This is a genomic window from Streptomyces sp. NPDC057950 (genome assembly GCF_042887295.1).
GTDB lineage: Bacteria > Actinomycetota > Actinomycetes > Streptomycetales > Streptomycetaceae > Streptomyces > Streptomyces kaempferi.
Genome location: NZ_JBHVPP010000010.1, coordinates 110,729 through 167,119, shown reverse-complemented (window position 1 = coordinate 167,119; position 56,391 = coordinate 110,729). Strand labels below are relative to the sequence as shown.

Below are 56,391 nucleotides of genomic sequence, written 5' to 3'. Positions count from 1 at the left end.
GTGCCGCGCTGTCCAGCAGTGCCAGGTCGGCCTTGGTGTGCGCGATGGCGGCGTCGATCAGGACCGCAATCAGTGGCTTGCCGGTGTGGGCCCGGCGCTGCTGCGCCAGCCCGGCGAGTTCGGACAGGTAGGTCTGGCGCTGAGACTCGATCAGTTTGTCGAGGGTCTGTGGACCCAGGGCCACGGCACCAAGGAGCTTCAGGAACAACTCGTCGCGGAAGCCGCCGACCCGTACCCAGGCGGTGGTGGCCCAGTCGCGCAACTCGCCCTCGCCGGCTTCGGTGAGGGTGTACAGGTTCTTGTCGGGCCGGTCGGTCTGGGTGACTTGTGAGCGTGAGACGTAGCCGTCACGGACCAGCCGTTCGAGGATCTGGTACAGGTGACCGATGTTGAGGCCGCCCCATTGCGGGCCGATGGTCTCCTCGAAGCGCGTCTTGAGTTCGTATCCGTGGTTCGGCCGCTGCGTCAGCAGCGCGAGAACGGCGTGGTGGAGTGGCATATACCTCCCTTCTGTGTTGTGACAGGATACCCCTACATTGCAACAATGTATGAGGGTGGGCTGCATCGATGGCTGTGAGCGTGGCGTTGCGCGGGGTGAGCCGCCGGTATCCGAAACTCGTCGCCCTGGACGGGGTGGACTTGGAGGTTTCCGCTGGTGAAGTGGTGATGCTGACCGGGCCTTCCGGTGCCGGCAAGTCCACGGTGCTACATGTGACAGGTGGAATGGACCAGCCCGACGAGGGGCACGTCGAGATCGACGGGACAAAGCTGGTGCCCCGGGATCTGGACGGTCACCGGCGCCGCATCGGTTTCGTCTTCCAGCGCTTCCACCTGCTGCCCGCGCTGACCGCACTGGATAACGTGCTCGCACCCGTCCTGCCGCGCAGGGTGGACTTCGACCGGCGAGAGCGTGGTACGGAACTGCTCGAAGCGGTCGGCCTGGGCCAGCGGGCCGATGCCCTTCCCTCGCAGTTGTCGGGTGGCCAGCAGCAACGCGTCGCGATCGCACGTGCGTTGGTCAACCGGCCGGGACTGCTGCTGGCCGACGAGCCGACGGGCAACCTGGACAGCGGCATCGGGCGAGAGATCATCGACCTGCTGATGTCGCTGCGCGAGCGGTACGGGATGACGATGCTGATCGCCACCCACGACGCGGAAGTCGCCTCCAACGGCGACCGCGTGGTGCGGTTGCAGGACGGCAGGATCACCTCTGACCAGCGGCTCACGCCCTCCAGCGACGTACTGGACCGGCTGGGGGGCCTGCGCCCGTGATAACGATGATTCTCGACCAGCTCCGGCGGCGGCGCGGGCGCGCACTGGCTCTGGCAGCCGGAATCCTGGTGGCGGCGACCAGCTTCACTCTCCTGACCGCCACAGTGAGTACGAGCAAGGCGACGACGGTGGGCGAGGTACGCCGCAGCGCACGGTCCGCCTACGACGTCCTGGTTCGTCCGCCCGGCTCCCAGACAGCCGTGGAGCGGCAGAGCGGACGGGTCGCACCGAACTTCCTGTCCGGAACGTTCGGCGGCATCACCATGGACCAGTACCGACGCATCCGTGACATGGCCGGAGTGGACGTGGCCGCGCCGGTCGCCAACATCGGCTATCTCGTGGTGGGAAGCTCCGTCACGGTGGATGTGTCCCGCTTCCTGGACAGCGGCGCATCCCGGCAGATCCTGCGGCTCAGCCCCACGCTCACCGCCGGGCTGGGCAGTCACCGCATGTCCGATCAGTACGTCTACCTCACTCGCAAGCCTTTGACGTCGGCACAGAGTTCGGACGGCATCTTCAGATCCGACACGCTGGAAGAGGGCACGACGCAGAAGAGCACCCGGCAGTACCAGTTGAAGGGCAAGTATGACGTCTGCTTCTACTTCAACTGGGACAAGACCGAGCGGACGAGCTTCAACGGGCAACTGCCCATGAAGCCGAACCTCATAGCCGAGGACCGCAGTGGGATGTCCGCGTTCGACCGAGACCTGCACTCGCTGATGAACTGCCAGTCCGGGCAGGACAAGGCCACCATCGACGTCTGGACGGGCTACCCCGTGCTGCTGTCCGCCGTCGATCCGGTCGAAGAGGACCGCCTGGTGGGCCTGGGCGACGCGGTCACCTCGGGCAGGATGCTCACCGAGAAGGACAAACCGTGGGTGCTGTCCTCCACGAAGAGCGTCCACGGGCAGCACGACGCCTACATCCCGGCAATGCTCAGCAGCAACCCGCTGACCGCCGGGACGCTCAAGGCCACTGTCGAGCGACTCGATATCGGTGACCCGGCCGAACTGCCCTCCAAGCTGGGCAACCCGACCGCTGACAGCTTCGTGCGCGGGCTGCACGGCACCCCCGTAGGCCAGGTCCGCGCCGACCTGAGCAAGGGCTACCGAAAGACGCTGGGTGAGGACTCATTCAACACCGACGCCTACTGGACCGTCGGCCCCGTCAGCTACCGGAAGACGTCGGGCGGTGAACTTGCCGCCCAGGCGCTGCCGTCACAGAAGCCCGGCCTGTGGGTGACCAACTCCTCCGAGCAGCCGTTCCCCTACGTCCCCGAGGAAAACCAGGGCGAGCAGTACCGGAAGGTCACCAAACACGCTGCCACAGAGTGCATCGGGCTGGGCTTCTGCGACGGCGTCGACTCAGGGCGTCTGCCCAATCCCTTCGTCCACCTGGTCGGCCGATACAACACCGGGAAGCTGTCCGGCTTCGCACCGCTCTCCGACGCTCCCCTGGAGACCTACCAGCCGCCCCAGGTCACCGGAGCGAACGCAGCCACGCGCAAGGCATTGAAGGACCAACCGCTGCGGCCCGACCGAAACTTGGGCGGATACCTGAGCCCACCGCCCACCATGCTGACGACGATGGACTCGATCACCGCGCTCACCAAGAGCCGCCGGGTCCCAAGCCTGCAGGACAAGGCGCCGGTCAGCGCGATCAGGATCCGTGTAGCCGGAGTGAGCGGCGTCGACCCCGCGTCCCGCGCAAGGGTGAACGCCGTGGCCGGCAGCATTCAGGCCGCCTACCCTGGCCTCCACGTCGACGTCACCGTCGGCAGCTCACCCGCCCCGCAGACGGTGGCGCTGAGCTCCTCGGCGCAGGTGACGGAGCGCTGGGTCGCCAAGGGTGTGGCACTGCGCATCCTCAAGGCTGTGGACACCAAGAGCGCCGTGCTCTTCGTGCTCGTTCTCGTCGTGTGCGCGCTGTTCCTAGGACAGGCCGCACTGGCCTCAGTACGCTCACGCCGCACCGAGATCGGGACCTTGCGCTGTCTGGGCTGGAGCAGCGCAGAGGTACTTCGCCTCGTTCTCGGCGAACTGGCGGTGATCGGCCTCGCCGCGGGGGCTGCGGGCGCAGTGGTGGCCTATGCGCTCGGCCAGGTGCTGGGACAGCCCCACTCTGGTGCCAAGGCACTCCTCGTCCTGCCGGTGGCGCTCCTCCTCGCCACGGCGGCAGGCCTCGTTCCCGCCTGGCTCGCCACCCGGCTGGGGCCGATGGAAGCAGTCCGACCAGCTGTCGCGGCGGTCCATCGCACACACCCGGTGCGTTCGGTGGCTGGACTGGCCCTGCTCAACCTTCTACGGGTGAGGGGCCGCACGTTGCTCGGCGCGGCCGGGCTGGCACTGGGAGTGGCGGGCTTCACGATGCTTCTCGCCATGACGCTGGCCTTCCGGGGCGAGGTGGCCGGATCGCTGCTCGGCAACGCCGTGGTGGCGCAGGCACGCGAGGCCGACTACCTCAGTGTCACTCTGTCCCTGTTGCTGGGCGCGGCCGGCGCCATCGACGTCCTGGTCATTTCACAGCGCGAGCGAGCTGCCGATCTCGCGGTGCTGCGGGCGACCGGCTGGACCAACCGCGAATTGGCGAGGCTGACCCTTTATGAGGGAATCGGACTGGCCCTGCTCGGCGGACTGGCCGGAGCGGTGGCCGGACTGGCGGGGGTGCTGTCCCTGGGGCAAGGCGTTCTGCAGGGACACCTTCTCGCGGTGACCGGCGCCGCGCTCCTGGCCACTTTGACGGCGACCCTCCTGGTGAGCGCGGCGTTGATGGTGCCGATCCGGGCCCTGTCGCGGATCGCCCCCGTTCACCTGCTCGCCGCCGACTGACGACTGAACACGGCACCTTAGGTCCGACACGGAGTGGACTGTAGATCCAGCCGGGGTCGGACCCTGAGAAATCGCGTTTTCGTCTGTCGTTTCCTCCGACGGAGCAGCGCGAGATTGCTCAATTGTTCGACGAGCACACCGCCGTGATCCACGACCTCCAGGGACAGGCCTTCCGAGGATCCGACTGCAGGAAATCATCGGCCTCCTGGCCGGTGCACCAGCATGGCTGGCACTGGCCAGTGTGGCCGAGACCTGTCTCACCCGCCGTAAGGACCAACGCATCGTCGTCTGCACCCAGAAGGGCAGGCCGCATGTCGAGGTGACCGGGGACGTATCGACAGAACAGATTGAAGTACTGCTCCGGGTGGCAGCAGAAGCATCTGTCACGAACACGGAGACAGGAAGGTCACGTCGTGGAGGACGGCGCCGCTGAATCTGGACTGGCCCAGGCACGTGGCTGGGCGAGGTGTCGACTTCCCCGGCGCCGGCGACGCTGTCGGGGAAGTCGGTCGTCGTGCTCAGCAGCGCCGGTGCCTCCAGGTCGCCAGAGCCGCGACGAGGACGAACACTCCGAGGGCGATCCCGGCAGTCGTGCAGATGCCAGGAGTGGCCCAAGCCGGGTCCGGCCACACGGACACCGCGACGTCGATGCTGTCGTTGGCGGTCTTCGGGTCGTTGCTCGGCTGGCGGCGACGGCGACGGTGACCCACGCGCCACGATGGCCTCCTGTGCGGATGCGGGGAAGGTGATCCGTCCTGCCCTCCGCGGTCGCCCGCGAAAGCATGCGGACGGTGTCGGTCGGCTGGCTTCGGTGGCGCTGCGGGTGGCGTTACGGCGTCGGGGGTGTCCGCCAGTCCGGGAGTTCTTCGAAGTGGACGTCGTAGCGGTCTTGTTCGGGCAGGAGTGAGGCGAATTCGGCTTCGCCGCGGCTGATGGCGGCGAGTTGTTCGAAGTAGCCGAAGCGTTCGATACCGGGGCTGAGCACGACGACGACGTCGGCACTCGCGCCTTCCGCTGCCCCGAAGACGTGGGGCAGGCCGGGCGGAATGACGACCAGGCCGCCCTTGCTCACGGTGGTGAGGGTGTCGCCGAGACGGAAGAGCATCGTTCCGTCCAGGACGTAGAAGAGTTCGTGGGAGAGCTTGTGGTGATGGGGCGGTGCTCCGTCGGCGCCGGCGGTGAGGGTGAGCCGGCTGGCGCTGACCGCGCCTCCGTCAGCAAGCAGTTCGAACGCGCCGTTGGTGAGCGTGGCTCCGGCTGCTTCACCGGCCTGTACGACCAGGGCATGGGGTGTGGCGGCCATGGGGCGACTCCTAAGATTTGGATGGATTGCAACGTTATATCTACTGTGCATGTTCAATAGCGCGGGTGCGACCACGCCGGTGCCACGCTCCGCGGCAGGTCGGGTCGGGCGGTCTGCCACCCGAACCGCCGAGCTTCCTGACGACGTCGATCGACGTCGTCGAACGCAGCATCGTGCAGGCCGCCGCCGTCATCGGGGCGCTCTGCGTGACGATCCACGCCGCGGTGGAGCTGCTCAGGCACTGATCCAACGGGCCTTGCCGCCGCCACGACGTGCGCCCCCGGACTCGTCGACCGGGGGCTCACTCGCGCTTTCGTCGGGGCGGACACTTCCGCGCGATGCCGTGCCCAACGACCGCCGGACCACTTCAGGTAAGGGCGCCCAGGAGGTTAGGCCGCTCCCGCGTCGCCTCTCGACGGGTTTCTCATGGACGTCCTTCACCCGGCTCGAGCGGAGCCGACGCTACCCCGGATCCGTACGCCGACCCGCTGGCCGGGAGGTTTTCGCTCGCCCGGAGCCGACTACACGATGGCGCCGTCCGTCAACGGCAGGTACGTGACACCTCCGCTCGTCCAGGGACCAGTACCCATCCCTTCAAAGCGCGGGGATAGGTCCGGGGGTTCGAGGACGGGGGACCCGAGGGCGGGGCGATCGTCGCCCGCTCGGGAGGAGAAAGCCGGCCTCCCCCCAGGCATCGACCTTCAGGGACAGTCCCCGCACGCGCGGGGGAGCAGCCCAGGACATCTCTAGCGCCGGGTCAGGCAACGTTTGCCCCGTCGATGACGGCGCGTGGGCGCTTGCCGTCGGCGTGGCGGTTTCGCCAGATGATGTGGCGGCGGATCTTGCTGCCCCGCTCCTTGTGATCCGCGTCGTCGCTGCCGTCGCAGGATCAAGGGCGGGACTACGAGACCAGCCCCGCTCATTCGGAGGCGTTGATCCGCTGGGCGGTCATCGGCACCATGGTCCGCCGCCTCACCCGAGGCCGACCGGCAACCCGACCAGGCCCACGAACGCTGTCTCGCACTGATGCCTGCGGGCTCAACCCCTCTACGGCCGAAGGCTGTCCGCTTACTTCATGATCGCAATCACCAGCGGGTCCGACGCCGGCGCGATGTAGTCGTATGTCGGTGAGTCGACGTGACAGTGATCGCCTGCATCAGCCTCGGAGGCGAAGCCCTCAATGTTGTCGGCGAGAAGGTCGAGAGCTTGCCGCCCTCCCTGGATCCTCAGGATCTCGTCCTCCGCGAGGATCGAAGCGGTGTCGCCCTCCGGGTTCTCGCGGAACGCGATCTCGGACAACGACCTTTCGTAGGGAAAAGGGTGCCGGTTCTCGGAGAGTTCGCAGCTTCCAGCCTTCCCCCGTAGTAGCTGTCCGAGCGCCAAGAGCTCTGGACGCGTCCCCGAGAGCTCGAGCTCTCCGGTACCCCCGCTGTACAGAACCTGCAACATCCCGTCGCCTCCGGCCTGCCGACCTTGCCGATCACCAAAGTGGATTATCCCCCCGTGCTTCGGCCTCAGCCGGGCTTACGGCTCCACGGCAGATCTCAATCGCGGTCAAGGGCCTCTTCGGCTCGTTCGACGTCTCCGCCGAAAGCCCCTGCTTGAAGCAGCGGCCACGATTCGTCGATCTCCTCAGCGATCTCGATGCTGTGTCACGGCTGGTTGCAGCCCCACCACGAGTCGAGCAGAAATTGGTGAACGCGGCCGTCGACCACGTCGCGGCACAGGGCATCGCCGACCTGAGTCGGCGCGGGTCGCGATGGGCTCGTCAAACCTGCGCCCTTTCAGGCGGGTTGGGAAAATTTCCCTATGGGGTTGACGTGTACAGACCCTTAAGATCGGCCGAACGCCAGCCAAAGTGAACCGGAAGGATTTCTGTGCGCCACAACGCGTCGTTCGCCCCATCTCCTGGCAGACGAAGACCCCGATGGAAGCAACGAGCCGTGACAGCCGTTCTGTTCTCCGCTCTCGTGTGCGCCCCTTTGGCTCTGCTCGACGAGCCCGCGCGCGCCGGGGACGCCGCCCCGGCCGCCGACACCCCGGAGGCCCGGCAGATACCCGGGGGTCGAACCGAGATCGTCTCCGAGCGCACCGACTCGACGACGACCTGGGCGAACGCCGACGGCACGACGACCGTGGAGGCGTACACCGGTCCGATCCGGGTCAAGCAGTCGGACGGCAGTTGGCAGCCCATCGACACCACGCTCGTAGCCAAGGACGGCGTGGTGCGGCCTAAAACGGCAGCCGCCGACATCGCCTTCTCCGACGGTGGCTCGGGAAAGCCGCTCGCCCAGGTATCCCGTGACGGCCACACGCTCGGCCTCGACTGGCCGGGCGAACTGCCCGAGCCGCGGCTGGACGGCCCGACCGCCGTGTATCCCGACGCGGTTGACGGTGGTGACCTCGTGGTCACTGCCCTCAAGGAGGGCTTTTCCCACTCCGTCGTCCTGCACCAGCGCCCCGACGCCGCGGTCAGTTACCGGCTGCCCATAGCTGCTGACGGCCTGACCCTGCACGAAACCGCCGACGACCGGCTGCGCTGGAGCGACAGCAGTGGTCGTACGGTGGCCACCGCGCCGCTGCCGGTGATGTGGGGGGCGGGCGAGAAGCAGGCTTCTGGTGAGCCCGAGGACATCGCCGCCGTCGACGTCTCCGTCGAGCGGGACGAGGACACCGGCGACCAGGTCCTGGTATTGAAGCCGGACACCGACTTCCTGGCCGACCCCTCACTGGTCTATCCGGTCACGATCGATCCGACCGATTCGCTCTTCGGACCCGTCACCGATACGTGGATCCAGTACGACGACTACCTCACCTCGCAGCGCGGCTCGACCGAACTCAAGAGCGGCACCTACAACGGCACTGAGAAGGCCCGCTCGTACCTGAAGTTCGACGTGGCGAAGTACGCGGGCAAGCACATCCTCGACACAGACCTGCGCCTGTACTCGTACTACTCATCCACGTGCAGCACAGCCAACTCGGGCAACCAGGTGCGCCGCATCACCTCCGGTTGGGATCCGTCGGCCATCACCTGGGCCGAGCAGCCGACTACCACCGCGACCGACGCCGTGACCTCCACTGCGGCCAAGGGTTACAACTCCAGTTGCGCGGCCGGCCACGTCTCCTGGGACGTCGATGGGATCGTCCAGGACTGGGCCGACGGCCAAGCCAACTACGGCGTGCGGATCGCGGCCGTCGATGAGACGGACCCACTGACCTGGCGCCGCTACTACTCCGCGAATCAGACGGACGGCTCGCACGACGCCGCCTATGAGCCTTCGCTTACGGTTACTTACAACTCCGAGCCCGGTACCACGACGGCCGTCTCGCCCCTGTCCGGAACCTCCACCTCGGACACCACGCCGACGCTCTCTGCCGAGGCCACCGACGCCGACGCGCAGCAGCTCACGCTGAGCTTCGAGGTGTGGGCGGCGGACGGCACCGCGGCACTGAAGTCCGGCACCTCCACCCCAGTGGCTTCCGCCGCGGTGGCGACCCATACGGTCGCAGCCTTGGCACCGGGCAACTACAAGTGGCGGGCCAAAGCTTCGGACGGCACCGACACGGGCGCCTGGTCGACGTGGCAGACCTTCACCGTGGACACGACCGCGCCATCCACCCCTACCATCACTTCCACGAGCCACCCGTCCGCATCGGCTTGGTACAACGCCACCACCTTCGTCGGCGCTCTCGCCGCGACTGATGCGTCTGGCCTGAGCGGGTACGCCGTCAAACTCGACCAGAGCCCGACGACCGCCGCCGGTACCGCCGTCACCCAGACGGCGACCAGCATCAACTGGACCGGACGCTCCGACGGCACATGGTGGGTCCACGCCGCTGCCAAGGACAAAGCAGGGCTGTGGTCCGCGACCCGGCATCTCAGCTTCAACGTCGATACCACCGCGCCGGGCGCGTCAGGCAGCCTGGTCTCCTCCACGCACCCTCTGCCGTCCAGCGCCTACGCAAACCGCACCGCGTCGTTCAGCTGGTCGGCGCCCTCCGATCTGTCCGGCGCCGCCGGGTATGCGGTCGCGATCGATCAGACCCCCGACACGCTTCCGGTCACCACCGGCACGCCGCAGACCGCGACGAACCTCACCACCACGGTCAACGCGGATGGCACCTGGTTCGTCCACGTACGAGCCAAGGACCGGGCCGGCAACTGGTCCTCTTCCGCCGCGCACATGTCATTCAAGGTCGATATGACGCTGCCCCCCAGCCCCGTGATCAGTTCAGCAACCCACCCGAACCAATCCGACGCGTACAAGAGCGGTGTCCTCACCGCCACTTGGACCGCGCCGGCCGGCAGCTCCGCCGGGTACAGCATCGTCGTCGACGGCAGCAGCGACACGGTGCCCGACAGCACGGTCGAGACCACGGGCACGTCATACTCCACGACACGATCCGAGGGCACCTGGTATCTCCACGTGCGTGGCATCGACGGCAACGGTACGGGCGGCGCGACATCGCACTACCGGTTCACGATCGACACCACAGCGCCCGGCTCACCGGCCGTGACCTCGGCGGCCTACCCGTTGGACGCCTGGGCCGGTGGCGCGCAGGTGAGCGGGACGTTCACGCTGACGCCGGACGGCACGGACACCCGGAGCTTCACCTACAAGATCGATGGGGGCACAGCGCAGCTCGTCACCACCACCGGCGGCGCCGTCGCGGTGCCGATCACCCCCGCCAGTGAGGGCAGCCACCAACTCAGCGTCACCGCGACTGACCGTGCCGGCAACGTCTCGGCCGAGACCCAGCGGGCCTTCCACGTGGGACGGGCGGCTGTAACTGCGCCCGGCAGCGGCGAGACACTCGTCGGCTCGGTTGACCTCACGGTCACTGCCCCGAGCTCGTTGACGGACGTCACCTTCCTCCAGCGGGCCACGTCCACCGACTCGTGGCAGGTCATCCCGGCTTCCCAGGTGTCCCACGCCGGTGACGGCTCCGCCGTCACCTGGCCTGTGGCACTCACCGGCGGCTCGGCGCCGAAGCTTCTTTGGGACACCTCGTCGCTGTCCGGCAGTGGCGGCAGGCAAATCGGTGCCCGCTTCGGTGGACCGTACAACCCGCCGGAGGCCGAGCCGGTCTCCACGATCGTCGACCGGGTTGAGGTCATCGACGGTGGAATGGGCGACGACATGGAGGAGGCGGAACCCGCTCAGGCCTACGCCCTGGATCAAGCGGTGGCCCGTGCCGCTCAGGATCCCGACTCCTTCGCACCGCCCTACATCGATCCGACCACGGGTGAACTGGTCGCGCCGGTCGTCGAATCCTCTGTTGCCGACGAGGCGTCCGCCCCGATCCAAGTGGTGCAGGTCCCTTCAGACGAAGGCAGCGGCACACCCGCCGACGACTCGGAGGACGACACCAAGCCCGACACCGAATCCAACGAGACGGAGACTCCCTCACTTCCCGCCGACGACTCTCAGGAAAGCACCGGCGAGGAGTCGTTCGACATGCCCGAGGACACGACCGAGACCACACCCACACCCGACGGGCCGACCGTCACCGAGCAGGTTGTCCCGCAAGCCGAGATGGTGGACCACAGCGTCACCGCACTGGAGTCCGTCCGCGATGAAGTCCTGCAACTCTCCGAGGCCGAACTGCCCGGCGTGGACGGACTGCACATCGCAACCGTGGACGCCGCGGAAAATCGGGTCGTCGTGGAGACTGAGACGGCCTCACCGGCACTGATCACAGCCCTCAGCGAGCGGTACGGCGCCGACACCATCGCCGTGCACCTCACGCCAGGCGCCGACGTGATCGAACCCCAGGCGAACCGCCAGTACGACACGTCGCCCTACTACGGCGGTGCGCGCATTCACTCGGATCTGACCACCACCAAGTCGACCTGGTGCACGGCCGGCTTCTCCTGGAGATACAACGGCAAGTGGTACGGGCTGACCGCAGGCCACTGCACCACCGGCAACGGGGCCATCAGCAACCCCAGCGGCACCGACTACATCGGCCCGGTCGTCCGGGACAACTGGCGAAACGACTCCGGCTCCGTCAAGCTCTCCGGTCAGAGCTACTACTCGGGTGACCTCTCGCTGTACCGCGTCAACCCCGGCAGTTCCGCAACGCCCCGCATCTACAAGGGCGGGAAGACATCCGGCTCATCGCGCCCTGTGCACGGCTATTGGACGCGCTGGGCGCACAGCGGCGACACGGTCTGCACGGGAGGTATGCAGACGGGCGAGATGTGCGGGTGGAAGGTGACCGGCACACAGGCGACCGTTCACTACACAACCGGAACCACGGCCAAGAACATGGTCATTGCCAAGAAGACGTCCGGCTCCTGCAACAAGAAGGGCGACTCAGGCGGACCTGTCTACACGGTTGACAGCAGCGGAAGGGCCTTCGCCAAGGGGATCATCTCCGGTGGAGGAGGAGGCGGGGGAGACAACAGCGGAGGATTCTTCGATCCCTGCCAGTTGATATTCACCGACATCGGGCTGGCCAACAGTGCCTTCCCCGGGAAGGTTGCGTGGTACTGACATGCGCCGACTTCTCCTCGTACCACTGCTTGCGGTGACCGTGACCGGATGTTCGCTGTTCGGCCAGGACACGCCGTGCACCAAGGCCGGTGGAGAATCACACGTCTCCGTCGTCTGGAAGCCCGCCGACTTCGGCAGCCAGGACGCAGCGAAGATCCGGCTGTGCGTCAACGGCAGGTGCAAGGAACGTACGACGGGCAGCCCCGACGACCCGTTCATGTCGCTGTCCGTTCGACTCTCCGACGATGTCGGTGCGTCGCGCCTGCCCGTACAGCTCACCGTGTCGTCCACGAAAAACGGTGAAACGGTCGTCAAGGACAGCGTCCAGGCCAAACTGACGAAGCAATACCCCAACGGCAAGGGGTGCCCGCCCACAATTTGGACGGCGACGTTCCGTGCCCACCCCTCCAAAGGCCTCACCACGCCCAAGGGCATGAAGCTGCAGGGATAGGCCCGAACGCAAGCGTCCGCCCTCCGCGAGGGCGGACGCTTCGCGCTGTTCTTCGACCATGCCTCGGGGTACTTCGCCCCGCACTGCTCGGCGAACGTTGCGATGGCCATGGTCCAGGCGCATGCGCCGGTGAACGGTGTCAGCCTGGACGTAGATGTAGTCCGTGGCGGACAGATCGCGGTCCATGAACGCGTTGTGGTCGGCCTTGACTACTAACGCGCTTCGGCTCAACAGCATCTCTCAGCGGGCTCTTCAATCTTCTTTGATGCGCCTGCTCTGCCCATCTCCCTGGGTGCGGGGGCGGGCACGTCGGCTGGTGGGAGGGCGAGTTCGGCCCAGATGGTCTTTCCGTCGGACTGCTGCCGGGTGCCCCAGCGCTCGGCGAGCTGCGCCACGATGAACAGTCCGCGTCCGCCCTCGTCGAAGGTGCGGGCTCGGCTCAGGTGAGGGGCGGTGTGGGAGCCGTCGGACACCTCGCAGATCAGGGTGTCGTGCCGGATGAGGCGCAGTTGCACGGGGCTGCCGCCGTAGCGGATGGCGTTGGTGACCAGCTCGCTGACCACGAGTTCCGTGAGGAACGCCGCCTCCGGCAGCCCCCAGCGGGCCAGCTGCAGCGTGGCCAGATCGCGGGCGCGGGCGACCTCGGAGAGGTCGTCCAGCAGCTCCCAGGCGACGGTGTGCCCGTCGCCCAGGGCCCGGGTGCGGGCGACGACGAGGGCGATGTCGTCGCGGGTGCGGTCGTCGACCAGCAGGTCCAGTACGTGGTCGCAGGCATCCTGCAACGTGGGCTTCGACTCGGACAGGACGTCGAGCAGGCGATCGAGGCGTTCGTCCAGGCAGTGGCGGGGAGATTCGACGAGGCCGTCGGTGTACAGAGCGAGCAGACTGCCCTCAGGCAGAAGGATCTCGGCGGTCTCGAAGGGCAGGCCGCCGACGCCCAGCGGGGGACTTGCCGGGAGGTCGAGGAAGCGGGCGCCCTCCCCGGGGCGCACCACGGCGGGCGGGGGGTGGCCGGCCCGGGCGGCGGTGCACCGCCGCGAGATCGGGTCGTAGACCATGTACAGGCAGGTCGCGACGAACTCGCCTACATCCGCATCGGTGACCGCGTCCTCGCCCGAGCCCGCCGGGGTGGGGGCAGTCTCGCTCTGCAGCCGGATCACGATGTCGTCGAGGTGGGTGAGCAGCTCGTCGGGCGGCAGGTCGATGTCGGCGAGGGTGCGCACCGCGGCACGCAGCCGCCCCATCGCTGCCGAGGCGCGGATGCCGTGCCCGACCACGTCGCCCACGACCAGGGCGACCCGGGCCCCGGACAGCGGGATCACGTCGTACCAGTCGCCCCCCACGCCCGCCTCGATATCCGCGGGCAGATAGCGGGCGACCGCCTGCACGGCCGGCTGCGGCGGGATCGCCTGGGGCAACAGGCTGCGCTGCAGTGCCACCGAGGTGGCGCGCTCGTGGGTGTAGCGGCGGGCGTTGTCCACGCACACCGCGGCCCGCGCCGCGATCTCCTGCGCGAGCAGCACGTCGTCGGCGTCGAAGGGGTCCCGGTGCCGGGAGCGGGTGAACAGCGCCGCACCGAGGGTCACCCCGCGGGCGCGCAACGGGACCGCCAGCGCGGAGTGCGGCGCCTGCGTGCCGGTGCCGTTCGGATCGGCGGGCCAGCACTCCTCGCCGTCTGCGGCGTCGGTGAACTGCCGGTGCATGGGGACGCCCCGGAGCAGGCTCAGGGCCGGCATCGAGCCGCTGCGGTAGGTGACGGTACTGCTGTCGGGCGGTGCGGCGGCCGCGAGCGCGGTCGGCACCGACCGGCGGGCGACGCGGCGCAGGGTGACCGGGCCCGCGCGCGGCCCCGGCGCGGGCTCCTCGCCCTTGAGTACGGGATCGAAGAGGTCGACCGCGGCTTGGTCCGCGAAGCGGCGCACGGCGACCTCGGCGAGCTCCTCGCCGGTGCGGGCCACGTCCAGGGTGCCGCCGACCCGGGTGCTGGCCTCGCTGAGCAGCGTGAGCCGCTCCCGGGCGACCATCAGGCCTTTCAGGCTCCTTTCCGCGGCGATCCGGGCGCGGCAGACTGCCAGGCTGACCAGGATCGAGGCGACCAGCGCGGTGATGACGGTGATCCGGCTGGCGTGGGACATGGACGGCAGCAGAATGCCGTAGGCGAGGATGGCGACGACCAGGTTCGCCAGACCCACGATCAGGGTCTGCCGTAGCGGCAGCAGAGCCGCGGCCACGACCGGGATCAGCGTGGAGTACTCCGCCATCCCCATGACCTGCATGCCCGCGGCGGCCAGGACCAGCCGCGCGCCCGCGACCACCACCACGGCGATCAGCAGGGTGATGAAGGCGGCCCGGGCGGACGGGGCGGTGGTCCCGGCCCGACGGGGGACCAGCGGGGTGCGGTGCATGACGTCCTCCTCGGGCCGGCTGCCGTACGGCGAGGCGACCGGGAAACGGGCGGGCAGTGGCATCCACGCGGGCTACCGGTGACTGGTGACCGGTAGAAGTACTGGTCACCGGTCGGTGATCAGACCGGTAGTCGAAAGCAGCCAAGAAGTATTGATAAGTCACTCGATAGTAGAAATTTACGTCGTGTCGGTAGGGCGCTTCCACAGCGAGCGTGCCCGGCCCGCCGCGACGGGCCGAAAGGAACGGCCGAAACGGCAGGGGCGGCCGTTGCGACTGGGGACTGCGGGCGCTTGAGCTCCAGAGTCCAGCCGTCTCCCGCCTCGGTGGGGCCGCTGGGCGCCCGTAGGGCGGGGAACCGCACATCGACAGCCCCAGCCGGGATCGGTACTGGCCGGGATCGGCACCGGTAGGGGGCAATCCCTGGACCGCAACGCCTGGTGTCAGCGTGAGGTCGAACGCCGCGCAGTCCGCAAAGAACAGGAACCTGGGTGCGCGGTGCGGCTGTATCGGCGGGTTCCTCGGTTCCGGAGGGACGGCGGCGCGTTGATGAACACTCTACGTAGTCGACAGCTACATTCTGTAATCACGGTTTGGGTGGTCGCGCATGCTCTGTGGGCGTGCCGGGACCCGGCTGTTCGGTGAATCCGTGAACTGCGCAAGGAGCCAGCTGATCATGTCCGCATCTGTCGTTGACGTCTGGGGCCAGGTTGTCCCCGGAGCCCGTTCTTCGTTTCCCCCCGCGCCGGAACCGCATGACGAATGGCGCCTCGCGGGCGGAACGGCCTGGGTCTACTTCAGCCCGCTGAACCGTCGGCAGCTCATCCGGCCCGTCATCCTCTCCGACGGCTTCTCCAGCGGGTCCAGCAGCCTCGACCAGCTCTGGCACGGCCTGGAGGAGAACGGTGACTTCCGCTTTGTCTCCGAGCTCCACGCGATCGGCCGGGACGTGATCATCCTCGGCTACGACGACCGGACGGCGTCGATCACGGCCAACGCCGACACCGCCATCGAATGCATCCGCCGCGCCATCGCCGAGCGGGTCGGCAGAGCGAGGCTCACCGTGGGCGGATTCAGCATGGGCGGACTCGTCACCCGCTACGCGCTGGCCAAGATGGAACAAGACCCCACGCTTCCCGACCACGAGACGTCCACCTACCTCTCCTACGACACCCCCCACCAGGGCGCATGGTTCCCCATCGCGCTCCAGGCCTTCACGCACTACGCGACGGACAAGTGGGGAGAGACGCCTGGCGTGGGGCCCGTCCTGCGCCAGTTCTCCGGACTGCTCAACAGCCCCGCCGCACGCCAGATGGCACGCTGGCACATCGAAAAAGCCGACGACACCCCGGAGCAGGCGTCGGAGCGGATGGCGTTCCTCCGGGAACTCGACGAGCTCGGGGGATGGCCCCGAAACGTCCGCAAGATCGGCGTCGCCAACGGCGTCGACACCGGCACCGGCAACGGCATCAAGGCCGGTACGACCGCAGTCAAATGTGACGGCGACACGCTGCACGACACATGGCTCAAGACCCAGGCTCAGGGTGACCAGGAAGTCGCACGCCTGCAGAAGACAGGCGAGGAGGCGACCTCGGTACGCACCAGCGAGCTGCCCGACATCGACGGCGCCCCCGGCGGCCTGTTCACCGTGCCGTCCCCTGCGGGCGACACCGGCAGCTTCGGCCTGGCCGGCCTCCTCATGGGCATCCTCGGCAACACCGTGGACCCGGGCATCACCGGCACGTCCTGCTTCATCCCCAGTATCAGCGCCACTGCGGCCGGTGACATCAACGACCAGAAAGCGCTCTACCGCCCGATCTCGCCGGATCACAGTGCACTGGACGCCTTCACCTGTGCCAGCCGTAACGAGGGGCACACCACCATGACGCAGGAACTCGGAGAGTGGATCGTGAACGAGATCGCCGCGACCGACTGACCATCCGGGGCGGGCGGCCCGCGTTGACGGCCGCCCGGCCCCGCATACGGCCTTTCCGGAGATCCCACGCACCGGACCCCGACCGTCACGCGGATGCCTTGTTCAACAGGGTGCGGTCTCCTGGCCGGTGCCACGATGCTGGCGGGCGCTCTGCACGCACTGCACAGCATCGGGGCGTCCCTCATGCCGTGCGCGGCTCGCCGCCCCCTCGTGCCGGCCGCGCACGGCATTCCCGCCCGCCGACCTCGGTACGCCCTGGGGGCCGACACGCCCGGCGGCTCCGCGCAGGACATCCCCCTCGGCCTCGACACCACGGCGGCCGGCCATGAGCTCGAGTTCTTCGGGCCATACCACCCGCGTGTGTCCTGTTGGGCGTGTGAAGGGCGGCTGAAGGTGGTCCTGGACCCGCGCTGGTTGATCAACGGGCCCAGCTACCGGTTGAGGAACCGACTCGCCGCCATCGACGGGAAAGCCGACGTCGCCTGAGCAGTCCCCTTCATGGTGGCTGCGGCCGCGTGGGACCATCCGGTCATGCGTCTGATCGCCGTTGGGACCACGGCCGCCTCGCGCTTGGTGCTCGTGAACGAACTCGAAACCGATGACGGATACACCTTCGAGCTGGACAACCCACTGTTCTCGGCAGTTGGCGATCGGATCAGCTTCGAGAACAGCAGCTTCGAGAACAGCAACCTCGTCGTCGCTCGCGCGAGCGGTGAACGATTCCGGCCCACCGGCTCCTGGTCCACACGCTGCCGGATCGGTTACCACCGTCCCGCCACCACCTCGAGCTCGATGGCTTCCCGAGACCGCCTCAGCCGCTGAGCACGTGACTTCGTACCCGGCTGCCCACATGACTCAGTACCCCGACAAGGACCTGATCGTGCTCGTGGCGTACATACCCGGGGAGTGAGCGGTGCTCCGGCGACCCGCCCTCCCCGGCACCGCAGCGACCGCTCCGAGGCCAAGGACAATCAGCCGACCCTCGGGAGGCGGCCCCGCGGCGCAGCATGTCAGGCCGGCTCGAAGCCGCTCCGGAAGACGCCGCCGTACTCCCCAGGTCTCTCCCAGCACGTGTAACGGCAGCGAGGGAGATCGGGCAGATCAACCCCCAGTTGCCGCGCCAGGACGTCGGCACCGGTCTTGCGAGTGCGAGAGGGGTCATCGGCAGCTTGATACAGGGCGTGGGCGCCGCGCAGTCCGATCACCACGTACTCCACCCGCCTCCCCGCGCCGACCACCGATTCCTCGTGGTGCAACTGGTGCCGGGCATCCATGGCCTGCCCACAGAGCCCGCAGCGCAAGTCGTCCCCGGAGGTATCCACAGCAGGCATGCTACGACTCTCTCGAATACGTGTGTCTAGACGTCAGCGACACCGCGTCCTCGACCGCCGACCAGCCGCCCCTGGCTCGGCAAGGATGCGCGTAGATGGCCTGCCCCGTTCCTGGGAAAGCTGGCGCCGATGGTCCCACCGTCAATGTGGTGGCCGAACGTCTGCAGGCCTGCTCCCCGCACGCGCGGGGACGGTCCCGATGAGAGCGGGAGCCCATCAGGTTCGATCTGTGGTGACCCGGACCCGGACCCGGACCCGGACCCGGACCCGGACCCGGACCCGGACCCGGACCCGGACCCGGACCCGGACCCGGCCCCGGCCCCGGCCCCGGCCCCGGCCCCGGCCTCGTGCGCCGGTGGGTGGGAGACGGTCTGGCGATGTCGTCGGCGCGGCGGCCCGTCATCGGCCCGTCCTCGGCGCGACACCGCCGAGGACGCTAGGCTGAAGGCATTGCCTGGGATGTCGGGGGGACCATGAACAGGCTTCTGTACGGGTTGACGGGCTTTGCGTTGACGGGCGTTGCGCTGCTCTCCGCGGCGGCTTGTACCAGCGGTGGCCAGTCGTCCGGGGCGAAGGCACCTGGCTCGACCGCGTCCACCGCTGCGGCCCGCACGGCTTCACCGAAGGCCTCAACCGCTGCCCGGGACACGGTGATCGAGAGGGCGAGGTCCGCCCTTCTGGCCACGATGTCCACCAAAGACCTTCCTGGCCACGCGGGGACGGCCACCGCCAGTGTCGGTTCGGGCAGTGCGTTGTTCGTCTGGGCGACGACCGACGGCCGTTTCTGCTCGGGCACAGCTGTGGCGAACGGCGGATCGGCCGTGTCGACCTGTACCTCGTCCCCCGGCGACACCGCCGTCTCCTCCCACCCCAAGATTGTCCCCCTCGTCACCATGGGAGCGATCGGCACAAGCCAGAACCTCGTGATCGGCGCGGACCGGGAAACCGTCCAGTCGGTGACGTGCAACAGCAACCCCGTGACGTTCCGACGGCTCACCGGCGTGCTCGACCGCAGGCGTGCGCTCTACGCCTTCGACCTTCCCGGCCAGACCGGCGGATCCGTCACCGTGACCGTCATCCGCGCTCACACCACTGGCACGGAACACGTGAACCTGCTCTGGGGGCGACACAGAGGCAGCCCGACCTGCCGCTGACAGAGGTGGCCGAACAAGCGCCGCTCAGTCGCAGCCCCCTATGTGCGAACGGCTTGTCGCACACCCTGACGCGGCGGCACTTCTTCCGCCGACCGCGGAGGGTGTGTGACAGGCTCGACAGCTCATTGGATCAGGTCGGTGTGCGGATGCTCGGGGGAGATGGGGCAGACGTAGATCTGCATGTTGTCGGTGCTGCCGACTTCGACCTTGGTCGGCTGCGAGGGGCTCTGGCCACAGCAGCTGCCGGCGGTGTTGGCGGCGTAGGCGGCGGCCTGGTCCTCTTGAGGCGCCCAGCTGTGTCCCTCACCGCCGTCCCATTCGAAGGAGGCGATGGTCAGCAGCGGGACCATCTGCACATCACAGACAGTGCAGTGTCGGGGGTTGGGATCGGTGCGGCCCCACGGAGGCCAGCCGCCGACCTTCCACCCGGGCGCGTCAGCCAGATGGACGTCATAGAAGTCCCGCGGATACTCAGCGTAGGCACTGTCCACGTCGGCACCGGCTGCCTGCCATCTGCCCCAGTCCTCCACCATCAGCAGCATCTGCGGGCTCAGATCGAGGCTGGCGGGATAGTCGGTGATCGCTTCCGGTGCCAGCACGCACGGTTCCGGCACATAGCCCTCGTAGTTCACCTCGTACGGCTCGGGCGGTGCGGCGAGGATGTCGGTGACCTCCGCGGCGGACCGCCAGAACAGCGCGGTCGACGGCTTCCAATTCGGAACGTGGTCGTAGGGACACCACAGCACCTGGAGCAGATCGGCCTGTCCGGGCGGCCGCAACAGGGGTATGTCGCGCAGATACAGCTGGGCCACGGGCAGCATGGGGACCGGGCAGTCCGCGGGCAACGGAGGGCCGGCGTCGAGTCGCTGCGCGAGCATCGCGGCGTTCCGTTCCTTGACCGCCTCCTCCTCGGGCGTTGCCCCAGGACCATCGTGATCACCGTGCCGCCGGGCCCGCATGCGCCGTATGAGCCGCACTTCGGCCGGCGACTGTCGGAACCCACTGTCACGGTGCAGGTGCGAGGCTTCGCAGTGCGGCCATGGCTCCTTGGCCGGCCACAGCAACGGCCCCCCGACCGAACTCTCCCCGGCCGAAGGCGACCCGGGACGAGGGTGCAGCCGAATCGCAGGACGTGCCAACGGCGCCAGCTCGGGAAAGACCGCGGCCGCGTCCACGGGCCGCGGCGGAGTAGTACGTAGGAAAACCATGCCCGTGATCCTGCCACCAGCCACTGACAACCCCCACCCGCCTCAACCAGCGTCGGAGACATCGGTGTTCAGCTGGTCAAGTCCAACGCATGAAGCCTCGGTGACAGCGACAGCAAGCCTGCCTGCGTGACAACTGGCGTGCCTCGGCTCCGCCGTCACTCGATCAGTGGCCACTCTGAAAAGGCTCGGTGAGTGGCGGCGGCGGCCGCGGCACCGGCCCTCGGCAGACGGGTCGGGCTCGCCGCGTTCGCCGGCCCGCATCGTGCCGGACGGCTACATAGCGGAGGACGGGAGAGGCCGCCGCGGAGACAGCGGCGGGGTGCGGAATGCTGCCATCGGTCCTCGGCGTCGCGGGCCCCCGGGCACAGTCGATTTGGTGTCCAGGGGTCGGGATCTTCACGCTCGGAGGATCCGTGGGCTGCCTTGCCGCGGCCCTTTGACCCGCAGCTTCCAAGAAAGCTGCCTGCGGAGACGTTTGTTCGCGCGTAGACGGTGCACACGGAGAGCTGACACGATCTTTACAAGGAAGTGGAGCAGCATCATGGGTGTCATCGCGTGGATCATCATCGGCTTGCTCGCCGGCGCCATCGCCAAGGCCCTGATGCCGGGCAAGGACCCCGGCGGCATCATCATCACCATGCTCATCGGTATCGCCGGCGGTCTGCTCGGCGGCTGGCTCGGCAAGGTCATCTTCGGCGTCGACTCCATCGACGGATTCTTCGACATCTCGACCTGGATAGCCGCGATCGTCGGCTCCTTCATCCTGCTCGCCGTCTACCGCCTCCTCACCGGCAACCGGCGCTCGCACGGTCACGCGTGACCTGCTGAAGCCACACGCATCCGAGACACCAGACGGCTCCCGCACCTGCTCGCAGGACGGGAGCCGTCAGCATGGGCGCCGCAAGAGCTCAAATCCTGGTCCTATTTCTTCGCCTGCGGCCGCGATGACGGCTACGGCGGAATTCCAGCCGTAACACGGCGCGTGCGAGCGGATCACGGCGACACATCGACCGCCAGGACCAGGCGCCCGCCGTCGAAACGCGGCAGCGACAATCCGGGCCGCACCGTCCGCAGTCGGCCGGTGTCGATCCGGCCGTGGTTCAAGGCTCCGTACATCGCTCCGTGCCCACGACGATGCTCGGGCAACAGCGTCAGGTCCACCGGGGACCTCACCGCACCGTCCGCGCACAGCACCGCGTCGGCCAGGGGGAGCAACTCGTCGTGCCGCGTGGTCAGACACTCGTAGAACTCGCCCCGGCGGCGTGACGCTTCCGCGAACGCTTCCCGCCGGACATCGTCACGCGGCAGACTCACCCTCACGGTGTTCGTCCCGGTCACGCGCACCTTGGACGGAGGGCATGATCAGACGAAGGGCGCCCCACGTCCTGCGAACGTCCAGGTGAGCTACCCAGTTCGAGACACCGTTCGAGGCCGGAAGAAAAAGAACAAGCTGAGGCGGGTGCGCCGGTGACGCCGCTCCGCCGACGTGCCGGGGGGCCGACCCCCGCGTGGGGAAACCGGCCCTCCGATCGTGCTTCAGCCCTTGAGGGGGATCACCACGGCCACCATCAGCGGAGGGCCACCGCTTCCGGGCGACGGCAGCCTCTCCGCCAGGTTGTAGCTGTCACGCTTGAACCGCGCGTACTCGAAGAAGCCCACCGAGACCTTCTGGTCCCGCGCGGTCATGATCAGGCCGCCGGGCCCCGGCTGGGCCGCCACCTGCCAGCCACCGGCGGTGAACTTCGGCGCCAGGCACGCGGCCTTCAGCGAGCAGGAACCGTCGCTCATCAGCACATAGGTCAGGTTCCAGCCCCCTCCCGGACTGATCTGGGTGGTGTCGCCCAGCGCGTGCACAGCAGGCACTCGAAGCCTCGCGACCTCGGACTTCGACGGTGTGGCCGGCGAGGAACAGCCCGCGAGGAACCCGGCGCACCCCAGCACCAGCAGGGGTGCGCCGAACCGTACGATCGCCGACGTCATCGCGCTTTGGCCCCGTACCGCGGATACGGCACCGAGTGGATGTCGAACAGCGTGAGGACGTTGTGCTCGTCTCGGCGCGGCTGTGAGCTCGGCAGCAAGATCGGACATCGGGTCAGCCCTCTCCAAGCGGAAGCACGAGCCCCGGGTGGGGCCAAGTCACACTGACAGATCATGGTCCAGAGATCACCGAGTGGGGCCACAACTCAGTGACGGGGGAGGCCACTCAAGGATGTCGAAGCCATCGTGACGCGGCATGCACCTGATGTCCCACATCGCCGCCACTCGTCCACGCGTGACAGAGTACGGGCCGACACCGGCTACCGCACCGAAGTCATCGACCACGGCACCCAACTTGGCATCGACGTCGAAGTCGTTCAACGCGAGCCGGGCGTCAAAGGCTTCAAGGTGATCCCACGGCGCTGGGTCGTCGAGCGCACCTTCGGCCCGGCTCATGCACCGCCGCCTGGCCCGCGACCAGGAAACACACCGTCATCGCTCCGAAGGCATGATCCATGTCGCGATGATCGACCTCGGGAGCCGCAGACTCACCCGCGAGTCCACCCCCAACTGGCGCGACACCTGAACCTCGAGCCGAACAACCTCGCCGGGACAAAACGCTTTATTCAAGCGGCGGTTGCTGTCGGCAGCGCGCCGCGCAGAACGGTGCGCAGGCCAGGCGGGGCGTCGTGGTGCTGTGGCGTGATCATGGTGATCGGCTCCCGGTGAACCAAGGAAGCCGGGCGGGTGCCCCGGGCATGCGCTCGAGGGCACTCGCGGTCGGTGAGGCGCATCGGGTGGGGTCGGGTGGGGCGTTCAGCTGTCCAGGCGGCGCCCTGCGAGCCAGGTGACCATGGTGGGGTCGTGGTGGTCGAAGAACACGGAGCTGCCGGTGTCGAGGGTGGCGATCCGGGCCATCTGCTCGCGGGTGAGTTCGAAGTCGAAGACGTCGATGTTCTCGGCCATGCGCTCGCCGCGTACGGACTTGGGGATGGCGACGACGTCGCGCTGGGTGAGCCGGCGCAGGACGACCTGGGCGACGGACTTGTCGTGTGCCTTCCCGATTTCGGCGAGCAGCGGGTTGGTGAACAGGTCGTTCCTGCCTTCGGCGAAGCCACCCCAGGACTGGATGTGCACCCCGTGTTCGCGCATGAAGTCCTGGTGGTCGGCGCGTTGGAAGAAGGGGTGGGTCTCGATCTGGTTGACCTGCGGGGTGATCTTGTTGTTGATGATCAGGTCGATCAGCCGGCCGGGGTGGAAGTTGGCGACCCCGATCGCCTTGGCCACCCCCTCGCGGTGAGGGCTTCCATGGCGCGCCACTGGCCGTGGACGTCGTCGAAGGGCTGGTGCATCAGGTACAGGTCGAGGTGGTCCAAGCCCAGTTTGGCCAGGGACGTCTCGAACGCGCGGCGGGTGTTGTCCCAGGGACGTCTCGAACGCGCGGCGGGTGTTGTCCTCGGCGGGGGCGTCCTGGACCCACAGCTTGGTGGTGACGAACAGGTCCTTGCGCGGGATGCCGCTGGACTTGATGGCGCGGCCTACGGCTTCTTCGTTGCCGTAGGCCGCGGCGGTGTCCACCAGGCGGTAGCCGGCGGCCAGTGCCTCGGAGACGGCACGCTCGGTGTCCTCGGCGGGGATCTGGTACGCGCCGAGCCGAGGAGCGGCATCTCGACGCCGTTGTTGAGGGTGACGGTCTGTATGAGCCGGATGTCCTTCGCCGTGCGGCGCGGTGGTGGTCAGGGGCGGATGAGGGCCTTGAGGACCTGGCGGTCGGCCATCGCCCGGTAGGCGTCCGGTGTCCGGTCGAGGCTGAATTCCTGGTCGAAGACGCGGCCGGGGGCGATCCTTCCGTCCAGGACGTCGGGCAGCAGCTGCTCGACGTAGGCACGCGCGGGGCTGGCGCCACCGGTCAGGGTGATGTTGCGCATGAATTCGGCCGGGCCGATCGGGCCATGCTCGTACTGGGGGACGCCCAGCCTGCTGATGATGCCGCCGTCCAGGACCGCGCCGAGCGCGGTGTCGAGGGACTGTCGGGTGCCGACGGCCTCGATGACCTTGTCCACGCCTCCGGTCAGCTCGCGGATGCGGGCGATGCCCTCCTCGCCGCGCTCGGCGACCACGTCGGTGACGCCGAACTCGCGGCCCAGTCGGGTGCGGGCCTCGTGGCGGCCGGCGAGCACGATCCGTTCGGCACCGAGCCGCTTGGCGGCGATCACCGCGCACAGGCCGACCGCGCCGTCCCCGATGACCAGCACCGCATCGCCGCGGCCGACGCCGGCGGTGACGGCGCCGTGGTGGCCGGTGGTCATCACGTCGGACAGTGCCAGCAGCGACGGCAGCAGCGCGGAGTCGGCGGCAACCGGCAGCTTCACCAGGGTGCCGGCGGCGTAAGGGACCCGGACGGCTTCGCCCTGCCCGCCGTCCACCCCGTCGAAGCCGTACCGGCCACCGTTGCGGCACGAGATGTGCAGGCCCTTGGCGCAGTAGTCGCAGCTGTTGTCGCTGTAGGTGAACGGGGCGACGACCAGATCACCGGCCTTCAGGCCCGTCACTTCCGTGCCGGTCTCCTCCACGACGCCGAGGAACTCGTGCCCCATGGGGCGGCCGGTGCCGGTCGCGGGCATCGACCCGTACGGCCACAGGTCGCTGCCGCACACGCACGCGGCCACCGTGCGCACCACCGCGTCGGTGGGCCGGACGATCTTCGGGTCGGGCCGGATTTCGACGCGGACGTCTCCGGCTCCGTACATCACTGATGCACGCATGAAAGGTTCTACTCCAAACAAGGGGCGGGGGCGCCACGCGATGCGCGGCGTGCCAGGGCCGGGGTCAGCGTTCGAGCATGCGGGCCTGGGCTTCGGTGTGGGTGGCTCCGGCGGCGGGTGGCAGGTTGGAGAGCCGGTCGAGCTGCTCGTCGGTCAGCGTGACGGCATCGGCGGCGGCGTTCTCCTCGACCCGGCTGACACGCTTGGTGCCGGGGATGGGGGCGATGTCGTCGCCCTGGGCGAGCAGCCAGGCGAGCGCCACCTGACCGGGCGTGGCACCGGCTTCGTCGGCAAGGGCCCTGACCTCGTCGGCGAGCGCCAGGTTGTGCGGGAAGTTCTCGCCGGTGAAGCGCGGGTTGTCGCGGCGGAAGTCGTTCTCGTCGAACTCGTCGGTGGAGCGGACGGTGCCGGTAAGGACGCCGCGGCCCAGCGGGGAGAAGGGCACGAGGCCGACGTTCAGCTCCCGCAGGACGGGCAGCACGCGCTCCTCGACACCGCGAGTGAACAGCGAGTACTCGGACTGCACCGCGGTGACCGGCTGGACGGCGTGGGCGCGGCGGATCGTGTCCGGGCCCGCCTCCGAGAGGCCGAAGGTCCGTACCTTGCCCTCGGTGATCAGCTCGCTCACCGCGCCGGCGGTCTCCTCGATCGGGGTGTGAGGGTCCACCCGGTGCTGGTAGTACAGGTCGATGTGGTCGGTGCCCAGCCGTTTGAGGGAGCCCTCGACCGCGGTGCGGATGTTGGCCGGGCTGGAGTCCAGGTTCCCCGCGCCCTCGCCGGCGTGTGAGACCAGGCCGAATTTGGTGGCGAGCACCACCTTGTCCCGGCGGCCCTTCAGCGCCCGCCCGAGCAGCTCCTCGTTGATGTACGGGCCGTAGATCTCGGCGGTGTCGATGAGCGTGACGCCCAGCTCCAGCGCCCGGTGCACGGTCCTGATCGACTCCGCGTCATCGGTGCCCGAGCCGGTGTAGCCGTGGGACATGCCCATCGCGCCCAGCCCGATCCGGGAAACTTCCAGGTCACGCAGCTTGATGTACCGCATCTCGCCCTCTTTCGATCATGGTGTTACCCGGCCTCTCGCTCTCGCCCGGTCCGGCAGGTGGTGTCGGTCGAAACCCGGGTGGCGGCGAAGGGGCCCGGCGTCTTCCTCATTCACCTTCGCCCGGATTGCTCAGACGTGGCAGGGCGGGCTCTTCGGGGGTAATGACAGAGCCCCCTACCGCCCACGCAGCGGGTGCCCAGCGGGTGAGACTGGAGTCATGGCATCGACGAGCGCGCACAGCGAGGGCGCCGAGCTGGGCCGCTACCTGCGCGCCCGCCGCACCCAGACCAGTCCCGACCACGTCGGCCTCACCGTCGGCACCGGCATCCGCCGTACCCCCGGCCTGCGCCGCGAGGAGCTGGCCACCCTCGCCGGGATCAGCATCGACTACTACGTAAGACTGGAACGCGGCAGGGAGACCCGCCCCAGTCCCGCCGTCCTCGACTCCCTTGCCCGCGCTCTGCACATGGACGAGCAAGAGCACCAGCATCTGCGCGAGCTCGCCGCCCGTGCCGCCCGCTACGCCCCCGAACCCCCGCCGGCCCCGAGCCGCACCGTGCGCCCCCACCTGAAGCTGCTGCTTGAGTCGCTGCGACCGAACCCCGCCTACGTGATCAGCCGCAGCATGGACATGCTTGCCTGGAACCCGGGCGGCCTCGCCCTGTACGCGGGCCTGGAGGACTGGCCGGCCAAACACCGCAACCTCGCCCGCTACCTCTTCCTCCACCCGGCCGCGCGGGATCTCTTCGGCGACTGGGACCGCCAGATCACCGGCTGCGTCGCCCGGCTGCGCGCCGTCGCCGGCACCGCCCCCGACGCTCCCGACCTGACGAACCTGGTCGGTGAACTTCTCCTCAAGAGCCCCGACTTCGCCCGGCTGTGGGAACGCTACGAGGTCACCGGCCGCAAGCCCGCGCAGAAGACCTTCCAGCACCCCCGCGTCGGCACGATCACGCTCACCTCCCAGTCCATGCAGCTGGAAGGCACCCCCGGCCAGCGCATCGGCGTCTACACGGCCGAACCCGGCACCCCCGACCACGACGCCATGATGTTGCTCGACATGACCGCGCCCGTAGCCGAGGCCCGCCGAGAGATCCCGCACACGTCACCCTGACCGTTGTTCTGACAAGCGGTCGTTCGCCGACAGGCGGCGGGCGAGAAACGGACTGCCGCGTTCGGTGGAGTCGCTGCGTCCGCGGTGTTGGAAGCCATCGACGGGGGCCAGGACGCGGAACACGCGAATGCCGAGTTCCGGGAATTGAACATGGCAGTCCGTGACCGTGGTCCCGGCAGTGTCCGCATTCCCGACGAGCAGATCTCCTGACGCGGGCCGTCACACAGCCGCCGTGCGGGGGAGGGATCGGTGATGGGCGGCTCGGGCTCGGCCCAGCGGTGAAGTCCTGGCGAGCCCAGCTTCGTCCCCGGGTGGCCGCTCACCGCGGCCGCCCTGTCCGGTGAACACCGTCACGACGCCTGGTCGGAACCCGTAGGCCGCCGCAGCCTTGTGGCGTCCGCCAAGCAGTTGTCAGGCCGGCTGGCTGTCAGAGGCTTCCGCGGAACATGAATGGCTGGAGCGATCGATGGCACGCACCTTGTCGAGGTCGTCGGCGAGGGTGTGACCCGCCGGGGCCCGAGGACGGCCACCTCGGTCCCCTTGGTGAGCCTGACGAAGTGGAAGTGGATCCGGCGCCGGATGGGCGAATTGCGGAAGCGAGTACAGGCGATGCTGGTCCTGGCAAAGACGGCCTAGTACCAAGGACGGGTGTCGTGCGCGGGCAGCGGCCGCAGTGTGGACCAGCGTTCCAACAGGCGTGCGGCCAGGGCAGAACTGAGGCGGCCCACGGCGTGCAGGTGGTCGTGGTCGCCGGTCATGTCGGCGACCACGCCGAGGCGGTGGACGAGCCGTTCGCGGGCGGAGATGTGGCCCCACTCGAAGTCCTCGGTGGGTACCCGAGCGAGCTGGTCGGCCGTCCCGCGGTGGGCCCGCTCGACGAGCGCGTCCCCCTGGATCAGCCAGCCGGCGCACGCGTCGGCGAGGTCGCCCGGTACATCCCTGCCGGTGAGACCGCGCCAGGTGGTCCGGTAGATGCCCTCGACCTCCGCGAGCGGGGCATCGGTGACCGACATCGCGCACCAGCAAGTGGGGAAGCCGATGCGGAAGTACGCGAGTTCGACCAGTCCGTTGCCGAGCGAGGCCCGTTCGAAGTCGACGAAACGGACACCGTCGGTGGCGCGCAGGTCGTTGCCCGGGCACGGGTCGCCGTGCAGCAGCGCGTGATGCGAAGTGGGGTCCAACCGGTCCAGGAGAGCGGCGAGTTCATCGGGCACCGCGAACGGGACGGGCACGTCGAGCGACCGGGCCAGGGCGAGGAAGGACTCCGCGTCGGCGGCCGTGGGCCCCGACCAGGCGGGGAGCGCGCCCGCGTCGGCGGATCCGGTCAGGGCGTGCAGTCGGGCGAGAGACTCGGCGTACCCCGGCATCCAGTCGTCCGTGTTGCCGAGGTCGTCCAGGTGTTCGAGAACCATCACCCGTGCGGGCAGGTCCGTGGCGAGCACCGCGGGTGCCACGGCCGGCCCGGTCGCCCGCCCCGCCAGACGCAGCCCGGCGACCTCTCGCGCGAAGCGCGTGTCCGCGTCGGCGCCCGTGTCACCGCCGTCGGTGATCTGCTTGACGATCACCAGACTCCGGTCGGCCAGCCGCACCCGCCACACCCGTGACCGCGGACTGCTGTCCAGAAGCTGGGTCCCCTTGGGGATGCCCACGGTGGAACGCAGCACTTCGTCGAACGGAAGCCGGTTCAGCATGCGGACGAGCTTAAGGTCTGTTGAGTAAATCGCGGACGCCTGGACTCCTTCACCCAGTCGGTTGAGCCAGCCGTCAAAGATCTTCTAGAAGGCGGAAGGCGGAAGGCGGAAGGCGGAAGGCGGAAGGCGGAAGGCGGAAGGCGGAAGGCGGAAGGGGGTAGGGGGCAGCAGGTGCGGGGCGCGGTCCCCGAAGGCGGCGAAGACCTCGTTCTTCGCTGGGCCCCACAGCTCCGTCATGAAGGCGAGGTCGACGCGGCCGGTCCTGGCCCAGATCCCGCCGAGAGGCTCCGCTCACTGCTGGGCCAGTACGCTGGTGAAGTCCTCGGCGCGGATGATCCGGATCAGGCCCGATTCGACGAGCGGGCCGGAGAAATACTCCAGGTCCGTGGCCGTGTCGTACTTCTCATCCTCGCGCGCCGTCGGGTCGTCGAGGATTCCGACAAGCAGAACCGCCCGCTCCTCGGGCGAGATCTCCGCCCGGCTCTCCGGCGCGGTCTCATCCGAGGCGCGGCGCCGTCCCTTTGGGAGCAGGCCCTCCAGCCAGTGCTCTCTGTCGAGGGGAAGGACCGGCGGGTCACGAAGGTCATGGCGGCCGATCACACCCACACCGCGTTCGCGTTGTGCACGACGGACGAGGACGTGATGGGGCTGATGAACGAACTCGTGCGGGAACGGGAGCTGTCGGCCCAGGAGTTGGTGGAGCGGGCCGCCGCCGTCATCGGGACGCTCCGCGTGACGATGTACGTCGCGGTGGAACCGCTCAGGCGCTGGTCCAACGGGCCCTACCGCGGCAACGACGTGAGCCCCGGACTCGTCGATCAGAGGATCATTCGCGCTTCCGTCGGGGGCGGACGCTTCCGCGCGATGCTGCGCGAGGGGAGCGGTCCGGGGACCTGAAGACGAGGGACCCCAGGGCGGGGCGATCCCCGGATGCGAGGGGAGCAGGAGCTGTTGAGGTCGAGCGGCGCCTGGTCACGAGGGCTGGCCGGATCAAGCAGATCTGTCTGCTTCGGCAGTTGAGTGAGGTTCCCACAGCACGACCGCTGAGGTTTCGTCGACGCGGGCGACGTAGTGCCGGTCTCCGATCCGGCACTCGATACGCCACTCGTGGGTTTCGGCGTTCTCCGACGCCGTCAGGAGGCGGGGCGTGGGTGCGTCCGGGGGAGAAACCGCCGCCGAGGACGCCTTCACTTTTGCCCATGCCTGGTCGAAGTCCCAGTCCGGCGGCGACGGGGTGTGCGAGCGCCGGCGGTTCCAGCGGGCGCGCAAGGCGGAGCCGCCCGCGGTCAGCAGGAGTGTGGTGATCGTGGAGACCGATGCCTCACCGGCAGCCTCCAGTAGGTCGGACGCGCCGCGTTCGGGTGTACGTGACGCTGCCAAGGCAGCACGTGCGACGCGGAGTTCAGCCTTCTCCGCGTCGGACAGCGGGGCAGGGTCGGGCATCAGCAGCACAGCGATCGTTCCGGCGGGTGAGGGCTCGAGAGGAAAGGCGATCGGGTAGGTCGGTGCGCTCAGGTTCTCTTTCGCGGCGGCTTCTTGTGACATGTGCTGTCTACTCCCGGAGCAGTAGGGTCTGCCGCTAATCTCCCCTTGAGGGGGATGATGGGCATGTCGGGCACAGATGTGACGTCTGGACGTTCATGGGCGCTGGAATTGTTCTGGCAGGTCGGAACATATCGGTCGATCCGTAGATTACGCAGGCGAGTTGGGGATCTGCTGATCGCTGTGCCGTTGTCGGCCCTCGGATTGGTCTGGGAGTGGCGTCGAAGCGACACCAGGCCGCTGCCGACAAATTGGGCCGAGTCGCCGGGGCACGCGTGGGTGGTGGTGTCCCAACAGCACCAGGGACCAAGGTGGTTGGATCCCGACATGGTCCTGCCGGTCCTGGACCAATGGATCAACGGCACGCGCGCGATGGCCTGGTTTCCGGTCCTCCTTGCTGTGGTGGTCTTCCTGGTGCTGCGTGGGCGTGTGAAGGGCGTCCTGAACGATGTCCTGCTGGTCGACCCGGACGACCAGCAGGACACTCCGACGCGCCGTGACTGGGTTGAACTCGCCCGAAAACTGCTGCTGGTGCCGGTTGTCGCGATCGCGGCGTCCGTCTACCTTTTGTGGGACGGATACGGAGACTGGAGCGCACGGTATGTGCCGCTGCTGGTCGCCGTCGGCGCCGCCTTTCTCGTCGGGCGCATGGACAGCACGGTTTCACGGCGTCCGCGGACCAACGCCGGATGCCGAGTCCCGATGCGCACGCTGCTGTCGCGCCGGGGGCGGCGTGCTGTCCGGGAGGTCGCTTTCCAGCACGCACTTTTCCAGGCGGGCGCGGGATGGTGGAACGTCGACGTCGTGGAGGAGGGCCGGCCCCCGGAGCCGTACTCGGAAGACGACGAACACGACGGCGGGCGCGCGAGGCGCCGGGAGTGGTTCCTGCAGCGGGCCTGGGCATTCCGGGATGCCGGAGGGGCTGCCTCTCTCGGTTGGTACACGGGCTGGGCCATCGACATGTGCGTGAACGTGGGGGACCTGGAGACGGCGGAGGATCTGCTGCGCGGGGCCGCGGACGTGGCCGGAGCGGCTGACACCAGGTCCTGCCGTGCAGCGGAGGCCGCATTGTTGGACGTCGTCGGGGCTCCTTCGCTGGCGGCCGAGCAGTGGCGGAAGGCCATGGAGGGGCCGGGTCGGGTCCCGCTGGCTCTGCGGGTGCGGGCCGAGCGGTGCCCTGCCTTCGTCACCTCGAAGGGGCGGGCGCCGTCGGCGTGGCGTTTGACCCGGCTCGCGTGGTTCCAGACGGGGCAACTGCTCGTTACCGAACTGGCCGGCCGGCTTCAGGAGGACTGGCCGGGACCCGCTGAGGACAGGGGCGTCGCCCGACTCGATGAGCTGATCGATGCGGTCGGTGCGGCCGCGCTCCTGGACGATACCGACGTGTACGCGGGGGCTGCGAGGGACAAGGCGGCGGCCCTGTATTCCCTGGGCGAGGCCCGTGCGGCGGCAGGCCGCACCATGCCTGCCGCCGATGCCCACCTCGCCGCCGTGGACGCGTATTTGACGCTGCGTGACCCCTCCGGAGTCGGCCGTGCCCTGGCCTCGGCATGCCTGGCTTTTCTGTCCCATCCCCGGCTTCGTGCCACCGAGGCGCAGCACGCCCTGGACCTGCTGCGCGTCGCCCTTGGCCTCATGGAGCAACGGCGGGCCGCGTTGCGTGATCCCGATCGCCGCAGTGCGGTGGCTCGTCAGGACGAACCGCTGCATGATGCCGTACTGGACCTGGTCGCCGAAGACCGGCACTGCGATGCCGCCGCGCGCGCGGAACTCGCGCTGTGGCTGATGGAGTCGCGGCGGCGCAGTATCAGGGACCATGTCCTCACCGATGCCGGCGTCCCGGACGATGCCGAATTCGCCGCGCAGTGGCGCGAGCTGGAATCCCGGGAGGCGGAGCAGCACGTGCCGCCGCCACACTCCGGCTGGGCCAAGGCGTGGGAGGAAGCGCTGTCGGCTCCCGAACTCGCCGATGCCAAGGCGAACGTGTGGGCGACGATCACCGCGCTGCACGCTGCCCTGCCCGCGCCGACTGCCACCGACATGTCCTCGTCGCTGCGCCGCGCCGGCGACGCGGTGGTGCTCACGTTCCGCACCCGGCGTACCCCGTCGGCCGGTTGGACGGTGGACACGGTCATGGCCGCCCCGGGCTTCCCGCCGCGGCTCTACCGTGCCGTTCTGCCTGCCGCTCGCCGGCACGACGGTGACCCGGTGTCCGTCGCCCACGACGCGTGCCTCACGCTGGATGCTCTGCACAGCGGTGACCACGCCGCCGTGAGCCATCTCATCCGCAACGTCGGTTGTGACCTCTTGGCCTGGAAGGACATCGCCACCGCGGTGCTGCCGCCCGGCCTCGGCCGAGTTCTCACCACACGACGTTCGACAGCACGCCGGCCCGTCCTCATCGTTGTCCCCGACGGCCCCGTCGCCGCACTGCCGCTGGCGGGACTTCCCCTGGACGACGGCGAACTGCTGGGCGAACGCGCCTTGGTGACGCTCGCTCCATCCCTCGCTGTGCTGCGTGAGCCGGAGCCGGGCGGAGCCACCGGTCCGAGCACGCAGCGGGTGATTCTCCACCTGGACGCGCATGCCCTGAAGGTCTACGGCCAGGAGACCGATCTGCATGCAGGCGACGCCCGCGTGCGGCTGAGCACCGACCGCGCGAGCCTCATCGAGGAACTGGGTGTCCGCCCTGCCGCGGACATGGCCCTGCTCGCGGCCCACGGTGAGTTGGTCCGTACGCCGGGCGCACCGGACAGTGGGAACGAATGCCTGCCGCGACTGGCGGACGGCAGCACGCTTTCCGCTGCGACGGCGTTGGGTCTGGCCTGGCCCAACACCGTTCTTCTCGGGACCTGTTGGGTCAGCCGTCTCGACACCGCCTTCGGCCGTGACCCGGTCAGCTTCCCCATGTCATGTCTGCTCGCCGGAGCGCGGACCGTAGCCGGGGCCACCGGACCCGTCCAGGACAAGGTCGCCTCGGACGTCTTCGGCGGAAGCACCGCCGAGGCTCTTGGCGGCCGGGATCTGTGGGACTCCTTCCACCTGCGTCTGCGCCGTCATCTGCGCGACGGTTTCGGGGACGCGGCCGCTCCCGTGGCTGGACCCGGCATCGCCGTCTGGACCGTCCAGCCGCCGGTCGCGCCGGCACCGACAACCCACCGCCCACTGTGGGACCGCGACGGCCTGACCACAGGAACCGCCCGCAGCGATGACTCACCCTTCCACACACGGACTGGACACGAACTGCTTCTTCCCACGGCCTCCGAGGCACTCTCCATCGCCCTGCGCCACGCGGCGGGCGGCGCCCGACCACAGCAGGTCGTCGACACGTTGGGACTGGCCCTGGCGATAGCGGCCACCGACCCGGTGGGCAGATGGGAGGACTTCGCCGACATGGACGGCGGTGCGGGCCCCGCCACCTTGCCGCTCTCGGAGCAATCCACCGTCGACGTCGTTCTGGCGGACGGAACCTGGGTGGAGGCCACCGTCACGGTAGCCGTCGCTCTGGAGATTGCCGAACTCCTGCGCCGTCACCTCGACGACGAGTGGCTGCACCCCCAACACGCCGTGTACGGCCTCATGCACATCGAGGAGACGGACGGGCCCCGGCCATCGATCTTCTTCCATGCGTCACCGCGGCGAGGACGGCAGAAGCTGGCCGCGCACGCGTTCAACGGCGCCGACCTGCCCCACCCCGACGAACTCTCCAACGACGACCATCATCCTGGCCCGCAACCCCCGGCCGACGACGACCTGGCGATCCGCCTTCGCGGACTGGGCCGCCAATACTTGAAAATGGCGCTCATCGCGGCGGCAGTTGCCGGCATCATCCTCGGCTTCTTCCTTCCGGACATGGCCCGGATCGCCCGCACTCCGTCGCTGGGTGCGCAGTTCCGGCCCGTGCGCCTATCCACGGGCGAGATCGTCAACGAAGTTATCTGGACGGTCGACGGCGGCCCCGCAAACGCTGCTGGACTGCACCCCGGCGACATCATGACCGCACACGGCAGCCTGCCCGACGGCCGCACGGCGATGATCGTCTCCTCCCCGGTCGGCACACCGTTGCGCCGACTGACCCTGACGCCGGTGGCACCACGATGCCTGGTGATGCGCTGCTGAGGTCTGCCCGGTGCATCCGGAACGTTTCGCGGTACACGCCATCGCCGGTCGGCGACGGCGCACAACGGCATTCCGCCGACGCAGTACAGGTGGACTGACCTGCAGACCAGCAGGCGACTGCTGCCGAGCCACGTCACAGGGGTGCGGCCAAGATGCACCCGGCGGTTGTGAGCGGGCGTGTTGATGTCAGGGGTTGTGCCTCAGAGGTGTTCGGTCGTTGATTGCCTGGTCATGCATTGTGGGCGTGTGCCGGCCTGCTGTCATGAGGTGACCAAGGGGCTGCCGTTCAGCAGCTGGGGCAGGGCGGGTCGGCTGTCGTGGGAGTGGGCGTTCCTACTGGGGTTCTTCAGAGGCCGGTGTGCTGTCGGCGCACCTCGACGGCGATCTGTTCGGGCGCTCCGGGACGAAGCCGAGGGCCGCAGGAAGGCGACCTTGAACGCGGAGACGTGCGATTCGTGACCTTGGGCGAGCGACATCTGTGGAAGTTCCCGAGTACCTGACGGGGCTGCGGCTGTCCGCAACCGCAGTTATGGACAGCCCTTAGGAAGGCACCGGAAGACGCGCGAGATCACCTCAGTCCTGTGCGTCACCCTCTTCGAAATGCAGCGCCAGCGCGCGCAGGATGTCAGCAGTGGACACCTCCGCTGCGCCGTCGTCGTGCGCCTCGGCGAGAGTGACGAACGCCAGGGCGAATGCGGCTGCCATCTGCTCGATGGCCGGTGACCACTCGCGCTTGACGGCCATGGTCACGTCGCGGATGGTCGCGTCGGGAGCGAACGCCAGCTTCGGCATGAGATCCGTCAGGAGCGAGGAGATCATCCCGGATGTCGGTTCGTCGCCCTGCTCCCGGCCTTCGCGGATCAGTCGCCGTCTCTCGAGGGCTTCCGTCAGTACGGCAACGACTGCTTGCATTACCTCGCGGTGCTCCATGCACGGCAGCCTACGACTCCAGTGCGAAGCCACGGTTCGGATGAGCGTGGGCTGTTCGTGTGCAGAGGTGAGCGCTTCGGCCCTCCCAGGTCCACGAGTGCAGCCCCTACCACGGAACCAAGAGTCCCCACTGACTTTCACTGCCTGCCGGGCTCGAGGGCTTCCGTCTGATGAACGACCCCGAGCGACGCCAGTCCCTCGGCCGCGCACAGGCGGTCTGACGCGCCGCCTACCTGGGTCTGGAGGATCTGGTAGGCGGCACCGTGTTCGTGTCCCCACCACATCGCCGCGCGCCACAGGGCCCGCCCGTATCCGCGGCCGCGGTACTGCGGGAGCACGCCGAAGTACTGCGGCAGGAGGCGAACGACCCCGGTGGCGTCGGGCATGGTGTCCATCGGCCCGATGGCGCCGACCACCCGGCCCTCGTGCACCACGGTGAGGACCGGGCCGGTCTCCCCGGCCCGCATCCGCTCGTGCAGGAACGCGAACCCGTCCGCGGCCATGGCGCCGGCGAACTCCCCGAACCCGGCTCCCGCCGACAGCTGGTCGCACTCGTGGACCGGGAGTCCGGGTGCCGGTCCGGGCCCGGCGGTGAAGTCCCTGAGCTGCACGCGGATTCCACCTCGGGCGAGCTCGTCGGGCTGGCCGGGGGCGAGGAACGATACGACCCGGGCCCGGACCGCGCCGTGCGCGTGGGCGAGCTGCCGGGCGAGTCCTGAGGCGGTGGCGAGGCTCTCCGGGGAGGACCTATACGCGTGGACTCGGACCGTACGGGTACCGCGGTCCACGAGTGTCGGCACGAGGGTACGTCGGCGGTCGTGCTCTATCGCGTCGACCAGGACCTGCTCGGCCTTCCGGTCGGACCACCGGCGGTCCTTGTCGTGGGGAAGGAAGCGGTCTGTCCCGGCGGCCTCCACCACGGCGGCGAAGACGTCGGGGAGCGGGCTGCCCGGGTGGATGGGGCCGAGGGTCGGCACGTACGGTACGGGCATCACAGGCTCTAACCAGTCCCAGCGGAAGCGCATACCCGTACGCTACGCGCGCACGACGGCCAACGCTGGGGCCCAGGGGAGCAACATCCCAGGTCATGGCCGTACTGTCCCCCCTCACAGATGCGATCCAGGGGTGGGCAGTGAAGAACGTCGTCATACGAAGATGGGCCGTCCGCGCCGCAGGCATGGTCCTGGGCCTCGGAGCGGCCGGCTGCGGTGCCGAGAAGGGCGGGGGCTCCACCGCGGACCACGCCCCGGGCGCGGAGATCGCCGCGCGAACGGCTTCCGCCGCGACGCCGACGCCGAAAGGCCCGGCACAGCGCCCCCTGACGCAGCATCAGCTCGAACGGGCGGTGGTCGACGAGCGGGACCTGCCGGGGTGGAGCATCACCAGGCTGGGCTCCGGCACGGACGGCTTCGGCGACGGCACCGTCAGCGCCCTGCACGAGGAGGCCACGCGTCCCGTGTCCTGCGCGCCGGTCGGCTCCGCCGTGGCGGGCGGCGCCAGCAGGTACGCCCCGCTCGGCAGCGTGACGCGCATGGCCCAGAGCGACGACGGAATATCCACCTTCCACCTCGTGTCCTATCGCGCGGCCGCTGCCGCGCGGGTGATGCACGAACTGCGGTCGGCCCTGGCGACCTGCACGACGTACACGATGAAGTGGCCGACGCATACGACCTTCGAGGACCTGCGTCGCACCGACGATCCGCATCAGGGTGACGAGGGGGTGTCGTTCCAACTCGACGTCGTTTCATCGTTTCCCGCCATGGACGGCGATCCCGTCAGGACGCTCCAGAGTTTCCAGGTCATCCGCTCGGGTTCCGCCGTGGCAGTCTTCTCCGCGTTCAGCACCCGGGCCCATCGGATCGAGAAGGTTCCCGCCGCTCTCGTGACCGCCCAGGTGAAGGTCCTCGAAGCCGGCGGCCACCGGCCGTAGCACCGGGTGCCACGCGGATGACCACGCTGTTGCCGGCCGTGGCTTTGGCGGCCTTGTGGACGCGTGGTTGTCGGGCCAGTGGCGACACTGGCGCCGCTGCCCGTTTGGCTGTGGCCCCAGCCGGTCGCTGATGCCTTCGACTACGGCGTCGGCCTCCACGACGACGGAAATCCCGTACCCGTCCGGTAGACAGGAGACAGGAGACAGGAGGCAGGAGAACGGCAGTCATGACAGCGCAGAGCAGCTTCGATGACCTGACAGAGCTGTTGCCTCCACGGCCAGGTAGTGGCCTGGCCCTGGACTGGGCGGCGGTCGAAGAGGCCTGGGGAACAGAGTTTCCCTCCGACTACAAGCACCTCATCGGCCACTACGGCGATGTGGTGCTCGGGGACTACCTGCAAGTCATCGTCCCCACCACCGTCACACCGGACACCTGCGACGAACCCGGCGCACCACGCGGTGGCATGGGCTTCATCACAGCAGATACCCGCGATACGTTGACGGCTACCGAGCCCACCGGAATCGACGCCGAGCCAGAACAGTTGGTTACCTGGGGAGCCGCAAGCAGCGCTGACCTGTTCTGCCGGCTCACCCGTGGTGAACTGGAAAATTGGCCCGTACTGGTCTTCCGTCACGGTGACGACGCCTGGACTCAACACGACTTTGGAATGACGGATTTCTTGGTCCATGTGTTGAATGCTCGACCGGACGTGACGGTGATGGCCGAGACGCCGTTGTGGGGCGACAGGAGTCCTTCGTACGTCAACTCGACGGAGCGCCGACGAGCACGAGGAAAATGACGGAGAGAGCTCTTGTCCAAGGGCTCACCGGACCACGCGTCCGGGGGCGAGGACCTAGGGTTGGGGTGTGGACCGCGACAGCAGGCAGCCGGATGAATCGGACGAATCATTCGCCGGGGACGCGCGGAGCGCGGTGTCGCCCCGGACGGGCGGGGTGCTGTGGTGGGGGTCGGCCGGCCTGGTGCTCGCGGTCCTCGGTACCTCGGCATTCGTCGCCGGCACGGAGCACGGCCGACGACTGCCTGTGGCCTTGGTGCTCATCCTCGCGCAGGCGTGCGCCCTGAGGTGGCAGGAACGCCGTGTGGTTGTCGTACTGGTCGCGAACGCGGCGACGGGGCTCATGGTGTGGGCGTTGCTGCCCGCGGTGTCCTTGACGGGGGCGTTGCTTGCGGCGCAGATCGGGTTGTGCGTGCTGTCGGCCACCAGGCCACGACGCGTCTCGGCGCGGGGGCTCGCGTTCATGTGCCTGCCGGCGCCGCTGGCGTTCGCGGCCGGCGACAGCTCGGGACTGACGGTCTATCTGCTGGCGGTCGTGCTGGCGTGGACCGCGGGGCAGTGGCGCAGGGCGCAACAGGATCGGACGAGGGCGGAGACGCGCCGGGCTGTCGTGGAGGAGCGTGCGCGGATCGCGCGTGAGGTGCACGACGTCGTCGCGCACACCTTGTCGGTGATGGTCATTCAGGCAGGCGCTGCCGACGATGTGTTCGCCCAGCGGCCCGAGCAGGCACGTCAGGCGCTGCGGGCCATCGAGACGAGCGCCCGCTCGGCGCTGGGCGAGCTGCGGCTGCTGCTGCGTGCGTTCCATCCCGACGTGGAGGAGGACGGGTCCGAAGGGCAGCGCCGACCGGGACCTTCGCTCGCACGCCTGGACGAGTTGGCCGATACGCTGCGCGCGACCGGAATGGCCGTAAACATGTGCTGCGAGGGCACCACCCACGGCCTGCCGGCCGCGGTCGATCTGGCGGCGTACCGGATCGTCCAGGAGGCCCTCACCAACACGCTGCGCCACGCGGTGGGCGCCGACGAGGTGAGCGTACGCGTGATTGCCGATGGAGCCTGCGTGAAAGTCACGGTGATCGACAACGGGCGTGCTGTGCAAGGCAGATCGGCCGTGGAGGGCGCGGGTCGCGGTCTGCTGGGGATGAGGGAGCGCGCCCGGCTCGTGGGAGGCAGCCTGCACGTCGGTGCACTGCCCAGAGGCGGGTTCGAGGTGGCCGCGCGCCTGCCGGTGGAGGGAACGTCATGACCCTGCGCGTGGTGCTGGCCGACGACCAGGCCCTGGTCCGTACCGGATTCCGCATGATCATCGACGCCAGGGACGACCTGGAGGTGGTCGGTGAGGCATCCGATGGCCTGGAGGCGGTGCGGTTGACTCGCGAACTGGCGCCCGACGTGGTGCTGATGGACGTACGTATGCCCGTCGTGGACGGCATCGAGGCGACCCGGCGGATCGCGGCGTGCGGCAGCGGGGCCAGGGTGCTCGTGCTGACCACCTGGGACGTTGATGCGCACGTGGTCGCCGCCCTGCGGGCCGGGGCGAGCGGCTTCCTGCTGAAGGACATGCGCCCCGGTGAACTGGTCGACGCGATCCGCGTCACCGCCCGGGGCGACGCGCTGCTGGCGCCGGCCGTCCTGAGCCGCGTCCTCGACCGGTTCCTGCGTGCCACGCCCGACCCTGTGCCGCTGCCCTCCGTCGCAGACCTCTCCGGCCGCGAGCGTGAGGTCCTCACCCTGATCGGGCAGGCGCTGTCGAACGGGGAGATCGCCGGCCGGCTGTGCCTGTCGGAGGCCACCGTCAAGAACCATGTCACCGCGGTACTGCGCAAGCTCGGCCTGCGTGACCGCGTCCAGGCCGTCGTCGCCGCGTACGACCACGGCCTCGTGCGACCGCACCGCCCTTGAAGGCGCCTCCTCCTCAAGGAGGAGGCCGGGCCGCGATCCTCCCGTGTTCCCAGTGGCAGGCCGTCCCCCCGGCCGATCCGTGGCAGGGGCGGACGGCCCTAGCGTCGAGGTGTGACCGACGATCTGCCCAGCCTCGTATATCTGCTCGCCTACGACGACTCGGCCCAGGGCCCCTATGACCGCGCCCGGACGGAACTGCTGGTCCGTGCCGCTGTCCTGATCGACCTCGCGTTGCGTGGCCGGCTGGGGGAGGACGGCGGGACCGTCATCGTGTCCGGCACGGAACCCACCGGGAGTCCTGTCCTGGACGCCGCTCTGCGCGACGCCGCCGGGCACGGGTGGAAGCAACTCCTGCGCCACCGACGCGAGCGGACCCTGACCGAGGTGGAGGACCGGCTCGCTGGTGCGGGACTCCTCACCGTGAAGGAGCCCCGCACGCGCTTCGGCTCACGGCGGCTGGTCTTGACGGACCGCGCCGTGCCTGCGGCACTCCGCGCCCGCGTGTCCGCGGCGCTGCGCGGAGAGGGTTCCGTGCGGGAGATCCCCGCCGCCGACGCCGCGCTGCTGGCGCTGGCAGCGGCGGGCGGTGTCCGCTCGGTCGTCTCCCGGCAGGACCAGAAGACGTTCCGGGCCCGTATCGACGCCTGCACAGGGCGTCTCGCCACCCTCGCGCCCGGCCTGGAGAAAGCTGTACGTGCCCTGCCGATGACCATGATCGCCGCGCAGGGCGGCATGGGCGGCAGCTGAGCGATGGGGAAGATGATGAGCGGACACCGCCTCCTGAGCACCCTGTGCTGCGCTTTGCTCGCCGTGCTCGCGACGGCCTGGCCCGCAGGGGCAGTGCCGCCCAGGGAGCCCGCCCGGCAAGACGCCGAAACGACGGTGGGCACCCACGACGGTCTGGTGCGGGGTGCCGCCCACGACGGCTACCGGACCTTCGAGGGCATCCCTTATGCGTCGCCCCCCGTCGGCAGGATGCGCTGGGCGCCGCCCCGCCGGGCGGCGCCATGGCTCGGGATACGAGACGCGACCCGGCCGGCGAGCACCTGCCCGCAGCAGGCCGGCGAGGTACCGGGCGGCAGCACCGACGAGGACTGTCTCCACCTCAACGTCACGACACCCGACGGCTCAGGACCGACACGTCCCCGGCCGGTGATCGTGTGGCTCCACGGCGGTGGCTTCACCACCGGGGCGGGAAGCTCGTACGACCCTCACCGCCTGGCCACCCGCGGCGACGTCGTGGTCGTCACCGTCAACTACCGCCTCGGGGCGCTCGGTTTCCTCGCGCACAGCAAACTGCCCGGCTCCGGCACCTTCGGCCTCGCCGACCAGCAGGCGGCACTGCGCTGGGTCCGCACGGAGATCGGCGCCTTCGGCGGTGATCCGCACAACGTGACACTGGCCGGAGAGTCGGCGGGCGGCTACAGCGTCTGCGCCCAGCTCGCCTCACCCGCCGCCGCGGGGCTCTTCGACCGGGCAATCATCGAGAGCGGTCCCTGCACCGGACGCCAGGACAGGCCGTTCGCGCCATCCTCCGTCCCTTTGTCGACGGCTCGCAGCGACGGCGCCGACTTCGCGGCGAAGGTCGGCTGCGGCTCCGTCCCCGACGCCCTGACGTGCCTGCGGCGCGTACCCGTCTCCCGTCTGCTCGAGGCCCAGGACACTGATCAACCGCCCGCTCACGGCACCCCGTTGCTGCCCGATGATCCGGCGACGGCCATCGCGACGGGCCGCATCCACCAGGTTCCCGTACTCATCGGCGACAACCACGACGAGGGCAACGGCTGGGCAGCCGGAATCATCCAGGCCGGCCATCCCGTGACCCCCGACACCTGGCCCGAGATCGTGGCCGCCTTCTTCCCCCTCGCGGGACAGGCGAAGGCGATCGTCCGTGAGTACCCGGTGCACCGCACCGACGGCGGTCCGGTGTTGGGAGCGGTCATCGGCGACGCGAACTTCGCGTGCCCGACGGCATCCACCGCAGGCCTGCTCGACGCGGATGTCCCCGTCTGGCGCTACGAGTTCGCCGACGAGCACGCACCACCACTCACCTCGGGCACCCCACAGTTCCCCCTCGGCGCACCCCACGCCAGTGAACTGCCCTACCTCTTCGACCTCGGCGGCCGCCCCCGCGCCCTGACCGCGGCCCAGCACCGGCTGGCCGACACCATGATCGACTATTGGACCCGTTTCGCCCGTACTGGCGATCCGAACGCCCCGTCCTCGCCGCATTGGTCCCGCCGGGCGGTGCTGTCCCTGGCACCGGACCGCATCGTTCCCACCCGCACGGCGAAGGCCCGCCACCACTGCGCGTTCTGGGACACGCTCGGGTGACCCCGAAGACGATGGCCGTGAGGGCCGGTCAGCCCGGCCGGCGGACCGTTCAGGAGGTGTCCGGCCAGATGTGCGGTCCAGCGGCGAGGAGCCCTGCGGGCCGCAGAAGTCACATCGCCGAACCAATGAGGAATCCACCACACGAACACTGAGGGGACAGCCATGAACGAAACCGTCGTGAGGCGGCTGACGGGCCTCGCAAGCATCGTCACTGCGGCCGCCTTCATCGTCGAAGTACCCCTGTATTTCGTCTACTCCGGTCCGCCACCGGACTCGAACGTCCTCGCCAGGCTACTGATCGGCATCCTCGCGCTGGCGTTTCTGATCGTCTTCGTCACAGCCTTCCGTGAACTGGTCAAACAGGTGAACCCCGCCCACGAATGGATCGGCACGATGGCCTTCGCCACCGGACTGGTCTACTCGACCATCACCCTGGTCTCCAGCGGGTTGGAAGCAGGTGCGGTCATCGCCGCCGACCATCCGATCGACCCGACCGTCACGGTCAGCGGCACATACGTCCTCTACGGGGCGATAAGCCGCCTCATGATCGCCCTCTTCCTGACCGCCGTGGGCTTTGCCATCTCCCGTACGAAGCTGTTGCCGCCCTGGACCGGCCGCTCCGCATTCGTCCTGGCGGCGGTCAACCTGCTCTTCGTGCCGTCTCTGTTCTTCGGTAACACCCCCGCACACTTCTACACGGCGAACGGCTGGGGCACCACCGCTCTGATGGGCGCGCTCTTCAGCTATTGGATGCTCGCCCTGGGTATCTCCATATATCGCAGCGCCACGCATCCCAGGGGCGTGCCCGTGGGGCATCAGACGGCGGTGCGTCCGGCGTCCACCGGAAGAAGTGCGCCCTGAACTGAACGAAGCCTGCGGCGTCGCCGCCGACTCCGTCATCCGCTACCGGCGCCGCCCGACCGGGTGAGGGAACGCGCGCCCTTGGCGGAATCTGCGGATTTCGAACCCAAGGCCGGAAGGACGACGTGGTATCCATCGCCACGATCCTGTACGACGGGCTGCGCTACGGCGCGGTGAATCACAACTGGATCAACCACAACACGCAGGCCAAGAAAATCCGGGAGTCGACTCAGCCTTCCAAGTAGGCGAGTACTGCCAGGATCCGACGATTGTCATCCTCGGACTGTTCGAGCCCGAGTTTCATGAAGATGTTGTACGTGTGCTTGCTGACGGTCTTCTCGCTGACGAACATCCGGCCGGCGATGGCCGCATTGGAGCGGCCCTGCGCCATCAACGAGAGCACCTCGTGCTCGCGCGGTGTCAGCTCCAGCAGACGCGGATCTGCCGAGCGGTGCGTGAGGAGGGCGCTGACCACGTCGGGGTCCATGACCGTACTGCCGGCGGCCACCTGCCGGACGTTGGCGACGAACTGGCCGACGTCCAGCACCCGATCTTTCAGCAGGTAGCCCACCGCGCCGGCACGGTCCGACATCAGTTCCCTGGCGTACAGCTGCTCGACGTATTGCGAGAGCACGACGATGGGCAGGCCGGGAATCTGCTCGCGTACGTCGATCACGGCCCGCAAGCCCTCGTCGGTAAAGGTCGGGGGCAGCCGCACATCGACGACCGCGACGTCGGGTCGCAGGGTCGTCAGCGCCCGGATCAGCGAGGGTCCGTTGTCGACTGCGTCGACGACTTCGAAGCCGTTGGCCTGGAAGATCCTGATCAGACCTTCCCGTAGCAGGGCGAGGTCTTCGGCTATGACGATGCGCACGGCAGCGACATCCTTATCTCGGTGGGCCCACCCGGCGGACTGTCGACGATCAGGGTGCCGTCGAAGGCTCCCAAGCGGCGTACGACGCCCCGTAGGCCGCTGCCGCCGTCGAGGCTGGCGCCTCCGTGACCGTCGTCGGACACTCGCATCGCCAGCAGTCCCGCCGTAGAACTCGGTCGTGCGGTGAACTCCACGGTGATCTCGATGCGCCGGGCATGGGCGTGCTTGATGGCGTTCGTCAGAACCTCGGCGACGGCAAAGTAGGCCGCAGACTCGACCGGCGCGGGCAACCGCCCGGGCAGACGGGTGACCACCGACGTGGGTATCGGGTTGGCCAGGGCCAGAGCCTTCAGGGCCCCGTCCAGGCCGCGATCCGCGAGCACCGGCGGATGAATGCCGTGAACCAGGTCGCGCAGTTCGGCCAGGGCGGTGGATGTTGCTGCGCGAGCCTCCGCCAACAGTTGCTGAACGGCCTGGGGGTCGTCAGGCAGAAGTTGTTCGGCCAGGCCCAGACTCATGCCCAGGGAGACGAGCCTGGCCTGTGCGCCATCGTGCAGGTCTCGTTCGATTCGGCGTAGCTCGCCCGCCTGGGTATCGACCGTGTCAGCCCGTGAGGCGGCGAGGTGAGCGATGCGGGAACGAAGTTGTGCCTGCGCGGTGGGAGCCAGCAGAGATCGGATGATCAGAGCGTTGAGATTCGCCAATCGGGCGGCGCCGGCATACCAAAGCAGGAGGAACAACGGGCCGAGCGGAACCAGAGCGAAAGATTCCTGGACACTGTGCAGGCGAAATGCGTTGCCCAGCGGTGTACGGAACACCTGCGACGGGGTCAGTGCATACACCAGCGGATAGCTCAGGTAGAAGACGCCGCACAGAAAGAGCACGAACGACAGTCCATAGGTAAACCAACCAGTGATCGAATTGGCCACCAGCCAGGCCCAGTCCCGCCAGGTCGCCGGGTCGCGCAGGATCGTCCACAGCCGCTTGAGCCAACCAGCGTCGGGCATCGGCAGGTACGGCCGAGCCACCGGTTCGCTCAGTTGGTCGGCAGCCCACCGCCGATGCAGGTCGGCGAACCAGCGCACCAGAGCAGTCGAGACCAGGGTCATCGGTATACCGACCCCCAGCGAGACGACCGTAAGCGAGGTCGTCCACAGCGTGAGCAGGCCGAAACCCAGTATCGCCCCGAGAAACAGCAGCAGCGACCAGCCCAGCAGGCCCATCCGCAGAGAGAGCCCGGCACGTAGACCTGCTCCGCTTCCGGAGCGCTTCTCCGACCGTGGGCGGCCACTGGAGGAGTGCCGCCCGCGCGAGTAAGTCATCACGCTCCATCATCATGCATCGCCGCGTCGATCAGCCGGCCTGCCCACGCCCGGCGCGATCTTCGGTCAGAGGTCGATGATGACCGGCTCGGACAAGTTCACGCAGTGGGGTTTCCTCCACCATCACATGGTTCCAGCCCCCGTGTCCTTCGCTCGCAGGTCCGGGAGGCTGGAGTGGTCGGAACGCCTGCCAGCGGCACGCCTCACGTGAATGCCGCCTGGGGCTGCGCCGCGGCTCCAAGACAGTACGTCGATCCGTTCGTGGGTCTCGGCGTCGATCACGATGGTGGCATAGCGGTGCCGCCGGCGCAGGGCGAAGTCGTCGACGCCGATCACGCGGGGCGTCCGCCCGGTGGGCAACGGGATCCGCAGCAGGGCGCGCAGAGCCGTGTGGCGCGAGACGCCCGCCGCGAGTATCGCCAGCGAACGTGCCCCCGCCCGGCCCGCCAACTCCTTGACCACCGCCTTGACTTGCCTGGTCAGGCGGGTGGTGCGTCGCTGGTATCGGTCCAGGACTCCGGGCACCTCCTCGCGGAAGGTATGTCGGCAGCCGCCGGTGGGGCACACCAGACGTCGCACCCGCACGCGGACCACCACCCGCCGTCCGTCGACCGGCACGTCAGCCACGGACCGCCAGTGATAGCCGTGCACCCGCCCCGACGACGCCCCGCACACCGGACAGACCGCAGTGTTCTGCGGAGTCCGTGCCCGCACCACGACTCGCTCGCCCTCGTCGACCACATCCTCGATGACCAGTGGGAACAGTCCTGAAAACACCGTCTGCACAAGCTCGTTGACATCCTTCACATGGATACCAACCACACCTCGCCACTCTGCGTCACCACCGAATATGAGACAGGGTCGTTAGATTTACACTCCCACCTCGCCGCCGCCGACCTCGGCCACACCACCCGGACCGTGAAGCATCGGCTCAAGCAGATCCAGTACCGCCCCGAGCTGGTCGACGGCCGCCTGGCCGGCACCGGACTCATCCTGGACGGCGGATTGGTGCGGGTCCCGAGAGAACCACGCAGGCGCCGATTCCGCCCCGACCTGCAGAGCAGCACCACCCGGCGGCCGGGCATCCAGGCTCCGCGCGTGGGGGGCATCGGCGATAGCGATCCTCCGCAGGCCAGACCCCCACGGCGCCCGCCGGACAGGGGCGGTACCTTGCCGACATGCGTATCTCGACAGGTGAGGCCGCGTTCTCCGGCACGATCGTGTACTGCGGGCGCCAGCACCACAGCGTGCACGGCCTCGTCCACGTCCTGGGCTACCAAAACACGGCCGTCAACCTGGCGGACGGCCCGAACGCCATGCTGCTGCACCTGCCCACCAGGCAGCTCACACGCCGGCACTTCCTCTCCGCCGGGCGTGCTGGGGACGTCCTGCACCGCATGGTCGCCGCCGTGGAAAACGTCGCCGCCACAGCCGACGACATCGCGTGGATGAGCGCGGAACCGCAGCCCGTCCAGGTATTCGACCACGACGTCTACACGGTGCTCTTGGCTGACGACGCCACCGCGATCCCCGGCTCGCTGTGGCAGGTGCCGCCGCACCGGCGCCCCGATTTCGACCCGGATCTCCTGCACTTCTACGCCGACCACTTCCCCGACCACACCATCGTCGTGTGCTGCTTCGACAACGCCGACGCGCAACGCGCCAAGCCCTTGCTGCTGTGGTACCCGCCCCTCGACCCCGACCGGCTGACCGTGCCGGCCCTGGACAGCCACACCGGTAAGGCGCCGGACCTCGACGCCACCGTGCCCGTGGACCACTGGGTCCTGTTCTCCACCGACCATGCCCCCTCCGACTGGGGCGCACCCGTCGCCTACCCCAGGGACATGCGCCACCGCCTGCGCGCCTTCCTCCCCACCGCCGTCGTCGGCCGGCACTACGGCCGGGGGCAGACTCTGACCAACGGAGACTTCACCATCAGTCACCGCGACCTGCTCACCGGCGACCCCGACCGCATCGAGCGCCTGCAACCGACCCGCCCCTGAAAGATCAGGACGGGCGGGAGGTGGCACGTCGACCGAACCTGACATCTCCCACTCAAGTTCGGTAGCAGTCCCATATCAAGGCGAAAGAGCTCGTGTTATAGCTTCGGCGCCGGGCGCACCGGACCGGTCAGCACGACCGCTACGCCGAGGGGAGCCGAGCATAACTTTCGCACGGACGGTCCGCTGATCAATCGGCGCTGGGCCGTTGTTCCCGAGGAGGCCCTCGGCGTCGTTCCCCTTGTGCGCACGGAGCGGAACGGGCGCTTCGTAGCCCCGAAGTGGCTTCGAGGAACTCGTCGAAGCTGACGAGCCTCGCATGGTTTCGGCTAGAGCGATGACGGGGCATCGCGTTCGCCCTCTCACCCTGTCTGTCAGCAGCACTCGGCAGGGCCGCGGTGGCACTGTCGCGGTCAATCGTACCGGGCTGCCCTACTGGGGGTTATGAGGGAGTTCCGGAGAGGCGGTCGTCCCGGCGTCGGCGGGATTGAACGTGCCGGTTCGGATTGCCGGGCCCACAGGGATGCGGAGCGGCGGTCAGGATTGCCGGTTCACGCGACCCCAGACGGCGGCATCGCTCCACAGGACAGGTCGCGGCGTCATCGTCCAGCTTCCGTGCCAGGAATCCCTCCAGCCATCTGGCGACGCATCCTGGCTCAGCTACGGAGGTAGGGGAAGCGAATATCCATTAGGGCGCGTTGAGGAACCCGTGCCCTTTGAAAGGTGGGGCCGCTCGTCGACGGCCGGAAATCACGGCCCCCGCACACCGCAACAGCACTGACCCGGCCCGCTCCTTCAGGGAAAAGACGCACACGGCATGGTTCACTTGAGAGGTGAAGATTGGTGTCACCACATTCCTGACGGACGAGGGAATCCGGCCCGCCCCGCTGGCTAAAGCCTTGGAGGAGCGAGCTTTCGAATCCCTTCTCCTGCATGAGCACAGTCATGTCGCGGCGAAGCGAGAGACGCCATTTCCCGGTGGTGGGGAACTACCCAGGATGTATTACCGCACGCTGGACCCGTTCGTCGCGCTGACGGCGGCCGCAACGGTGACCGACAACCTGGTCCTGGGCACCGGGGTGGCTTTGCTGGTTCAGCGCGATGTGATTCATACCGCCAAGCAGGTAGCCAGCCTGGACCTGGTGTCCGACGGGCGGGTGCTTTTCGGTGTGGGTACGGGCTGGAGTCGTGAGGAGATGCGTAATCACGGCACGGATCCTCGTACGCGGGGGAAGTTACCCAACGAACAGTTGGCCGCGATCAAGGAGATCTGGACCAGCGAACAGGCGGAGTTCCACGGCGAGTACATCGACTTCGCCCCGATCTTCTGTTGGCCGAAGCCAGTACAACGCCCGCATCCCCCCATTTTCATCGGTGGCGATGGAGAGGCGGCATTGGCCAGAGTGGCGGCGCATGGTGATGGTTGGATGCCCCACTCGGTGGGCAACCCGGCCCGGGTCCGGTCCCAGTTGAACTGGGTGACCGAGGTCGCCGGAGATGTGCCGGTGACCGTGGCGTCCGTAGCACCCAGACCCGAACTCATCGCCGCATATGCCGAAGCGGGGGCTGACCGCGTAGCGCTTTCCCTGCCGACCCAGCCCGAGGCCGAGACTTTGCGGATGCTGGATATGCTCGCCGCGCTCGTCGGCGACTATAGGTAACCAGCGACCCTGCACCGTGCTTCAGCCATCCATCGGAATTGGCAGTTGCTCGACGGGGCAACGGCTGAGCGCCCTGTCCGGCAACGCACGGCGGACAGAGTGCCAAGCACCCAACTCGCACCATGTCGAGTGCTTGGGTACGGGGAAGGACGGCCAAGGCCAGGTCAGTGCCCGCAGAACACGAGGTGGGCCCTTTCCCGGGGACGGGTCAGGGCCAGGTAGTGGTCCTCGGCCAGGCGCCAGCGAGACTCCCAGTCGATCGGGCCGTGGTCGTCGCCGCGCTCTCGCAGGCGGCGCATGGATTCCTCGCGGGGGGTGTCAACGTAGACGATGAGGTCGTAGTAGTTGGCGAGTTCGGGCCGGGCGGTGTACACGCCTTCCACGACGACGACGCCGGATGCAGAAACGGCATGGCTTTCGTCCGGGGCCAGAGCACCGGTCGCCCAGTCGTAGCGCCGGTAGGCGGCATCACGGGCTGCTGCGAGCGGGACAAGCACTTCTTCCCGCAGTCGCTGCCAGTCGAAGTAGCGGTGGTAGCCCTCTTCGGGGTCCAGGCCGGCACGCTCCTCCGGGTCCATGGGGCGGTAGAAGTCGTCACCGTGAACCACCACAGCGCCGCGCAACTGCGCGAGGGCCGTCGCCAGGGTCGACTTGCCCGAACCACCCATGCCATCGATCGCGACCAGGACCACTCCTCCGTGGCTTCGGGCGTCGATGGCAGTGGCAACCGCTTCAGCACCGATCGGGATCATCGCCATAGCAGCATTCTGATCACAGGACGTGTCCCAGCAGAAGGGTAGGGCTTCGCATTTCGATCCCGAGGCCGAGTCCCCTGCGCCGCCGCCGCACCTGCCGCTCGGTCCACCACCGACCGTTCGAAGGACGCTGCTGTCGACAGCGGTGAACAGATGCTGCCCGGTCTCGGGCTCTGCGACCGTTCGCAGCACTCGGGGAGTGGCCTCGGCAACGGTGCGGCCGGTGACAGCGGCGAAAGGACTGTCCATCATCGACGTGGTGCCGACCAGCGCACCGCAGGACAAGGCCACCAGCAACCTGATCAGTCACCTGCGCGAGGAGGTCGTCCCCGCGGCGGAACAGGGGAACAGCTTGACGGTCCATGTCGGCGGCAGGACAGCGGTCTCCGCTGACCTCGCCGACGTGCTGGCAAGCAAGCTGCCCCTCTTCCTAGGGGTGATCGTCGGACTCGGCTGCCTGCTGCTGATGGTCGCCTTCCGCAGTATCGTCGTGCCGCTGACCGCCGCCGTGATGAATCTGCTCGCCTCGGCCGGATCGTTCGGAGTGGTGGTCGCCGTATTCCAGTGGGGATGGGGTTGCGAACTGCTGGGCCTCGGCAAGGCCGGGCCGGTCGCGGCCGAGCTTCCGGTGATCATGCTGGCTATCCTGTTCGGTCTGTCCATGGACTACCAGGTCTTCCTCGTCAGCCGCATCCACGAGGAGTGGGAGCACACCCGGGACAGCCATCGCGCCATTCGCGTCGGTCAGGCTGAGACCGGCCGCCTGATCAACGCAGCCGCCCTGATCATGATCTGTGTCTTCACCGCCTTCGTTTTCGGCGGTCAACGGGTCATCGCCGAATACGGTGTCGGACTGGCCGCGGCGGTGACCATCGATGCGTTCATCCTGCGCACCGTGCTGGTGCCGTCACTCATGCACCTTCTGGGACGAGCCAACTGGTGGCTCCCCGCCTGGCTGGAGCGGATCCTGCCCAGGGTATCCATCGAGGGCGCGCCCTCTGGCCGGCCCATCCCGGCCGGCTCCGTCCCCACCGCTCCCGTCCCTGATGGACCTACTGGGGCAGCGTGGAGGGCGGCCCGCCATCACGACGTGGCGACCACCGCGGTTCGACCAGCGGTGGCCCCTCCCCAGCCCGAGCCGTCGCTTCGGCATCAGGCGGCTCTGCCCGGCCTGCAGCCGCAGCAGACCGGCGCACTGCACACACCGAAGTCGGTCGTCGCGGCGTACGTCTGCTGGATCTTCCTCGGCGTCTTCGGCATCCACCACTTCTATCTCGGCAGGAAGAACCGGGGGCTCTTGCATCTGTTCACCCTGGGTATCTGCGGGCTGGGCTGGCTGGTCGACGGCGTGACGCTGCCCCGCCAGGTGCGGAGTGCGAACGCGCGCATCGCCACGCGCGACGTTGCAACCCCAGCCGAGTGGACCAGGGCCGGCCGAGCAGACACCACACCCCGGTGAGCACCATCATCAAGTCCTCCGTGGCGCCGACTCACGAATCGGCCGCCCCCGGTCGTGGGATGCGCTTGTTGCTGCCGGCCGGTCCCGGCTTGTAGGAGTCAGCCGGCTGCGGGTCCTGGAGCGGATGGCGGATGGGGATGCTAAGGGCTGTCCCGTAATCCCTGGCGGGCGCACGACGACAGCTACGGCACCTCGCCGCGTTGTCGGATCGCCCGAATATGCCCAGCATGAGGACGACCCTCCGCCTTGCGATGCACCGCATCTGACGCCGCGCGCTGATCCACCGGGGATTACGGGACAGCCCTGAGCCGGCGTCGAGGTTGAAGACCTCGCCGATGATCAAGCGGCGCGAAGAGGGGCTCGCGAGCGCGGCGACCAGTGATCGCTTGCGGGGGTTATCTCCACCATGTTCATGCGATTCAGCTGCACCACCGACATGCGCGCTAGCCGGATTCTGCGAATTACCGATTCGGCGAAGGATGGACATCACAGATTCCCCGGCAGCCCCGGCAGCCCTCGTTCAAAGGATCAGCAATGTCCCTCACCTCGCCCAACCGACGGTCTGTTAACCGGGCCCTGTCTGCTCTCGCGCTGGTGGTCGTGGGTATCGGAGCCGTCACGGCCTGCAGCGACGACGACTCTGCCGCCCACCAGTCGACCACACAGGATGACACCGGCTCGGCGTCGCCGGAGACCAGCCAGGCGGTCCGGACGAAGCTGCGCATGATCGACAACGGAGGCCATCGTCTGGCCTTTTACGTTACGAAGGGCAGCAGCTCAACCATCGTCCTGGACTCGGGTGGCGGCGAGTACTCCTCGCAATGGAAGGAAATAGTCCCCGAGCTTCACGCGGCCACTGGCGCTACCGTCATCACCTACGACCGAGCCGGTCTCGGCAAGAGCGACGTCGTGCCCGGCCCATGGAAAGTCCAAAGTGCCGTCAGCGACCTCAAGGCGGGGCTTGAGCAACTCGGCGTCACCAGGGACGTGACCCTGGTATCCCACTCCCAGGCCGGTGAGATAGCGAACTACTTGGCACAGGACAACCCGAAGATGCTCTCTGGCGCGCTCCTGGTAGACGCCAATCTCCCGCCGTTCTTCACGGACGAGGAGATCCCCCGCCTCGTGGCCGCGGCCCAGCCTGAGGTTGACGCGGCCAAGAAGGACCCGGAGAAGCCGGCGAACCGACAGCTCATCTCCACGTCAGAGGGCTTCGCCGCGGCGCACAGGGCGTTTCACAGGGTGGTGTGGCCGGACTCGGTGCCGGCAAGGGTCATGCTTTCGGAGAAGACCCCGTTCGAAGGATCCCCCGAGGACGCCCGGCGATGGCGTGAGGCCGCCGCTTCGTTCGCCCACGCAGCGCCCAACCGATCACTCGTCACCGCTGAGGGCACTTCCCACGAGGTGCCGACGGACCGTCCCGACCTCGTGCTCAAGGAGATCGAAAACGTCTTTGCCGCACAGCACTGACCCTGACCTCACGAACTCACGGGCACGCACATGAATTCTCCGTGCTCCCCGTAGCCGTAGCCGTAGCCGTAGCCGTAGCCGTAGCCGTAGCCGTAGCCGCAGGCGCAGGCGGAGTCGGCATGGGCCGCTGTGCAACGACAAGCCCTGGAAGGGTGGTTGCGCAGCGCACCGCGACCTCTATCGGGACCATGGCGGTCGAGAGGCTCCCGGGCGGCCCGGGAGGCAGCGGCACTACTCACCACCACCCGGCGGGCCGCCCAGTCCGCCACGACCCGCCCGAGGAGCCGTCCGGAAGCGCCGGTCGAAGGCACTTCACCGCGCGTGGGTCGGGTGCGTAGGGTACGAGCGGCCCGGGAGCGTGCGCGCCGGGCTGCCTTCGGGAGCGCGGACGGCGCGCGACCGAGGGGCCATGGACCGGGGGTTGCGGGGATGACGGACGCGGCGGACGTGCGGCGGCGTGCGGACGAGTCCGGGGAGCCTGCCGAGTCCGGGGATGCCGGGGAGTCCGGCGGACGGATCGCGCCGCTGGACCGAAGGGTGTTCGCCGTCGCCGGGGCGGTCCTGGCCCTGCTGATGGCGCTGTCCCCGCGCTACGGCTTCCACATCGACGAGTTGTACTTCCTCGACTGCGCCCGGCATCTCCAGGCGAGTTATGTGGACCAGCCGGCGCTGGCGCCGCTGCTGGCCCGGGTCTCGCTGTCGCTGTTCGGGGTCTCGGAGGCGGGACTGCGGCTGTGGCCCGCGCTCGCCGCCGCCGGCACGGTGGTCGTGGGCGGCATGACCGCGCGGGAGTTCGGAGGTGCGCGGCGGGCCCAGCTGCTCGCCGCGGTCGCGACCGCCACCATGCCCGTGCTGCTGGGTGGCGCGCACATCGCCAACACCACGTCCTACGAAATGCTGGCGTGGGCGGCGATCGCGTTCGTGGTCGTAAGGATCGGCCGCACCGGCGACACGCGGTGGTGGCTCGCCGCGGGAGCGCTGGTCGGTATCGGCGCGGAGTTCAACCACCTCGCGGCGGTTTTCGGGATCACCCTGCTGGCCGCCGTGCTCCTCGGCCCGGCCCGCCGCACCGCGGCCGACCGCCGACTGCTCGCGGGTGCCGCCGTCGCCGTACTGTTCGTGCTGCCCGATCTGTGGTGGCAGGCGCGGCACGGCTGGCCGATGTTCGCGATGACACGGGCCCTGAACGGGGAGAACGGTGGCCCGGGGAACATCGTCACCTGGATCGTGGGGCAGTTCGGCATGTCCTGTCTGGCGATGGCGGTGCTGTGGGTGGTGGGCCTGCGGTTCCTGTGGAGGTCCCGACGGCCGCTGTGGCGGTGCCTGGTGGTCGCGTACGGCGTGCTGTTCGTGCTGTTCGCCGTGACGACCGGAGCGCAGGTCTACTACCTGGCGGGCCTTTACGTGTGCCTGTTGGCGGCCGGGGCGGTGGGACTCGACGGCCGGCTGCACTCCCGCCCGGACCGGTCGCGCGGCCTGATGGTCGCCACGGCCGTCTCGACCGCGGTGTTCGCCGTGATCGTGATGCCGGTGCTGCCGCCCTCCGACGTGGGCTGGACGTACGGTGTCAGCACGAATTCGGGAGAGTCCCTGGGCTGGCCCCAACTGGTCGGCACCGTACGGCAGGTGTGGACCGGGCTTCCGGCCGGACAGCGCGCGAACGCGGTGATCTTCACGGCGGACTACGGTGAGGCAGGCGCCCTCAACGAACTCGGCCGCGGTACCGGTCTGCCCACCGCAGTGAGCTCCCACAACACCGACTGGTGGTGGGGCCCCGGCAACCCGCACGCCACGACGGTGGTGGCCGTCGCGCCCGGTCCCGGCCGAGCGCCCGGATACGAGGACGATCTGCGCCGGAACTTCCGGCACGTCCGCGTGGCCGCCACGCTCTCCAACCCCGACGGTGTGCACAACGTCGAATGGGGCGGTCATGTCTACGTCTGCACGGGACCCCGCCGTCCCTGGGGCGAGATGTGGCGGGACCTGCGCAACTACGCCTGAGACCCCCGCCCCGACGGTAGGAGCCGGACGGCAGGCAGCGTCCTGACAGCCGCACCTGCCCCGCGCCACGGGTCCGTTCGCCGTAGTCATACGAGGCGGGGCTCTGTGGCGGAGCAGGCTCACGCGTTCTCCACGGCCAGGCGGGCGGCCTCGCCGTCCGCGGGCCGGAGCCCCGGAACGTCCATCGCGCTGCCGTCAAGGCGGGTGTCCACGCTCTTCCACGCGGCGGTGCATTGCGGCTCCCCGCCGATGGCGAGGAGGGCTTTGCGCGTGAGCGGTGTGGCCTCCCCATACGGCCAGGATCGTGATGCAGGGGCTGCGTGTTCGCGGGGTCCATGCCTGGCACGGGCTTCGAGCCGGGCGGAGACTGGCGCCGTGTCGCAAGGGCAATCTGGCAGTGGTGGGGTTCAGCCGGCGGCGAGCAGGGAGTCGTCTTCGGGTCGGGCGCCGGGCAGTTGATGGCGCGCGGCGATCAGGGCGGCGTCCACATCACGGGTGCCCGTGGACACGCACAGGGTGTAGGCCACGTCCTGCATGCGCTGCTCCGCGTTCGGGCTCCCGTTCTGCGCGTGCAGGTCTCGCAGGGTCTCGTATTCGCTGACCAGGCGCTGCAGGACCATCGGGTGGGCCATCAACATGAGCGTCTCCTCTACCAACCGCACCATTACCGATATCCCGGATACCCCGGCTCAAGGCCCCCACGCGGTGACTGTTTCGGACAGATCCTTCTTCCGCGACACCTCCTGGGCGGTCCACGTTCCGCGCCGCCTGCAAGAAGCCCGCATCCACCTCGCCAAGGCCACCGAGGAGCTCCGCACCAGGCTCGGCCGCACCCCCACGGTCCAGGCACTGGCCCGACTGATGTGCCTGAGCGAGGAAGAGGTCAACGAGGCACGGCTCACCTCCAATGGCTGCTCCTCCTCATCCTTGGACGCCGCCGTCACGTCCGGCGAAGACGGTGAGGCCGAGCTGGCCGACTTCATCGGCGCCGACGACCACGCCCTGGAGCTCGTCGAGGACTTCCACGTACTGGCACCGATGATCGCAGGGCTCGGCGATCGCGAACGGCGCATCATCGACATGCGGTTCGTCGACGAACTCACCCAGGCCCAGATCGGCGAACACCTCGGCGTCTCCCAGATGCGCGTCCCCCGCCTGCTGAACCGCACCCTCACCAAATTCCGCGCAGGCATGCTCAGCACCCACTGAGCACGGCTGTCCGCACAAACCGGCGGCGCGCCCCCTCCTCCCAGGGGCGCGCCGCCGATTCCTGTGGCTCCCTTCCCTGAACACAGCGAATCCCTGGAGGGACGGTCTGCTGTTTCAGCGGCCGAGGGCTCGGGCCAACTCCCCTTTGGTCATCGACGACCGGCCCTCGACGCCGCGCTTCCTCGCCTCCGCGTACAGCTGGTCCTTCGTGGGTCCTTGCGCGCCCTGGTGGGAGCGTTCGCCGCCG

General features: G+C 68.6%; 48 protein-coding genes and 6 pseudogenes (2 of these 54 only partly in view). 29 read left to right on the top strand and 25 right to left on the bottom strand.

The window, feature by feature from the left end:
• A protein-coding gene (locus ACFVTC_RS18595; protein WP_390128177.1) for a PadR family transcriptional regulator crosses the window boundary here: on the bottom strand, positions 1 to 499 show its 5' portion. Its footprint begins 119 nt before the window's first position; the window shows 499 of its 618 coding nt (coding positions 1-499); the start codon lies at positions 497 to 499; its stop codon lies beyond the left edge, outside the window.
• A gap of 74 nt (positions 500 to 573) precedes the next feature.
• Here ACFVTC_RS18595 and ACFVTC_RS18590 point away from each other — a divergent pair, with 74 nt between their 5' ends.
• Together ACFVTC_RS18590 and ACFVTC_RS18585 are read left to right on the top strand one after the other, a co-directional pair.
• Entirely contained in the window at positions 574 to 1,272 is a 699-nt protein-coding gene (locus ACFVTC_RS18590) for an ABC transporter ATP-binding protein (RefSeq protein WP_390128175.1), read from the top strand.
• A gap of 5 nt (positions 1,273 to 1,277) precedes the next feature.
• Positions 1,278 to 4,100, top strand: coding sequence for an FtsX-like permease family protein (locus ACFVTC_RS18585; RefSeq protein ID WP_390128413.1), 2,823 nt, complete (start codon positions 1,278 to 1,280; stop codon positions 4,098 to 4,100).
• Between the two features lie 518 nt (positions 4,101 to 4,618).
• On the opposite strand, the gene ACFVTC_RS18580 is transcribed toward ACFVTC_RS18585, so the two are convergent.
• Positions 4,619 to 4,810 (bottom strand): hypothetical protein, encoded by a 192-nt coding sequence (locus ACFVTC_RS18580; RefSeq protein ID WP_390128172.1) that lies wholly within the window; start codon positions 4,808 to 4,810, stop codon positions 4,619 to 4,621.
• Positions 4,811 to 4,929: 119 nt separating this feature from the next.
• The gene (locus tag ACFVTC_RS18575; protein WP_390128169.1) at positions 4,930 to 5,403 is read right to left on the bottom strand and encodes a cupin domain-containing protein; all 474 of its coding nucleotides are present in this window, start codon (positions 5,401 to 5,403) and stop codon (positions 4,930 to 4,932) included.
• 65 nt (positions 5,404 to 5,468) lie between these two features.
• Between ACFVTC_RS18575 and ACFVTC_RS18570 the strand changes: the two genes are divergently transcribed.
• Positions 5,469 to 5,648, top strand: a complete 180-nt coding sequence (locus ACFVTC_RS18570; RefSeq protein ID WP_390128167.1) for a hypothetical protein — start codon at positions 5,469 to 5,471, stop codon at positions 5,646 to 5,648.
• Positions 5,649 to 6,471: 823 nt separating this feature from the next.
• On the opposite strand, the gene ACFVTC_RS18565 is transcribed toward ACFVTC_RS18570, so the two are convergent.
• Positions 6,472 to 6,852, bottom strand: coding sequence for a hypothetical protein (locus tag ACFVTC_RS18565; RefSeq protein ID WP_390128165.1), 381 nt, complete (start codon positions 6,850 to 6,852; stop codon positions 6,472 to 6,474).
• 494 nt (positions 6,853 to 7,346) lie between these two features.
• Between ACFVTC_RS18565 and ACFVTC_RS18560 the strand changes: the two genes are divergently transcribed.
• Both ACFVTC_RS18560 and ACFVTC_RS18555 read left to right on the top strand, forming a co-directional pair.
• Positions 7,347 to 11,903 (top strand): DNRLRE domain-containing protein, encoded by a 4,557-nt coding sequence (locus ACFVTC_RS18560; protein ID WP_390128163.1) that lies wholly within the window; start codon positions 7,347 to 7,349, stop codon positions 11,901 to 11,903.
• A gap of 1 nt (position 11,904) precedes the next feature.
• Complete coding sequence (locus tag ACFVTC_RS18555; RefSeq protein WP_390128162.1) at positions 11,905 to 12,354, top strand: hypothetical protein; 450 nt, start codon at positions 11,905 to 11,907, stop codon at positions 12,352 to 12,354.
• 227 nt (positions 12,355 to 12,581) lie between these two features.
• On the opposite strand, the gene ACFVTC_RS18550 is transcribed toward ACFVTC_RS18555, so the two are convergent.
• Positions 12,582 to 14,822, bottom strand: a complete 2,241-nt coding sequence (locus ACFVTC_RS18550; protein WP_390128160.1) for a SpoIIE family protein phosphatase — start codon at positions 14,820 to 14,822, stop codon at positions 12,582 to 12,584.
• Positions 14,823 to 15,433: 611 nt separating this feature from the next.
• Here ACFVTC_RS18550 and ACFVTC_RS18545 point away from each other — a divergent pair.
• The 3 genes from ACFVTC_RS18545 (at position 15,434) to ACFVTC_RS18535 (ending at position 17,515) form a co-directional block, all read left to right on the top strand.
• Positions 15,434 to 16,693 (top strand): esterase/lipase family protein, encoded by a 1,260-nt coding sequence (locus tag ACFVTC_RS18545; protein WP_390128158.1) that lies wholly within the window; start codon positions 15,434 to 15,436, stop codon positions 16,691 to 16,693.
• A 93-nt stretch (positions 16,694 to 16,786) separates the two neighbouring features.
• Complete coding sequence (locus ACFVTC_RS18540) at positions 16,787 to 17,179, top strand: hypothetical protein (RefSeq protein ID WP_390128156.1); 393 nt, start codon at positions 16,787 to 16,789, stop codon at positions 17,177 to 17,179.
• Positions 17,180 to 17,224: 45 nt separating this feature from the next.
• The gene (locus tag ACFVTC_RS18535; RefSeq protein WP_390128154.1) at positions 17,225 to 17,515 is read left to right on the top strand and encodes a hypothetical protein; all 291 of its coding nucleotides are present in this window, start codon (positions 17,225 to 17,227) and stop codon (positions 17,513 to 17,515) included.
• Between the two features lie 188 nt (positions 17,516 to 17,703).
• Here the strand turns inward: ACFVTC_RS18535 and ACFVTC_RS18530 are convergent, their stop codons facing one another.
• On the bottom strand, positions 17,704 to 18,024 hold the full coding sequence (locus tag ACFVTC_RS18530) for a hypothetical protein (protein WP_390128152.1): 321 nt from the start codon (positions 18,022 to 18,024) through the stop codon (positions 17,704 to 17,706).
• A gap of 436 nt (positions 18,025 to 18,460) precedes the next feature.
• Positions 18,461 to 18,997: a hypothetical protein gene (locus tag ACFVTC_RS18525; protein WP_390128150.1), complete on the bottom strand. Its 537-nt coding sequence runs from the start codon at positions 18,995 to 18,997 to the stop codon at positions 18,461 to 18,463.
• Positions 18,998 to 19,001: 4 nt separating this feature from the next.
• On the opposite strand from ACFVTC_RS18525, the gene ACFVTC_RS18520 reads away from it, so the two are divergent.
• Positions 19,002 to 19,178, top strand: a complete 177-nt coding sequence (locus ACFVTC_RS18520; protein ID WP_390128148.1) for a hypothetical protein — start codon at positions 19,002 to 19,004, stop codon at positions 19,176 to 19,178.
• 122 nt (positions 19,179 to 19,300) lie between these two features.
• Here ACFVTC_RS18520 and ACFVTC_RS18515 read toward each other — a convergent pair whose 3' ends face one another.
• Positions 19,301 to 20,386 (bottom strand): hypothetical protein, encoded by a 1,086-nt coding sequence (locus ACFVTC_RS18515; protein ID WP_390128146.1) that lies wholly within the window; start codon positions 20,384 to 20,386, stop codon positions 19,301 to 19,303.
• 541 nt (positions 20,387 to 20,927) lie between these two features.
• Here ACFVTC_RS18515 and ACFVTC_RS18510 point away from each other — a divergent pair.
• Complete coding sequence (locus ACFVTC_RS18510; RefSeq protein WP_390128144.1) at positions 20,928 to 21,206, top strand: GlsB/YeaQ/YmgE family stress response membrane protein; 279 nt, start codon at positions 20,928 to 20,930, stop codon at positions 21,204 to 21,206.
• A 176-nt stretch (positions 21,207 to 21,382) separates the two neighbouring features.
• On the opposite strand, the pseudogene ACFVTC_RS18505 reads toward ACFVTC_RS18510, so the two are convergent.
• Positions 21,383 to 21,694, bottom strand: a pseudogene (locus tag ACFVTC_RS18505) (transposase); the annotation flags it as partial.
• 228 nt (positions 21,695 to 21,922) lie between these two features.
• Positions 21,923 to 22,366 carry a hypothetical protein gene (locus ACFVTC_RS18500; RefSeq protein WP_390128142.1) on the bottom strand — a complete coding sequence of 148 codons (444 nt, stop codon included), beginning with the start codon at positions 22,364 to 22,366 and terminating at the stop codon, positions 21,923 to 21,925.
• Between the two features lie 265 nt (positions 22,367 to 22,631).
• On the opposite strand from ACFVTC_RS18500, the pseudogene ACFVTC_RS18495 reads away from it, so the two are divergent.
• Positions 22,632 to 22,949 (top strand): annotated as a pseudogene (locus ACFVTC_RS18495) (IS5/IS1182 family transposase); the annotation flags it as partial.
• A 230-nt stretch (positions 22,950 to 23,179) separates the two neighbouring features.
• Here ACFVTC_RS18495 and ACFVTC_RS18490 read toward each other — a convergent pair.
• From ACFVTC_RS18490 to ACFVTC_RS18480, 3 genes and pseudogenes are all read right to left on the bottom strand, one after another.
• Positions 23,180 to 24,063 (bottom strand): annotated as a pseudogene (locus ACFVTC_RS18490) (aldo/keto reductase).
• Between the two features lie 36 nt (positions 24,064 to 24,099).
• Complete coding sequence (locus ACFVTC_RS18485; protein WP_390128140.1) at positions 24,100 to 25,128, bottom strand: alcohol dehydrogenase catalytic domain-containing protein; 1,029 nt, start codon at positions 25,126 to 25,128, stop codon at positions 24,100 to 24,102.
• 64 nt (positions 25,129 to 25,192) lie between these two features.
• Positions 25,193 to 26,170 (bottom strand): aldo/keto reductase, encoded by a 978-nt coding sequence (locus ACFVTC_RS18480; RefSeq protein WP_390128139.1) that lies wholly within the window; start codon positions 26,168 to 26,170, stop codon positions 25,193 to 25,195.
• A gap of 217 nt (positions 26,171 to 26,387) precedes the next feature.
• Between ACFVTC_RS18480 and ACFVTC_RS18475 the strand changes: the two genes are divergently transcribed.
• Together ACFVTC_RS18475 and ACFVTC_RS18470 are read left to right on the top strand one after the other, a co-directional pair.
• Positions 26,388 to 27,284, top strand: a complete 897-nt coding sequence (locus ACFVTC_RS18475; protein ID WP_390128137.1) for a helix-turn-helix transcriptional regulator — start codon at positions 26,388 to 26,390, stop codon at positions 27,282 to 27,284.
• A gap of 450 nt (positions 27,285 to 27,734) precedes the next feature.
• Positions 27,735 to 27,920 (top strand): hypothetical protein, encoded by a 186-nt coding sequence (locus ACFVTC_RS18470; RefSeq protein WP_390128135.1) that lies wholly within the window; start codon positions 27,735 to 27,737, stop codon positions 27,918 to 27,920.
• On the opposite strand, the gene ACFVTC_RS18465 is transcribed toward ACFVTC_RS18470, so the two are convergent.
• Together ACFVTC_RS18465 and ACFVTC_RS18460 are read right to left on the bottom strand one after the other, a co-directional pair.
• Entirely contained in the window at positions 27,917 to 28,975 is a 1,059-nt protein-coding gene (locus ACFVTC_RS18465) for a phosphotransferase family protein (protein WP_390128133.1), read from the bottom strand. The two genes, ACFVTC_RS18470 and ACFVTC_RS18465, sit on opposite strands and share 4 nt — an antisense overlap.
• Positions 28,976 to 29,266: 291 nt before the next feature.
• Positions 29,267 to 29,581 carry a hypothetical protein gene (locus tag ACFVTC_RS18460; protein WP_390128131.1) on the bottom strand — a complete coding sequence of 105 codons (315 nt, stop codon included), beginning with the start codon at positions 29,579 to 29,581 and terminating at the stop codon, positions 29,267 to 29,269.
• Here ACFVTC_RS18460 and ACFVTC_RS18455 point away from each other — a divergent pair.
• Entirely contained in the window at positions 29,561 to 29,872 is a 312-nt protein-coding gene (locus ACFVTC_RS18455; protein ID WP_390128129.1) for a hypothetical protein, read from the top strand. The genes ACFVTC_RS18460 and ACFVTC_RS18455 overlap by 21 nt on opposite strands.
• Positions 29,873 to 29,965: 93 nt before the next feature.
• Here the strand turns inward: ACFVTC_RS18455 and ACFVTC_RS18450 are convergent, their stop codons facing one another.
• Positions 29,966 to 30,520: a hypothetical protein gene (locus ACFVTC_RS18450; RefSeq protein WP_390128126.1), complete on the bottom strand. Its 555-nt coding sequence runs from the start codon at positions 30,518 to 30,520 to the stop codon at positions 29,966 to 29,968.
• A 63-nt stretch (positions 30,521 to 30,583) separates the two neighbouring features.
• Between ACFVTC_RS18450 and ACFVTC_RS18445 the strand changes: the two genes are divergently transcribed.
• The gene (locus tag ACFVTC_RS18445) at positions 30,584 to 34,636 is read left to right on the top strand and encodes a CHAT domain-containing protein (protein ID WP_390128123.1); all 4,053 of its coding nucleotides are present in this window, start codon (positions 30,584 to 30,586) and stop codon (positions 34,634 to 34,636) included.
• Positions 34,637 to 35,209: 573 nt separating this feature from the next.
• On the opposite strand, the gene ACFVTC_RS18440 is transcribed toward ACFVTC_RS18445, so the two are convergent.
• Together ACFVTC_RS18440 and ACFVTC_RS18435 are read right to left on the bottom strand one after the other, a co-directional pair.
• The gene (locus ACFVTC_RS18440; RefSeq protein ID WP_390128121.1) at positions 35,210 to 35,566 is read right to left on the bottom strand and encodes a hypothetical protein; all 357 of its coding nucleotides are present in this window, start codon (positions 35,564 to 35,566) and stop codon (positions 35,210 to 35,212) included.
• Between the two features lie 137 nt (positions 35,567 to 35,703).
• Positions 35,704 to 36,558 (bottom strand): GNAT family N-acetyltransferase, encoded by an 855-nt coding sequence (locus tag ACFVTC_RS18435; RefSeq protein WP_390128119.1) that lies wholly within the window; start codon positions 36,556 to 36,558, stop codon positions 35,704 to 35,706.
• A 95-nt stretch (positions 36,559 to 36,653) separates the two neighbouring features.
• Here ACFVTC_RS18435 and ACFVTC_RS18430 point away from each other — a divergent pair, with 95 nt between their 5' ends.
• The 7 genes from ACFVTC_RS18430 (at position 36,654) to ACFVTC_RS18400 (ending at position 43,393) form a co-directional block, all read left to right on the top strand.
• Positions 36,654 to 37,496, top strand: coding sequence for a hypothetical protein (locus ACFVTC_RS18430; protein WP_390128117.1), 843 nt, complete (start codon positions 36,654 to 36,656; stop codon positions 37,494 to 37,496).
• 227 nt (positions 37,497 to 37,723) lie between these two features.
• Positions 37,724 to 38,296 carry a hypothetical protein gene (locus tag ACFVTC_RS18425; RefSeq protein ID WP_390128113.1) on the top strand — a complete coding sequence of 191 codons (573 nt, stop codon included), beginning with the start codon at positions 37,724 to 37,726 and terminating at the stop codon, positions 38,294 to 38,296.
• 67 nt (positions 38,297 to 38,363) lie between these two features.
• The gene (locus ACFVTC_RS18420; protein WP_390128111.1) at positions 38,364 to 39,542 is read left to right on the top strand and encodes a sensor histidine kinase; all 1,179 of its coding nucleotides are present in this window, start codon (positions 38,364 to 38,366) and stop codon (positions 39,540 to 39,542) included.
• Positions 39,539 to 40,198: a response regulator gene (locus ACFVTC_RS18415; RefSeq protein ID WP_390128108.1), complete on the top strand. Its 660-nt coding sequence runs from the start codon at positions 39,539 to 39,541 to the stop codon at positions 40,196 to 40,198. The genes ACFVTC_RS18420 and ACFVTC_RS18415 overlap by 4 nt, the downstream gene beginning before the upstream one ends.
• Before the next feature lie 111 nt (positions 40,199 to 40,309).
• Positions 40,310 to 40,945 carry a GPP34 family phosphoprotein gene (locus ACFVTC_RS18410; protein ID WP_390128107.1) on the top strand — a complete coding sequence of 212 codons (636 nt, stop codon included), beginning with the start codon at positions 40,310 to 40,312 and terminating at the stop codon, positions 40,943 to 40,945.
• A 15-nt stretch (positions 40,946 to 40,960) separates the two neighbouring features.
• Positions 40,961 to 42,532, top strand: a complete 1,572-nt coding sequence (locus ACFVTC_RS18405; protein WP_390128104.1) for a carboxylesterase/lipase family protein — start codon at positions 40,961 to 40,963, stop codon at positions 42,530 to 42,532.
• Between the two features lie 162 nt (positions 42,533 to 42,694).
• On the top strand, positions 42,695 to 43,393 hold the full coding sequence (locus ACFVTC_RS18400) for a hypothetical protein (protein ID WP_390128102.1): 699 nt from the start codon (positions 42,695 to 42,697) through the stop codon (positions 43,391 to 43,393).
• A 229-nt stretch (positions 43,394 to 43,622) separates the two neighbouring features.
• On the opposite strand, the gene ACFVTC_RS18395 is transcribed toward ACFVTC_RS18400, so the two are convergent.
• The 3 genes and pseudogenes from ACFVTC_RS18395 to ACFVTC_RS18385 all read right to left on the bottom strand — a co-directional run.
• Positions 43,623 to 44,267 carry a LuxR C-terminal-related transcriptional regulator gene (locus ACFVTC_RS18395; protein WP_390128100.1) on the bottom strand — a complete coding sequence of 215 codons (645 nt, stop codon included), beginning with the start codon at positions 44,265 to 44,267 and terminating at the stop codon, positions 43,623 to 43,625.
• Complete coding sequence (locus tag ACFVTC_RS18390) at positions 44,252 to 45,490, bottom strand: sensor histidine kinase (RefSeq protein ID WP_390128098.1); 1,239 nt, start codon at positions 45,488 to 45,490, stop codon at positions 44,252 to 44,254. Before ACFVTC_RS18390 ends, ACFVTC_RS18395 begins: the two co-directional genes overlap by 16 nt.
• A 342-nt stretch (positions 45,491 to 45,832) precedes the next feature.
• Positions 45,833 to 46,366 (bottom strand): annotated as a pseudogene (locus tag ACFVTC_RS18385) (transposase family protein); the annotation flags it as partial.
• A 401-nt stretch (positions 46,367 to 46,767) separates the two neighbouring features.
• Between ACFVTC_RS18385 and ACFVTC_RS18380 the strand changes: the two are divergent.
• Positions 46,768 to 47,592: a hypothetical protein gene (locus ACFVTC_RS18380; RefSeq protein ID WP_390128097.1), complete on the top strand. Its 825-nt coding sequence runs from the start codon at positions 46,768 to 46,770 to the stop codon at positions 47,590 to 47,592.
• Positions 47,593 to 48,422: 830 nt separating this feature from the next.
• Complete coding sequence (locus tag ACFVTC_RS18375) at positions 48,423 to 49,250, top strand: LLM class F420-dependent oxidoreductase (RefSeq protein WP_390128095.1); 828 nt, start codon at positions 48,423 to 48,425, stop codon at positions 49,248 to 49,250.
• A gap of 164 nt (positions 49,251 to 49,414) precedes the next feature.
• On the opposite strand, the gene ACFVTC_RS18370 is transcribed toward ACFVTC_RS18375, so the two are convergent.
• A complete protein-coding gene (locus ACFVTC_RS18370; protein WP_390128094.1) occupies positions 49,415 to 50,008 on the bottom strand; it encodes a uridine kinase in 594 nt (197 codons plus the stop codon).
• A 175-nt stretch (positions 50,009 to 50,183) separates the two neighbouring features.
• On the opposite strand from ACFVTC_RS18370, the pseudogene ACFVTC_RS18365 reads away from it, so the two are divergent.
• From ACFVTC_RS18365 to ACFVTC_RS18355, 3 genes and pseudogenes are all read left to right on the top strand, one after another.
• A pseudogene (locus ACFVTC_RS18365) lies at positions 50,184 to 51,023 on the top strand (MMPL family transporter); the annotation flags it as partial.
• A gap of 72 nt (positions 51,024 to 51,095) precedes the next feature.
• Complete coding sequence (locus ACFVTC_RS18360; protein WP_390128411.1) at positions 51,096 to 51,464, top strand: TM2 domain-containing protein; 369 nt, start codon at positions 51,096 to 51,098, stop codon at positions 51,462 to 51,464.
• Positions 51,465 to 51,998: 534 nt separating this feature from the next.
• Positions 51,999 to 52,934, top strand: a complete 936-nt coding sequence (locus tag ACFVTC_RS18355; protein ID WP_390128092.1) for an alpha/beta fold hydrolase — start codon at positions 51,999 to 52,001, stop codon at positions 52,932 to 52,934.
• 8 nt (positions 52,935 to 52,942) lie between these two features.
• Here ACFVTC_RS18355 and ACFVTC_RS18350 read toward each other — a convergent pair whose 3' ends face one another.
• Positions 52,943 to 53,245, bottom strand: a complete 303-nt coding sequence (locus tag ACFVTC_RS18350; protein ID WP_390128091.1) for a hypothetical protein — start codon at positions 53,243 to 53,245, stop codon at positions 52,943 to 52,945.
• A gap of 118 nt (positions 53,246 to 53,363) precedes the next feature.
• Between ACFVTC_RS18350 and ACFVTC_RS18345 the strand changes: the two genes are divergently transcribed.
• Complete coding sequence (locus ACFVTC_RS18345; protein ID WP_390128089.1) at positions 53,364 to 54,935, top strand: ArnT family glycosyltransferase; 1,572 nt, start codon at positions 53,364 to 53,366, stop codon at positions 54,933 to 54,935.
• A 407-nt stretch (positions 54,936 to 55,342) separates the two neighbouring features.
• Here ACFVTC_RS18345 and ACFVTC_RS18340 read toward each other — a convergent pair whose 3' ends face one another.
• Positions 55,343 to 55,573 carry a DUF5133 domain-containing protein gene (locus tag ACFVTC_RS18340; protein ID WP_390128086.1) on the bottom strand — a complete coding sequence of 77 codons (231 nt, stop codon included), beginning with the start codon at positions 55,571 to 55,573 and terminating at the stop codon, positions 55,343 to 55,345.
• An 82-nt stretch (positions 55,574 to 55,655) separates the two neighbouring features.
• Here ACFVTC_RS18340 and ACFVTC_RS18335 point away from each other — a divergent pair.
• Positions 55,656 to 56,144, top strand: a pseudogene (locus tag ACFVTC_RS18335) (sigma-70 family RNA polymerase sigma factor); the annotation flags it as partial.
• A 114-nt stretch (positions 56,145 to 56,258) separates the two neighbouring features.
• Here the strand turns inward: ACFVTC_RS18335 and ACFVTC_RS18330 are convergent.
• Positions 56,259 to 56,391: the 3' end of a plasmid stabilization protein gene (locus ACFVTC_RS18330; RefSeq protein ID WP_390128084.1), read on the bottom strand. Its footprint extends 194 nt past the window's final position; the window shows 133 of its 327 coding nt (coding positions 195-327); the start codon falls outside the window, past its right edge; the stop codon is at positions 56,259 to 56,261.

Excerpts from the sequence above, each read along its gene's own strand:
- ACFVTC_RS18585 (WP_390128413.1), top strand. The coding sequence starts at position 1,278 with ATGATTCTCGACCAGCTCCGGCGGCGGCGCGGGCGCGCACTGGCTCTG.
- ACFVTC_RS18575 (WP_390128169.1), bottom strand. The coding sequence starts at position 5,403 with ATGGCCGCCACACCCCATGCCCTGGTCGTACAGGCCGGTGAAGCAGCC.
- ACFVTC_RS18565 (WP_390128165.1), bottom strand. The coding sequence starts at position 6,852 with ATGTTGCAGGTTCTGTACAGCGGGGGTACCGGAGAGCTCGAGCTCTCG.
- ACFVTC_RS18555 (WP_390128162.1), top strand. The coding sequence starts at position 11,905 with ATGCGCCGACTTCTCCTCGTACCACTGCTTGCGGTGACCGTGACCGGA.
- ACFVTC_RS18550 (WP_390128160.1), bottom strand. The coding sequence starts at position 14,822 with ATGCCACTGCCCGCCCGTTTCCCGGTCGCCTCGCCGTACGGCAGCCGG.
- ACFVTC_RS18545 (WP_390128158.1), top strand. The coding sequence starts at position 15,434 with ATGTCCGCATCTGTCGTTGACGTCTGGGGCCAGGTTGTCCCCGGAGCC.
- ACFVTC_RS18540 (WP_390128156.1), top strand. The coding sequence starts at position 16,787 with ATGCCTTGTTCAACAGGGTGCGGTCTCCTGGCCGGTGCCACGATGCTG.
- ACFVTC_RS18535 (WP_390128154.1), top strand. The coding sequence starts at position 17,225 with ATGCGTCTGATCGCCGTTGGGACCACGGCCGCCTCGCGCTTGGTGCTC.
- ACFVTC_RS18530 (WP_390128152.1), bottom strand. The coding sequence starts at position 18,024 with ATGCCTGCTGTGGATACCTCCGGGGACGACTTGCGCTGCGGGCTCTGT.
- ACFVTC_RS18515 (WP_390128146.1), bottom strand. The coding sequence starts at position 20,386 with ATGGTTTTCCTACGTACTACTCCGCCGCGGCCCGTGGACGCGGCCGCG.
- ACFVTC_RS18510 (WP_390128144.1), top strand. The coding sequence starts at position 20,928 with ATGGGTGTCATCGCGTGGATCATCATCGGCTTGCTCGCCGGCGCCATC.
- ACFVTC_RS18500 (WP_390128142.1), bottom strand. The coding sequence starts at position 22,366 with ATGACGTCGGCGATCGTACGGTTCGGCGCACCCCTGCTGGTGCTGGGG.
- ACFVTC_RS18485 (WP_390128140.1), bottom strand. The coding sequence starts at position 25,128 with ATGCGTGCATCAGTGATGTACGGAGCCGGAGACGTCCGCGTCGAAATC.
- ACFVTC_RS18480 (WP_390128139.1), bottom strand. The coding sequence starts at position 26,170 with ATGCGGTACATCAAGCTGCGTGACCTGGAAGTTTCCCGGATCGGGCTG.
- ACFVTC_RS18475 (WP_390128137.1), top strand. The coding sequence starts at position 26,388 with ATGGCATCGACGAGCGCGCACAGCGAGGGCGCCGAGCTGGGCCGCTAC.
- ACFVTC_RS18470 (WP_390128135.1), top strand. The coding sequence starts at position 27,735 with ATGGCTGGAGCGATCGATGGCACGCACCTTGTCGAGGTCGTCGGCGAG.
- ACFVTC_RS18465 (WP_390128133.1), bottom strand. The coding sequence starts at position 28,975 with ATGCTGAACCGGCTTCCGTTCGACGAAGTGCTGCGTTCCACCGTGGGC.
- ACFVTC_RS18455 (WP_390128129.1), top strand. The coding sequence starts at position 29,561 with ATGGCGGCCGATCACACCCACACCGCGTTCGCGTTGTGCACGACGGAC.
- ACFVTC_RS18450 (WP_390128126.1), bottom strand. The coding sequence starts at position 30,520 with ATGTCACAAGAAGCCGCCGCGAAAGAGAACCTGAGCGCACCGACCTAC.
- ACFVTC_RS18445 (WP_390128123.1), top strand. The coding sequence starts at position 30,584 with ATGTCGGGCACAGATGTGACGTCTGGACGTTCATGGGCGCTGGAATTG.
- ACFVTC_RS18440 (WP_390128121.1), bottom strand. The coding sequence starts at position 35,566 with ATGGAGCACCGCGAGGTAATGCAAGCAGTCGTTGCCGTACTGACGGAA.
- ACFVTC_RS18435 (WP_390128119.1), bottom strand. The coding sequence starts at position 36,558 with ATGCCCGTACCGTACGTGCCGACCCTCGGCCCCATCCACCCGGGCAGC.
- ACFVTC_RS18430 (WP_390128117.1), top strand. The coding sequence starts at position 36,654 with ATGGCCGTACTGTCCCCCCTCACAGATGCGATCCAGGGGTGGGCAGTG.
- ACFVTC_RS18425 (WP_390128113.1), top strand. The coding sequence starts at position 37,724 with ATGACAGCGCAGAGCAGCTTCGATGACCTGACAGAGCTGTTGCCTCCA.
- ACFVTC_RS18415 (WP_390128108.1), top strand. The coding sequence starts at position 39,539 with ATGACCCTGCGCGTGGTGCTGGCCGACGACCAGGCCCTGGTCCGTACC.
- ACFVTC_RS18405 (WP_390128104.1), top strand. The coding sequence starts at position 40,961 with ATGAGCGGACACCGCCTCCTGAGCACCCTGTGCTGCGCTTTGCTCGCC.
- ACFVTC_RS18400 (WP_390128102.1), top strand. The coding sequence starts at position 42,695 with ATGAACGAAACCGTCGTGAGGCGGCTGACGGGCCTCGCAAGCATCGTC.
- ACFVTC_RS18390 (WP_390128098.1), bottom strand. The coding sequence starts at position 45,490 with ATGGGCCTGCTGGGCTGGTCGCTGCTGCTGTTTCTCGGGGCGATACTG.
- ACFVTC_RS18380 (WP_390128097.1), top strand. The coding sequence starts at position 46,768 with ATGCGTATCTCGACAGGTGAGGCCGCGTTCTCCGGCACGATCGTGTAC.
- ACFVTC_RS18370 (WP_390128094.1), bottom strand. The coding sequence starts at position 50,008 with ATGGCGATGATCCCGATCGGTGCTGAAGCGGTTGCCACTGCCATCGAC.
- ACFVTC_RS18355 (WP_390128092.1), top strand. The coding sequence starts at position 51,999 with ATGTCCCTCACCTCGCCCAACCGACGGTCTGTTAACCGGGCCCTGTCT.
- ACFVTC_RS18345 (WP_390128089.1), top strand. The coding sequence starts at position 53,364 with ATGACGGACGCGGCGGACGTGCGGCGGCGTGCGGACGAGTCCGGGGAG.
- ACFVTC_RS18340 (WP_390128086.1), bottom strand. The coding sequence starts at position 55,573 with ATGTTGATGGCCCACCCGATGGTCCTGCAGCGCCTGGTCAGCGAATAC.